Annotated in this window: 41 protein-coding genes (1 of these 41 running past the window's edge); 21 read left to right on the plus strand and 20 right to left on the minus strand. The window is 45.0% G+C overall.

Annotated elements, in window-relative coordinates:
• Positions 1-307 precede the first annotated feature (307 nt).
• From AAFP14_RS10570 to AAFP14_RS10590, 5 genes are all read right to left on the minus strand, one after another.
• Positions 308-1945, minus strand: coding sequence for an McrB family protein (locus AAFP14_RS10570; protein ID WP_341732219.1), 1638 nt, complete (start codon positions 1943-1945; stop codon positions 308-310).
• 197 nt (positions 1946-2142) lie between these two features.
• Positions 2143-2544 (minus strand): type II toxin-antitoxin system VapC family toxin, encoded by a 402-nt coding sequence (locus AAFP14_RS10575; RefSeq protein WP_341732220.1) that lies wholly within the window; start codon positions 2542-2544, stop codon positions 2143-2145.
• A complete protein-coding gene (locus AAFP14_RS10580) occupies positions 2544-2771 on the minus strand; it encodes a hypothetical protein (RefSeq protein ID WP_341732221.1) in 228 nt (75 codons plus the stop codon). Before AAFP14_RS10580 ends, AAFP14_RS10575 begins: the two co-directional genes overlap by 1 nt.
• A gap of 57 nt (positions 2772-2828) precedes the next feature.
• On the minus strand, positions 2829-3299 hold the full coding sequence (locus tag AAFP14_RS10585) for a hypothetical protein (RefSeq protein ID WP_341732222.1): 471 nt from the start codon (positions 3297-3299) through the stop codon (positions 2829-2831).
• On the minus strand, positions 3296-3790 hold the full coding sequence (locus tag AAFP14_RS10590) for a papain-like cysteine protease family protein (RefSeq protein ID WP_341732223.1): 495 nt from the start codon (positions 3788-3790) through the stop codon (positions 3296-3298). The genes AAFP14_RS10585 and AAFP14_RS10590 overlap by 4 nt, the downstream gene beginning before the upstream one ends.
• Before the next feature lie 213 nt (positions 3791-4003).
• Here AAFP14_RS10590 and AAFP14_RS10595 point away from each other — a divergent pair, with 213 nt between their 5' ends.
• Positions 4004-5656 carry an FAD-dependent oxidoreductase gene (locus AAFP14_RS10595; protein ID WP_341732224.1) on the plus strand — a complete coding sequence of 551 codons (1653 nt, stop codon included), beginning with the start codon at positions 4004-4006 and terminating at the stop codon, positions 5654-5656.
• A 236-nt stretch (positions 5657-5892) separates the two neighbouring features.
• On the opposite strand, the gene AAFP14_RS10600 is transcribed toward AAFP14_RS10595, so the two are convergent.
• A complete protein-coding gene (locus AAFP14_RS10600) occupies positions 5893-6270 on the minus strand; it encodes a GxxExxY protein (RefSeq protein WP_341732225.1) in 378 nt (125 codons plus the stop codon).
• A gap of 325 nt (positions 6271-6595) precedes the next feature.
• Here AAFP14_RS10600 and AAFP14_RS10605 point away from each other — a divergent pair, with 325 nt between their 5' ends.
• Both AAFP14_RS10605 and AAFP14_RS10610 read left to right on the plus strand, forming a co-directional pair.
• Positions 6596-9454: a valine--tRNA ligase gene (locus tag AAFP14_RS10605; protein ID WP_341732226.1), complete on the plus strand. Its 2859-nt coding sequence runs from the start codon at positions 6596-6598 to the stop codon at positions 9452-9454.
• Positions 9455-9653: 199 nt separating this feature from the next.
• Complete coding sequence (locus AAFP14_RS10610; protein WP_341732227.1) at positions 9654-10109, plus strand: hypothetical protein; 456 nt, start codon at positions 9654-9656, stop codon at positions 10107-10109.
• A 65-nt stretch (positions 10110-10174) separates the two neighbouring features.
• Here the strand turns inward: AAFP14_RS10610 and crtB are convergent, their stop codons facing one another.
• From crtB to AAFP14_RS10625, 3 genes are all read right to left on the minus strand, one after another.
• The gene (gene crtB / locus AAFP14_RS10615; protein WP_341732228.1) at positions 10175-11104 is read right to left on the minus strand and encodes a 15-cis-phytoene synthase CrtB; all 930 of its coding nucleotides are present in this window, start codon (positions 11102-11104) and stop codon (positions 10175-10177) included.
• Positions 11105-11196: 92 nt separating this feature from the next.
• Positions 11197-12570, minus strand: a complete 1374-nt coding sequence (gene pds / locus AAFP14_RS10620) for a 15-cis-phytoene desaturase (RefSeq protein ID WP_341732229.1) — start codon at positions 12568-12570, stop codon at positions 11197-11199.
• 175 nt (positions 12571-12745) lie between these two features.
• Positions 12746-13684 carry a ribonuclease Z gene (locus tag AAFP14_RS10625; protein ID WP_341732230.1) on the minus strand — a complete coding sequence of 313 codons (939 nt, stop codon included), beginning with the start codon at positions 13682-13684 and terminating at the stop codon, positions 12746-12748.
• Between the two features lie 263 nt (positions 13685-13947).
• On the opposite strand from AAFP14_RS10625, the gene AAFP14_RS10630 reads away from it, so the two are divergent.
• A complete protein-coding gene (locus tag AAFP14_RS10630; protein ID WP_341732231.1) occupies positions 13948-15123 on the plus strand; it encodes a SpoIID/LytB domain-containing protein in 1176 nt (391 codons plus the stop codon).
• Between the two features lie 26 nt (positions 15124-15149).
• The gene (locus AAFP14_RS10635) at positions 15150-15509 is read left to right on the plus strand and encodes a hypothetical protein (RefSeq protein WP_341732232.1); all 360 of its coding nucleotides are present in this window, start codon (positions 15150-15152) and stop codon (positions 15507-15509) included.
• Between the two features lie 76 nt (positions 15510-15585).
• Here the strand turns inward: AAFP14_RS10635 and AAFP14_RS10640 are convergent, their stop codons facing one another.
• On the minus strand, positions 15586-16875 hold the full coding sequence (locus AAFP14_RS10640; protein ID WP_341732233.1) for a hypothetical protein: 1290 nt from the start codon (positions 16873-16875) through the stop codon (positions 15586-15588).
• 505 nt (positions 16876-17380) lie between these two features.
• Between AAFP14_RS10640 and AAFP14_RS10645 the strand changes: the two genes are divergently transcribed.
• The 5 genes from AAFP14_RS10645 to AAFP14_RS10665 all read left to right on the plus strand — a co-directional run bounded on the left by AAFP14_RS10645 (position 17381) and on the right by AAFP14_RS10665 (position 22308).
• Positions 17381-17902, plus strand: coding sequence for a photosystem I assembly protein Ycf3 (locus AAFP14_RS10645; protein ID WP_341732234.1), 522 nt, complete (start codon positions 17381-17383; stop codon positions 17900-17902).
• Positions 17903-18057: 155 nt separating this feature from the next.
• A complete protein-coding gene (gatC, locus tag AAFP14_RS10650; RefSeq protein ID WP_341732235.1) occupies positions 18058-18339 on the plus strand; it encodes an Asp-tRNA(Asn)/Glu-tRNA(Gln) amidotransferase subunit GatC in 282 nt (93 codons plus the stop codon).
• A 166-nt stretch (positions 18340-18505) separates the two neighbouring features.
• The gene (locus AAFP14_RS10655) at positions 18506-19537 is read left to right on the plus strand and encodes a serine/threonine-protein kinase (RefSeq protein ID WP_341732236.1); all 1032 of its coding nucleotides are present in this window, start codon (positions 18506-18508) and stop codon (positions 19535-19537) included.
• 467 nt (positions 19538-20004) lie between these two features.
• Complete coding sequence (locus tag AAFP14_RS10660; RefSeq protein ID WP_341732237.1) at positions 20005-20406, plus strand: endonuclease domain-containing protein; 402 nt, start codon at positions 20005-20007, stop codon at positions 20404-20406.
• Positions 20407-20949: 543 nt separating this feature from the next.
• The gene (locus tag AAFP14_RS10665) at positions 20950-22308 is read left to right on the plus strand and encodes a protein kinase domain-containing protein (RefSeq protein ID WP_341732238.1); all 1359 of its coding nucleotides are present in this window, start codon (positions 20950-20952) and stop codon (positions 22306-22308) included.
• A gap of 211 nt (positions 22309-22519) precedes the next feature.
• Here AAFP14_RS10665 and AAFP14_RS10670 read toward each other — a convergent pair whose 3' ends face one another.
• From AAFP14_RS10670 to AAFP14_RS10700, 7 genes are all read right to left on the minus strand, one after another.
• A complete protein-coding gene (locus AAFP14_RS10670; protein WP_341732239.1) occupies positions 22520-23800 on the minus strand; it encodes a glycosyltransferase family 4 protein in 1281 nt (426 codons plus the stop codon).
• A 123-nt stretch (positions 23801-23923) separates the two neighbouring features.
• Positions 23924-25582, minus strand: a complete 1659-nt coding sequence (locus AAFP14_RS10675; protein ID WP_341732240.1) for a class I SAM-dependent methyltransferase — start codon at positions 25580-25582, stop codon at positions 23924-23926.
• Between the two features lie 27 nt (positions 25583-25609).
• On the minus strand, positions 25610-30865 hold the full coding sequence (locus AAFP14_RS10680) for a glycosyltransferase (RefSeq protein WP_472851043.1): 5256 nt from the start codon (positions 30863-30865) through the stop codon (positions 25610-25612).
• A 102-nt stretch (positions 30866-30967) separates the two neighbouring features.
• Positions 30968-32509 carry a methyltransferase gene (locus AAFP14_RS10685; protein WP_341732242.1) on the minus strand — a complete coding sequence of 514 codons (1542 nt, stop codon included), beginning with the start codon at positions 32507-32509 and terminating at the stop codon, positions 30968-30970.
• Between the two features lie 14 nt (positions 32510-32523).
• Positions 32524-33939, minus strand: coding sequence for an ABC transporter ATP-binding protein (locus AAFP14_RS10690; RefSeq protein ID WP_341732243.1), 1416 nt, complete (start codon positions 33937-33939; stop codon positions 32524-32526).
• Between the two features lie 80 nt (positions 33940-34019).
• Positions 34020-34859, minus strand: a complete 840-nt coding sequence (locus tag AAFP14_RS10695) for an ABC transporter permease (protein WP_341732357.1) — start codon at positions 34857-34859, stop codon at positions 34020-34022.
• Positions 34860-35034: 175 nt separating this feature from the next.
• Positions 35035-35610, minus strand: a complete 576-nt coding sequence (locus tag AAFP14_RS10700) for a hypothetical protein (RefSeq protein ID WP_472851041.1) — start codon at positions 35608-35610, stop codon at positions 35035-35037.
• Between the two features lie 35 nt (positions 35611-35645).
• Between AAFP14_RS10700 and ruvB the strand changes: the two genes are divergently transcribed.
• From ruvB to AAFP14_RS10740, 8 genes are all read left to right on the plus strand, one after another.
• Positions 35646-36743 (plus strand): Holliday junction branch migration DNA helicase RuvB, encoded by a 1098-nt coding sequence (gene ruvB, locus AAFP14_RS10705; protein ID WP_341732244.1) that lies wholly within the window; start codon positions 35646-35648, stop codon positions 36741-36743.
• Positions 36744-37088: 345 nt separating this feature from the next.
• Positions 37089-38864 carry a DNA repair protein RecN gene (gene recN / locus AAFP14_RS10710; protein WP_341732245.1) on the plus strand — a complete coding sequence of 592 codons (1776 nt, stop codon included), beginning with the start codon at positions 37089-37091 and terminating at the stop codon, positions 38862-38864.
• A 183-nt stretch (positions 38865-39047) separates the two neighbouring features.
• A complete protein-coding gene (locus tag AAFP14_RS10715) occupies positions 39048-39281 on the plus strand; it encodes a hypothetical protein (protein ID WP_341732246.1) in 234 nt (77 codons plus the stop codon).
• 228 nt (positions 39282-39509) lie between these two features.
• Entirely contained in the window at positions 39510-42704 is a 3195-nt protein-coding gene (locus tag AAFP14_RS10720; RefSeq protein WP_341732247.1) for a GAF domain-containing protein, read from the plus strand.
• Positions 42705-42999: 295 nt separating this feature from the next.
• Positions 43000-43545 carry an inorganic pyrophosphatase gene (locus AAFP14_RS10725; protein ID WP_341732248.1) on the plus strand — a complete coding sequence of 182 codons (546 nt, stop codon included), beginning with the start codon at positions 43000-43002 and terminating at the stop codon, positions 43543-43545.
• Positions 43546-43751: 206 nt separating this feature from the next.
• The gene (locus AAFP14_RS10730; protein WP_340521403.1) at positions 43752-44264 is read left to right on the plus strand and encodes an inorganic diphosphatase; all 513 of its coding nucleotides are present in this window, start codon (positions 43752-43754) and stop codon (positions 44262-44264) included.
• 287 nt (positions 44265-44551) lie between these two features.
• Complete coding sequence (locus AAFP14_RS10735) at positions 44552-45460, plus strand: MBL fold metallo-hydrolase (RefSeq protein ID WP_341732249.1); 909 nt, start codon at positions 44552-44554, stop codon at positions 45458-45460.
• 72 nt (positions 45461-45532) lie between these two features.
• Positions 45533-46099, plus strand: coding sequence for a diheme cytochrome C (locus tag AAFP14_RS10740; protein ID WP_341732250.1), 567 nt, complete (start codon positions 45533-45535; stop codon positions 46097-46099).
• Between the two features lie 71 nt (positions 46100-46170).
• Here the strand turns inward: AAFP14_RS10740 and AAFP14_RS10745 are convergent, their stop codons facing one another.
• Positions 46171-46731 (minus strand): Uma2 family endonuclease, encoded by a 561-nt coding sequence (locus AAFP14_RS10745; protein ID WP_341732251.1) that lies wholly within the window; start codon positions 46729-46731, stop codon positions 46171-46173.
• Positions 46732-46874: 143 nt separating this feature from the next.
• Here AAFP14_RS10745 and AAFP14_RS10750 point away from each other — a divergent pair, with 143 nt between their 5' ends.
• A complete protein-coding gene (locus AAFP14_RS10750) occupies positions 46875-47543 on the plus strand; it encodes a Uma2 family endonuclease (protein WP_341732252.1) in 669 nt (222 codons plus the stop codon).
• Positions 47544-47665: 122 nt separating this feature from the next.
• On the opposite strand, the gene ppc is transcribed toward AAFP14_RS10750, so the two are convergent.
• Both ppc and AAFP14_RS10760 read right to left on the minus strand, forming a co-directional pair.
• Positions 47666-50770 carry a phosphoenolpyruvate carboxylase gene (gene ppc, locus AAFP14_RS10755; RefSeq protein ID WP_341732253.1) on the minus strand — a complete coding sequence of 1035 codons (3105 nt, stop codon included), beginning with the start codon at positions 50768-50770 and terminating at the stop codon, positions 47666-47668.
• A 130-nt stretch (positions 50771-50900) separates the two neighbouring features.
• Positions 50901-51125 carry a hypothetical protein gene (locus tag AAFP14_RS10760; RefSeq protein ID WP_341732254.1) on the minus strand — a complete coding sequence of 75 codons (225 nt, stop codon included), beginning with the start codon at positions 51123-51125 and terminating at the stop codon, positions 50901-50903.
• A 152-nt stretch (positions 51126-51277) separates the two neighbouring features.
• Here AAFP14_RS10760 and AAFP14_RS10765 point away from each other — a divergent pair, with 152 nt between their 5' ends.
• Entirely contained in the window at positions 51278-54802 is a 3525-nt protein-coding gene (locus AAFP14_RS10765; protein WP_341732255.1) for a hypothetical protein, read from the plus strand.
• Positions 54803-54960: 158 nt separating this feature from the next.
• Positions 54961-57671, plus strand: partial view of a zinc-dependent metalloprotease gene (locus tag AAFP14_RS10770; protein WP_341732256.1) — the 5' portion only. The gene runs 163 nt beyond the window's last position; only the first 2711 of its 2874 coding nucleotides appear in the window; its start codon is at positions 54961-54963; its stop codon lies beyond the right edge, outside the window.

Genomic DNA, 57671 nt, shown 5'->3' on the forward strand with positions numbered 1-57671 from the left:
ATTGGTATCTTGCTTTCATTTTTACTGGCTGTTTACTTGCTCTATTATACCATGACTGACTGATAGAATAAGGACAATTAAAGCCGTCCTATAAGGACGGGGCTTTAGACCCATTTCTTTGGTAAGTTCAAGGATTCGGGGTGATTCTCGTTTCATAGATGCTGTAACGCGGTTTTTTTGGCGATCGGATCGCAACATTTGTAGGGGTAGTGCCCCCGTGCCTACCCCCGATCGGGGCAACCACAGGGGGATTGCCCCTACCTTAATTGTAGAACTCATTCAGAGGCGCTATAGTAGCGTTAGATTATCACTTGCTCAATTTATCTTTGATTTGATCCCAGATAAATTCATCCATTTTTGCCTGGTTATCAAAGAAGTATTCTTCGAGGTATGGCTCAATTTCCATTTCCCAAATATCTTGGATATCTTCAGCTAAGGTTTTTGTCAAAAAGAAGGAGATGCCTAGTTCATAGTGTTTGTTGTTAATTGCCCGATTGACATTTTCTAGAATCCTAGTTAATTTATCAACTGGGAAACCTGTTTTCTCTCTCTGGTGATACTGTCGCAGGACTTCATAGTTTGGATAGATGGGAATGAATGCGAAACGGCGGCGGAGTGCGTTATCAACTAAGGCAATAGAACGGTCTGCGGTGTTCATTGTGCCGATGATTCGGACATTTGTAGGGATTCTAAATAGTTTACCGCTGGCTAGTGTAATAAAGCGTTTTGTGTCTTGTCGGTCATCTAGGAGATACATTAACTCGCCAAAGACTTGAGAAAGATTTGCGCGATTAATTTCATCAATAATCAGAACACAAATGTCTTCACAGGCTTCGGCTTTTTCGCAGAATTCTAGGAATCTACCGGGAACTATTGAGTAGGTTAATTGTCCGTTTTGAGTTATTGGGCGGAGGCCTTCGATAAAGTCTTCGTAGGTGTAGGCGGGGTGAAATTGGATAATGTCTGAGAAACCGTCACCTCCGCCGATTAAGTGTTTGGCTAGTTTTTCGGCTATAAAGGTTTTTCCGGTTCCGGGTGGGCCTTGGATGATGGTTTGGCCTTTGCGGTTAATGGCGTGTATCCATTGGGTTAGTTGGGTTGTTTGAAAACCAGTAATTTCTGAGATTTCTTCTAGTTGATACACTGGATTAAATTCCTTTTCATAGACTGTAAAATATTGATTTATAAGCAGAGGGGAATCATTATCGTACACATTGTAACATAAAAATAAGGGAAATACCTTTTTAAAGGTTTGTACTATTAGTTGAATTAACTTTTTAGCAGAATATCCTAATACTTCTTTTTTTTTAAGCGATCGAGCAACCTGAATATTAGTAATGTTATATTCTTCAAATTCGTCTCTTTGTTGGATAATACTATTTAATAATTCATAAATACATTGTGGAGATTTCATTATGATCGTAGGATCTTCATCCACAGGTAAAGTAGAACGAATTATTTCCTTAGTTAAATAGCAATGATATTGATTCGGAAGGTTATAACGTTTGAGGCTATCGATTGCAGATGGATTATTTATATCATAATTGGTTTGATAATTATCTATAATACCATCAATTTCGTTAAATTTTGTACAGAAACCAAAAGTTAAGTCTTGGTTGTCAAATCTTAGCATTAAGTAAGCATTGTCTCCATAATAGATATCTTTAAAACTAAAAAATATACTGTAAGCTATTGATTGTAAACTTTTTGTTTCAACGATCGAGCCAAATTGCTCCCACTTGATATTTATATATTTTTTGATAAAATCAGGCAACAGCTCTTCTACATGACTAAAAATATACCTCAATGGCTCTTCTAGATATTTTAAGAAATCTTTTTTATGTGCCATGTAAAAATCTGAGCTTGGGTTTTCACAAAATTCGGTCAATAGGTTAAATGTGTTCTCTGAAAAAGGGCATTCAGGATGTACAAAATTTTTTTCCATGTTTTCTGTGTTTTTCAGGTGACTCAATTGTTGTTCTTAACTTATTGTAGCCGATCGCCCTTCCCGACACCAGATATCTGAGATGCGATCGCACCCCCATCCTTACCCACATCAATAGCCCTCCCAAACCAGTAACACAGGCAAAACCGCTAATAACCGTTCCCGGAAAAGTTAAAGTTGCGCCGAGTGACTCAGATTTACCAAATTGTGTCTATACTAGATAATTGAATCCGGCGATCGCGACTAATAACGGGTACATTAAGATACAAAGCAGTAGCAGCAATAATGCGATCGGGCAAATCGGGAATTTGCGATCGGTCAACTTGCCTTAAAGTCAAAGCTATATTGCGATCGAAAGGAATTTCAACCAATAAGGCATCATCGCTCTCAACTTCTCTCAATAATAGATCGAGAGTAGTTGAATTAATCCGCCCTCTCTCGCTCAGATAGACAATTTCTGCTAATGTAATTGATGAAAAAGCCACCTGATTTCCCTCGGCACCTATCTGTTCTATTGTCGTTCTAGCAGTCACCGAAAGTCGCGAATCGGCAAAGATATACCAGATAACAGCATGAGTATCAGCTACAGCACGCAGCATTAGAAATCCTCCCTTGGGAAATTCGCCCATTCTTCGCTGCGAACTTCATCTATATCAGCGGCAGAGGGTGCAATTCCCAAATCAGCACATAAACCCCACAATGATTTGCGGGGAAGCGGCAGAACAACTAATTCTCGTTCTATTTCAGGAACTATCGACTTAATCAACCGTAACTTTTCGGCTAGAGATAAGTGCTTGACAAGATTTAAAACAGCCTCGAAAGTCATGTTTTTTATGTTTCAATTTTTGATAGATATAATTGTAGCATTTTAAAAGTACGATCGCTACTCTACTCGATCGCCCTTAACATACAAAGATTCCAGAAACCTCACAGCTTCATCAAGCACAGCTTCCGGTAACTGTTCAAGAATTGCGATCGCCCTTTGACGAGTTTCTCGATCGACTGCTGTTGTTTGCTGCGATTCAGTATCTACTAAACTGTTATTTTCAAATGGCTTTTGCTTCGACAAAGCTGTTTCTGGAGTGACCAAGATGCCGACCTCTGCCGGAAAATTGACAGTTTCACGATTGTAGCATTTAACAACCAGATTTGTCACATTCATTGCTACCCGCTGATTAAATCTGAAAATCTCTGAAAAAGTGCGATCGCCGCGAGTAGTCTGAAGTAAATGTTCTCCAACTCGATTCACTTCTGTTGTAAAAATAAATTTTTGTGTATCCGTACCCACAGACAGCACAACCTCGTGAGTATTAGGGGCGATCGCAGATTGAATAGATAAAACTTGCACTTTCATCGTTTTAATGAGTAAACTGCTTGAAGGTTCCAGTAATTCAAAAACTCTGCTAATTCCATTTTATATTTTGTAGCATTCCAAGGGTCGCGAATCATAATTTTTCCTGTATCATCAAGTCCATCAACAATGACTATATGACCCAAGTCAGCTAAAGTTTCCCACAAAATAGCAGCCCAAGAACCAGTAGTAATTAATACCTCAACTATTTCAGAATTTGTGGCGCCAGGAATAGAAATAGTACCACCTAACCAAAATCTAGAACTGCTTGTATCCAGAGTATTGAGTGCGATTGCTAAGTCTTCAACACTTACAGGTACTCCAGTTTCCGCCGCAATTAAAGATTGGTTCGCACCATAAACCCCGCGATCGCCAAGGAGCATTTCACCACAAGCAGGGCCGCAGGATAACTTATCTTGTTGTTGGACAACAGCCCGATCGGCTATTTCATCAATAACTTGCCAATTGCCACCAGCCCCAGACAATCCTACCATAACATCAGTTTATCGTTTTTGACTGATGCTTTGAAAATAGCAGCCGACTGTTAGGGTTACTACAAGTTGTGAATTAACTTAACATTAATGCTGCTCACAACAGTTCCCGGAAAAATTAAACTTGTGTCGAAATTACCTAAACGTGCTATATTCAACCCCGTAAACCCTGAATTGCACTTTCAGGTATGCCAAATTCATCAACGAGTCAACTAAATGCTCCCTACTTTCAAGAAATTAGCTGCGATCGCCATTTTTTTTGTAGCCATCAAACTTTTAGTTGATTCTCCCTATTTCAAACAAACCAAAGATTCGATCGCCCATAGAAACGAAGCAAGTGCCACATTAGACCCCCCAAGCCTGCGCCAAAGGGCCACAAACAAGCCCCCAGCAGCAGCTCAAACATCAGGCGATCGCCACTTTGATATCGTAGTATATGGCGATGAAGTACCGGGCATATGTGCAGCTATCTGGGCAAAGAAAACCCTAGGTGCAAACGGAAAAGTAGCAGTAGTGCGATCGAACCATGAAAGCGCAGCTTTAGGCGGCGTACTCACCCGCGGCGGTTTAGGTTACGTCGATTTAGATAAAATCCCCGATTGGTACAACCAGCCCTACGCCCAATGCTTCCGGGAATTCCTAGACAAAGCAAACGTCCCCGAATCTTGCTTAGAACCAAAAATGGCAGATAAAGCACTCAAAGAAATGCTTTCAGAAGCCGGAGTTAAAGTTATTTCCAACTCGACTCTCACTCCCCACGTAGTCGATAAAAAAATTGAATATGCCGAAGTAGAAGACAGTGGAGTTAAAATCAAAGCTAACTCTTACATAGACGTAACTCAAGATGCCGAATTCGCCAGAAAAGCCGGATTATCCTATTATACAGGATATGAATCGCAAAACATCAAATCCAAAAATGAAACCTTAGCGATATCCATAGTTCCGACAATTACCGGCTTAACAATGTCCGACCTCCGCAGAATGGAAGATGACATTCTTTACAACACGCCTTTAGTAGAAAAAATTAAAACAAGCATTACTAAATATAAAGATGATGCCAGTACCGAATTTTGGATGAGGAATTTCTCAAGCACGATTTATCAAGCCTATCGAGACGGCTACAATATCAGAAGCGCATCCATAGGAGCAGCATATCACGTAGATAGAAATCTGCCCTTTACTCAAGACAAAGGCTTCTTTTTTGACAAAGCCAATATTTGCGTTTATCAAGACAATTCTATGTCATGGAACGGCTTCCTATTTAAATATCAAGTTGACCAACTGATGAAGATGGAAGCTAACGACAGAAAACCGACTCGTGAGATGCTGAAAGAAATGTCATATCTGCAAGAATGGCTGCAAAAAAAATCGGGTAAAGATGTGAGAGTATTTATCCCGGATGAAGTTTACATCCGGCAAACTTTGAACGTTCGCGATGTCGTAGATCCGCTGACGGGACAAGAAATTATTAAAGGAGGAACCGAGGCCGAAAAGTCGATCGGCAGTTTTTCATACGATTTTGATTTACGAGGCGGAGTCAAGGATTTGTCATCGAGAATTCCTGGATTGCCCGTGTATAATTTTGGCATAGAAAGTGCATTGGCTAGCAAAGTGAATAATTTGGCGATCGTCGGGCGCTCATCTGGATATGTCGGTATGGCGGTATCAGTCGGGCGGATTGCGACGGTGAATATTTATCAAGGACAAGGTGTGGGCGTAGCGGCCGGTTTGGCTAGCAAGTGGGGCGTGCCGCTGAATACGATTACTTCTGCTAAAACGAGAGCAAACTTGGAGGCTTTGACGGGTAAAACTACTTATTTGTCGGGGAGAGATACGAGTTATGGAGTGGATTATAAAGAGGTGAAATAGATATTAAGAGGATTTTACCGCAGAGAGCGCAGAGAGCGCAGAGAGGGGAGGGATGAGAGGTTTTTTTACGACATCAAAAACCCTCGCAACACTCTTACCTCTGTGCCCTCTGCGTCCTCTGCGGTTCAAATCTCTTCTCTTTATGGGGTGGATTATAAGAAGGTGAAATAGATATTAAGAAGATTTTACCGCAGAGAGCGCAGAGGGCGCAGAGGGGAGAGGGATGAGAGGTTTTTTTAGGAGAGGATGAGGCGGCGAATTCCTTCTTTTAAAAAGCGGACGTTAAAGTTGATGAGAAGGGCTAGAGGATGACCAGTCATTTTGAGGTAGGAGATAACTTGAGCTTCATGGATAGGAAGTATGGTTTGGACTGACTTTAATTGAACAACGAGAGTGTTGGCAACCAACATATCATATCTGGCTTTCCCAACCAAAACACCCTTGTAAAGGACATTCACCGTAGGTTGAGGGTCAAAAGGAATTCCCCGGCGCGAGAGTTCTTCACGCAACGAATTCTCATATACCGCTTCCAAAAACCCCGGCCCCAACTCCTTATGAACCTCCATAGCCGCCCCAATCACAGCGTAACTCAATTCATTAAGATCCTCTGCCAACTCCCCTCTCCTTTTTTCAAACCAATATCAAAATCATAACCCAAAACCCTCTCCCCACTCTTCCCTCTGCGCCCTCTGGCGCTGGTGCGGTTCAAAACTCTTCTCTTAATGGAATGGATTGTAAAGAGGTGAAATAGATATTAAGAAGATTTTACCGCAGAGAACACAGAGAGCGCAGAGAGGGGAGGGATGAAAGGTTTTTTACGACATCCAAAACCCTCGCAACACTCTTCCCTCTGCGCTCTCTGCGCCCTCTGCGGTTCAAAACTCTTCTCCTCCCCCCGCTGTGGCACAATCATAAATAAGATCAAACTCTCAAGCCACCATGACCGCAAACCTACCACCCCAATACGACCCCAAAGCCACCGAAACCAAGTGGCAAAAATACTGGGAAGACAACCAAACCTTCAAAGCTGACCCAGAACAAGGCGGCGAACCTTACTGCGTCGTCATCCCGCCGCCCAACGTCACCGGCAGTCTCCACATGGGACACGCTTTTGAAGAGACGCTGATTGATGTCCTCGTGCGCTATCAGCGGATGACAGGGCGCAATACTCTGTGGTTGCCGGGAACGGATCATGCTAGTATCGCAGTTCAAACTATTCTGGAAAAGCAACTTAAAGCTGAAGGCAAAACTCGCTACGATTTAGGCCGAGAAAAATTCTTGGAAAAAGCCTGGGAGTGGAAAGCTGAGTCTGGCAATACTATTACTAATCAATTGCGCAGTTTGGGCGTGTCTGTGGATTGGTCGCGAGAACGGTTTACGATGGATGAAGGCTTATCCGCTGCGGTTTTAGAAGCTTTTGTCCGCTTGTACGATGAGGGGCTGATTTATCGCGGCAATTATTTGGTGAATTGGTGTCCCGCGAGTCAGTCTGCTGTGTCGGATTTGGAAGTTGACCAGCAGGAAGTTGACGGGCATTTGTGGCATTTCCGCTATCCTTTGACGGATGGTTCTGGTTATTTGGAGGTGGCGACGACTCGACCGGAAACGATGTTGGGCGATACGGCGGTGGCTGTGAATCCAGAGGACGATCGCTACCAACATCTTATTGGTAAAACTGTCACTTTGCCCATTGTGAATCGCGAAATTCCGGTGATTGCGGATGAGTTTGTCGATCGCACTTTTGGCACTGGCTGCGTTAAAGTCACTCCCGCCCACGATCCCAATGACTTCGAGATGGGTAAACGCCACGATTTGCCGTTTATCAACATCATGAACAAGGACGGCAGTTTAAATGAAAATGCGGGAGAGTTCCAAGGACAAGATAGATTTGTTGCCCGCAAAAATGTGGTAAAGCGGTTAGAAACAGACGGATTTTTGGTTAAAATCGAAGATTATAAACATACAGTTCCCTACAGCGATCGCGGTAAAGTCCCCGTTGAACCTTTACTGTCTACTCAATGGTTTGTGAAAATTAATCCTCTTTCTGAACGCGCTTTAGCAGCCTTAGATGAAGAGAATTCACCAGTCTTTGTACCGGAAAGATGGACAAAGGTTTATCGGGATTGGTTGGTAAAGTTGAAAGATTGGTGCATTTCCCGACAATTGTGGTGGGGACACCAAATCCCGGCTTGGTATGCTGTTAGCGAAACTCAGGGAGAAATTACTGATACGACTCCATTTTTGGTGGCAAAAAGTGAAGCTGAAGCTAGGGAAAAAGCTGCGGCTAAATTTGGTCAAGATGTACAGTTAGCAAGAGATCCAGATGTTTTGGATACTTGGTTTTCTTCTGGGTTATGGCCTTTTTCTACTTTGGGATGGCCGGATGAAACTAAGGATTTAGATTTTTATTATCCGACAACTACTTTGGTTACTGGTTTTGATATCATCTTTTTCTGGGTGGCTAGAATGACGATGATGGCAGGACATTTTACGGGAAAAATGCCTTTTGATACTGTTTACATTCACGGTTTGGTGTTGGATGAAAATGGTCAGAAAATGTCTAAGAGTAAAGGGAATGGTATCGATCCGCTACTGTTGATTGGTAAGTACGGGACTGATGCTTTGCGCTATACTTTGGTTAAGGAAGTGGTAGGGGCTGGTCAAAATATTCGCTTGGAATACGATCGCAAAACTGATGAATCAAAATCGGTGGAAGCTTCGCGGAATTTTACTAATAAGTTGTGGAATGCTGCGCGGTTTGTGATGATGAATTTGGAGGGACAGACTCCGCAGCAATTGGGGAATCCTTACCCCCCCCAGCCTCCCGTAGGGGCGGTGCCCCCGTGCCCGCCCACCGTAGGGGCGGTGCCCCCGTGCCCGCCCACCGTAGGGGCGGTGCCCCCGTGCCCGCCCACCGTAGGGGCGGTGCCCCCGTGCCCGCCCTTGGAATTGTGCGATCGCTGGATTCTTTCTCGCTACTATCAAGTAGTGCAGCAAAGTCGTAACGATTTTGAAACTTACGCTTTTGGGGAAGCGGCGAAGGGACTTTATGAGTTTATTTGGGGCGATTTCTGTGACTGGTATATTGAATTGGTCAAGTCTCGCTTACAACAGGATGCTAAACCGAATTCTAAGAAAGCTGCACAGCAAACTTTTGCTTTTGTTTTGGAAGGTATTCTGAAACTTTTGCATCCTTTTATGCCACACATTACTGAGGAGATTTGGCACACTCTGACTCAAACAGGTGAGGATGAATGTTTGGCTTTGCAAAGTTATCCTGAAGTGCAAGCATCCCTAATCGATTCTGAGTTAGAACAGCAGTTTGAGTTGTTATTTGGTACGATTCGGACTATTCGGAATTTGCGCGCTGATACTGATATCAAGCCAGGGGTTAAGGTGACGGCGATTTTGCAAAGTGAAAGCGCTAAGGAACGCCAGATTCTCTCAGATTGTGCTATCTACATTCAGGATTTGGCCAGGGTGGAAAATCTGACGATTGCTGCTAGTTTGGATGCAGAATCTTCTCTGGCAGGCCAGGGCGGGTCAATTGCTGGAGTTGTGGGTACTGTACAAGTATTGATTCCTTTGGCAGGAGTTGTGGATTTGGTGGCGTTGCGTGTTAAATTAGAGAAAAAGTTGGCTAAGATAGAAGGGGAAATTAAGCATACTTCGGCGCGTTTGAGTAATCAGAAGTTTGTGGAAAAGGCCGATCCACAAGTTGTTCAGGTGGCGCGGGATGGTTTGGCGGAGGCCGAAAAACAGGCGGAAATTTTGCGCGATCGGCTTAAGTTATTCTAATCGATATCTTCCATAATTATTGTGGAACAAGCCCTCTGGCTTGTTCTTCACAGGCTTTTTGGAAGATGTTAACCCGAAGGGCCGGGGCGGGTTTTCGAGATAGTTAGTTTTGGGCAGAGATTGTTGGTAAAACCCGCCCCTACGAGTTCGTAAATCAAACAAGTAACCAATAACTAATAACCCCTAACTAATAACCGTCATGCTATATTTAGCTCAAGTAAAAAATCAGGAAGTTTTAGGCGAAGCCTCTCTGGAATTGTTGGCTTGTCAAAATGCTGATGATAGTTGGGCGATTCTTTCTGAACAAAAAGTATTGACTTTACCTAAAATTTTGGGTGAGGTGTCAAATAATTTTGTAGGTAATATCTTGAATGAAGGTGTTTTAGTATTAGCAGATGTTGGGGAAAATAGCGAAATTTTGAATCTGCGATCCGCTACTAACTGGGTAGTGGAATTAGTTGATAAGTATCTCAAAAATGGTATTACACTTGAATTTTTGCAGCTAGAAGCAGAGAAAGCAGAAGAATGGCGGCAATCTCTGACTTTGCAAAGTCAAGAATTATCTCGTCGTTTGATTGAAGTAGAAGCGCGTCGGGAACAAATTCAAAATTTAGAAGCAAAATTCCAGAAAACAGCAGTTGAACCCGCCGAATAAACTTCTGATACTGCACAAACAAAGTCCCAGCAGAGTGGGACTAAGATATCAGCACTATCATTGGGCTAAAGAATTTTGGATTTCAGCCAAGCGGCGGGGAGACACTGCAATTTCTGAAAATTGGTAACGTAGGCCCGCTTCTGAAACACATCGTACTGATTGCGTTCGATCGCATTTAAGATTCTGCTATAGAGCATGGTAGCAGCCCACACAGTCCAGCGGATATCGGGACTGAGAACTTTGATTCCCGGTTCGGCGCTAGCATATAATTTGCGAGCTCGCTGAATTTGAAAGCGCATTAATTCCCGCCAGCGGTTGTCATTTACGCCGTTGAATAAGTCTTCTTCGGTGTAGTTAAACAGTGCTAAGTCTTCTAGGGGAATGTAAATGCGGCCGCGGCGGGCGTCTTCTCCGACATCGCGCAGAATGTTAGTTAACTGTTTGGCGATACCAAGGGCGATGGCTTCTTCTTTGGGAATTTTATTACCCCAGTGCCAATTCCAGTTAGCTGCGGAGTTTGATTGGTCCACACCCATGACAGACATCGACATCAGCCCGACGGTACCGGCTACTCGATAACAGTAAAGATTGAGCTCTTCAAAAGTTTCGTACCGGCTGCGGTACAAGTCCATTTGTTGACCCGCAATCATCTCTCGAAAGGGTTGAATGTCGATCGGGAAACGAGACAACGTATCTACCAAAGCTACGTCGTAGTCGTCGTGGGGGTGGCCGGCAAACACCGATTCTAGGCGTTTTTCCCACAGATTGAGGGTTTCAGGAGTTGTTGCATCAGAACCGGGCCCGTCTACGAGTTCGTCGGTGCGGCGGCACCAGACGTAAATCGCCCAAATGGCCCGACGCTTGGCTTCGGGCATGAGTTGAGTGCCTAAATAAAAATTTTTGGCATAACTCGCCGTGACTTGGCGGCACAGTTCGTAGGATTCATCCACAGAGGCCAGAGTTCTCATGCACTGGAGTTTTGACAGTTGCAGCATCCGAGAATAAGAAATTTAAAGATTAGAACTGACATTCTCCCGTCTAGAAAACGGGAGATTCTTTTACCTTTTTATGAAAAATTCTTAATTTTTCATTTTTTATTTGCCGTTGAAATAGCCTGCGCTGTCAGCTTACCAGAAAGCACGGCACCTTCCATACTCGCAAGATAACGCTGCATTGTATAATCCCCCGTTAGATAGAAATTGCTAATGGGAGTTGTTTGCGAGGGACGGCACTCCTGGCGGCCGGGGGTGGCTTTGTAGACGGAACGAGGGGTTTTGACTACGTGATATTTGAGCAGTTTAGCGGGTGCTGGGATTTGATCGGGAAAGAGTTTTTCTAACTCGACCATTGTGGCTGCGACGATATCTTCGTCAGATTTGCCGATCCAGTCTTTTGCTGGTGCTAAAACCAGTTCCAGCATTGATTTGTCTGGGTTGGCATATTCGCGGCAGGTGTTGCTCATGTCGGCGTAGACGCTTAGTAAGGGCGATCGCGAGAACAGCAAGTGATCGATGTCGGTTAATTTGCGATCGAACCACAAGTGTACATTGATTACGGGTACTCCCTCTAAGCCTTCGAGCTGTTTGAAATAGTCCATTTTGCCCCAAGGTTCCGGCATCATCAGCTTCAGAGGGTCTACGGGCATGGCAGAAACGTAGATATCGGCTGTCAGAATTTCGGCCTGTGCCCCTTTGATCCCCCGAATCTGGAACCCTCGCACGGTGTTGTCATCGTTGAGCAAAAACTCCCCGATGGGTGCATTCAGCCGGACTTCGCCACCGCGCTCAGTTATGTAGTCTACCATTGGCTGACACAACCTCTCGGTGGGGGAACCGTCTAAAAAGGCCATTTTCGAGCCATTTTTCTCTTGCAAGAAGCGGTTGAGGGCTGTCAGCAGTATGGTTGCGGATATTTCCTGGGGATCGATGAAGTTGAGCGCCTTGGACATGGCGATGAATACTTCTTTTTCGACTCTGGGGGGGACGTTTTGCTTTTTCAGCCACTCGGAAAAAGAGTATTTGTCCATTGCTTCGACGTATTTTTGGCCCTGAAGCATCGCCGGAATTAAGCCGATGCCAAAGCTGATTTTTTCGGGCCAGGTGAGCATATCGTTGTTGCCCAGGATGGCTGCTACGCCGTTGAAGGGGGCGGGAATGTCGGGAAAGTCAAAGCGGGAATAGGTTCCGGGGGTTTCTGGTTGATTGAAAATCATGCTGTGCTGTTTCCATTGCAGCCTGTCTTCAATATCAAGTTCTTTGAAGAGTTGCAGCATATTGGGGTATGCCCCGAAGAAGATGTGAAGGCCGGTTTCGTACCAGTCGCCGTCTGCATCTTTCCACGCGGCTACTTTGCCGCCGAGTACGTCTCGACTTTCTAGGACTATGGGGCTGTGGCCCGCGTCGGTAAGATATTTAGCGCAGGAAAGTCCTGCTAAGCCTGCTCCGGCGATCGCAACTCGCATTTGATACTACTTGGCCTCTGTGTTCGCTTCGGTTTAATTATAGTTTACAACTCGTTACATTTTTTGGGGAACTTCAGCCTGTCCCCGTGACGTGGGGTCTACTTAAGACTGAATCAGAAGATTGACCTAGAATTTGCCTAGGGAATTCTAGGTCATTGGTCAACTCAGTTCCAGTCTAGTTGGAAACTGGTCTGGGTACTTCGTAGGTCAAAAAGTCATAGGCCATTTTTGTATTCGGAAAAATAGCCTGGGCTTCCTTGAGCAAATCATCTAGGACGATGGGATTTCCCGGAGCGTAACGGGGACTAAAATGGGTCATAATTAGCTGTTTCGCCCCAGCACTCAAAGCTACTTGAGCAGCCATTGTCGAAGTTGAATGGAGGCGATCGAAGGCCATTTGAGCATCTTGATGAGCAAAAGTAGCTTCATGCACTAACAAGTCCGCATCTTTGGCTAATTCCACAGCACCGTCACAATAAACTGTGTCGGTACAATACACAAACTTCCTACCTATTTGATCTGGCCCACAAAAATCAGTGCCTTTAAACTCCCGCCCATCCGATAACTTAACTGTTTTTCCTTGTTTTAATTCGCCGTAAATAGGCCCGGAAGGAATACCGACTGCCTTCGCTTTTTCGACATCAAAATGTCCGGGACGGTCTTTCTCGGTGATGCGGTAGCCAAATGCAGTAACTCGATGCTTCAAAGGACCGCAACTCACAATATATTCGTCATCTTCATAGATGACTCCAGGATGACTTTTGTGGACTTTCACTGGGTATGAAAAATGGGTTTGGGAATAGCGAACTCCAGCTTGCAAATATTCTTCAAGTCCCGGAGGCCCGTAAATATCGATGCGCTTGACATTGCCCGCTAAACCGCAGCTAGCCAGCAAACCCATTAAGCCGAAAATGTGGTCGCCGTGTAGGTGGGTGATGAAAATGCGGGTGAGTTGGCTGACTTTGAGCTCGCTGCGGAGGAATTGGTGCTGGGTTCCTTCGCCGCAGTCAAATAGCCAGAGTTCGGCTCGCTGGGGCAAGCGGAGGGCGATGCTGGAAACGTTGCGCGATCGCGTGGGTACGCCTGAGCTAGTTCCGAGAAATGTAATCTGCAAGAGTCAAATCACCTCAATTAAAGTTAAAAAATATGTTACATATATCCAGAGTGCGGCTAATCCGACCTTCAGGAAATGCTGACCGACAGGAATTGGCATCAATCCCTGTTCCTGGGAGGATCTACTCGCTCAAATCATTTTTGACGCGCGCAGAGTGTGCTAAACCTAATTCTAACGTTTTCTTTCTGCTATTCTCTTGCTTTTTCCCTTGGCGAACCATCTCGAAATTTAAAATTTGTACATAACAGGAGGAAAATTATCAAATGCAGCCAGGAGTGTTCTTTGCTTCCTTTGTTTCGACATTAGGAAAACGCTATTTTTGGATTTCGCTGTTGTTTTGGCTGGTAATGGTAGCCCCAGCACAGGCGGCGTTGATCTTGCGAGTGGCAATCCAAGACGGGGCAAGTCAGGTAAGAGTTGGCAGTTCCACTAAGGCTGCAATCCGGGATGGTAGTGGCCGTAATTTGGGTGAGTTGAGGGCAAACAGTGCTTCGTCTGCTCAATTTCGATCGGGAAAAGTGGCGATTGGCTCCTGGGCTGCCAATCAAATTTGGATCGAGCCGACGGGGAACGGTTATGTTTGGATTGGCGATCGATGGTATCGCGGACGCACTCTTGTGACTCCGCAAAAAAATGGCTTAACTGCCGTCAATTACGTTGATATCGAACAGTATCTCTACAGCGTTCTCGGCGCTGAAATGAGTGGCAATTGGCCTCAAGAGGCTTTGAAAGCCCAAGCCGTCGCTGCCCGTTCCTACGCTATCCACCAGCGGCTCAAAAGCGAAACCGACCTTTACGATGTAGATGCTACTCAATTTTCCCAGGTTTATAAAGGACTGCAAACAGAATCTTCGGGTACTTACTCTGCCGTGGATGCCACCACGGGTCAAGTTCTTACCTACAACAGTCAAATTATTTTAGCGGTATTCCACTCTGCTTCTGGGGGACATACTGAGAATGTTGAGGATGTTTGGACAGAAGCGTTGCCTTATCTGCGGGCTGTTCCCGATTTTGACCAAGGGGCACCGGTTTACCAGTGGAAAGAAAATTTTACACAGGCTCAAATCAGCAATCGGATTTCTGGCGTTGGTAATGTGATCTCCATGAAACCTGAACGCACGACGGCCCATGGTAGCGTGATTACGATGAAAGTAGTCGGAGATGGCGGTTCTAGGGTGATGACTGGTGCGGATCTGCGTCGGGTGCTGAATTTGAGGAGCACTCGCTTTACGGTGATTCCTCAGTATGGGGGGATTTTTAGTGGCAGAAATAGCGGTAAGCCTCCGACGGGGTTTCAAATTGCTGGTAAAGGTTTTGGTCATGCTGTGGGCATGAGTCAGTGGGGCGCGTACAATTTGGCAAGGCAGGGATATGGCTACCAGCAGATTTTGCTGCACTATTATCGGGGTGCTTCTTTGGCTAGAATTGCTGTGCAGTAATTGGTAGGAATTGGTGATGGGTTGGAATGACTAAATACAGGAATGCTATGCAGAAGTGGGAGTATTTATTGGTGGATGCTAATATGTATCCTTTTGGCAATAAATTGATTAGTTTATATGTCAATGGTGAAGAACAACGAGAGTGGAAACAAGGATTTTTACATTTATTTATCAATGAATTGGGGGATGAGGGCTGGGAACTTGTGGCAGTCCGGCATGACTCGAAGTATGACCAGAATAGTTTGATTTTTAAACGCCCTAAAGTGGTTAAAAACTTGAGGAATATGCCCGATTATTCGGCGGTTGAAACCGCGACTACACAAACAAAGGAAATTCCGGCGGTTGAAACCGCGACTACACAAACCAAGTCCACCTCCGTGGACTAACTAACAAAAAATTTGGATTGTTTGCGTAGTGTTGGTAAAAAATCTCGACTTCTCGTCGCCCAGGCTACTTGATTGATTACAAATTTTCCGATCGCCCAATCCGTTTTTGCCACTCCGCATCTATCTTGGCTGACTGTTCTAGTTCTTGCGCTGTTAATTCGGTTTCTGTGGTATAAGCTAAATCTTGTCCATTCAAAATGTTTTCTGCTGCAAATTCGCGGGCATAGGCAAGTTTTTGTTGTAAGTTAGGATCGGGTTGATTTAATAACATTGCTCGCTGCTGCCGCTCTTGATTCCGGGCTGCGATGCTGCTATTTTTCCACTGAATCCAGAAGTAGCGAATTAGGGGAATTGTCAGAAATCCAACACCGTAGATCAGGAGCATTGGATAAATAGTGGCTACTAAACTGAGCAATCCACTGCCGATCGCACTTTTAGCTAATAAACTCCCTAAAATTAATGCACCTACTACATTCACCGCTCCCAAGCCTGCTGCGAGCATGATTTGTCCAGAACTAGCGTGGCTGAAACGCCACAGCATTTCTCGCAGATAAGCCGGCACTGGTTCAGTATTTCTCTCGGTGGCTGTGATTTGCAATTGGGGGAAATGGTACACTATTTGTCCTTCGGGACTGACTTCGGGACGACCGTCAAAACGACTTAGGGTTGGTAACATATATTCTTCGTATTCTAAGGCGTATCCCTTTGGGAGGTTGTCGAGATAGGGAGCGATTTGTTCGGCGACGATGGCACCTTGGTTGTTGCGAATAGTGGCGGCAATAGTGCTCCACTTGCGTTCTTCTAAATTGTAATTGGGATTGCCGTCTCCAAATAGAAAGGAGAAAACTGCTTCCATAAAATTCATTTCGGGTTTTTCGCCCGTCAATCGCGATCGCTGCTGGTAGTATGGTTCGTGATTCCAGTAAAATAGCCAGATTAAGTCGTTACTGGGAAAAAACCAGAAGCCTCCGCCCCTGTCGTCACCTCCGCCTCCGTTATTGTTGTCGCTGCTTGCAGAAAGTAAAAGCGTAATCGCCACAAATATTAAGACGATCGACACTACTAAAACTATGCCAAAAGATATCCGAATCAAGTAAAATAGAACACGCCAAATTTTTTGCCACCATTCCTGCACCTGCAACCGTAAAAATTTGTTGCGTAAAATATCTTGAAAGTTTTTGGGAAATAGGTAAGCAATATCGCCGGATTCTGCTACTTGCAGGTGGCCGCCTGCTTCGGAAGCGAGGGTTAACAGTTCTCGTTCGGCAAAATTGACATCTAGTCCAGCTTTTGCCGCCACGTCTCCAACCGTAACGCGGTAGCCAAGTTCTGTGACGGCTTGCATAACCTTGGGATTTGGGGCCATGTCTTTCTCTTTGTGAAAATTACCCGGTTATTTTCAATTATAGGTTGCGAGCCTTGAAGCTGGTTTTGACCTGGAGAATTCAGGCTGTTTGCAGGCTGACCTTGACTTTGGTACAAAATGTTGGTAGTGTTTGGGCGCATGAGTTTTGAGTAGTATCAAACATTAGTTGAACATTGAAAACTTAATAAAAATTTAAATAAGTCTAAAAAATAGGTTTTTTGCAATTTTTGCAAGAGTTATTTAAAATAGATAGGACTTCCCCCTGTTGTCAGGTTTACAGTTCGGTCTCAAAAGTCTTTTGAGACTCATCGGTGCTAATATAGCAATCCTTGCAGGAGTCGTAAAGTTTTTTACCCCACCCCAACCCGGACCTTATGAAGGGGAGGGAGTAAGAAATTCACAAATGATTTAGGATTGCTATATAAACCAAAATAGTGCCACAACTCTTAATAGGAAAACTTTACCGACTAATTTTTCTGATTAGTCATCAACCAAAGAATCACATATGCCAAGAACTCAACGCAACGATAACTTTATTGATAAAAGTTTCACGGTAATGGCTGATATCATTCTCAAGATTATGCCAGCCAAGAAGCAGGCGAAGGAAGCTTTTGCTTATTACCGAGATGGTATGTCGGCTCAATCTGATGGCGAATACGCTGAAGCTTTGGACAATTATCAGGAAGCGCTGAAGCTGGAAGAAGATCCTTACGATCGCAGTTATGTTTTGTACAATATGGGGCTGATCCATACCAGCAACGGCGAACACGACAAAGCTTTGGAGTATTACAGCAAAGCTCTAGAACTCAATCCCAGAATGCCCCAAGCCCTAAATAATATTGCTGTGATTTATCACTATCAAGGGGAAAAAGAAAAGGAAGCTGGGAATCTGGAAGCGGCGGAAGGGCTATTTGATAAAGCTGCCGATTATTGGAAGGAGGCGATTCGCTTAGCACCGAACAATTACATTGAAGTGCAAAATTGGCTGAAAATCACAGGTCGCTCCCAGATTGATGTGTATTTTTAACTATGATGGGAATGGGGAATAGGGAATCGGTAATGGGGAATCGGTAATAGGTAGTAGTTTTTTTAATAACCCATCTCCACCTTCCAATTCTCAATTCCCAATTCTCAATTCCCAATTCCCAATTCCCAATTCCCAATTCCCAATTCCCAAATTTTATGATTGATAAAGAAGAAGTTCGGAAAGTAGCAAAGTTAGCGAGATTGGAGTTAACTGCTGAAGAAGAGGAGCAGTTTACTGGTCAACTGAACGGTATTTTGGACTATTTTGAGCAGTTGAGTGAACTGGATACAAGTAAGGTCAAACCGACAACGCGGGCGATCGATGTTAGCAATGTGACGCGATTGGACGATTTGCAACCTTTTGGCGATCGCGAAAGTATCTTGGCTGCATCTCCCGATCGCGATGGCGAGTTTTTCAAAGTACCTAAAATCATGTAGGGCTTAACAATCCCAAAACAGAAACCGGGTTTTTGCGACAATACTTAATTGCAGCCCAAAAACTCCGAAAAAACCCGGTTTCTCAACACCCCACGAAAGCCCTCAACCAAAATTCCCCCATCTCAGCTATAATCAAAACCATCCTCTCCATCCCCACAAACCCGCCATGAGGCACTGGCCCCCCGGACAACAAATACACAACGGCAAATACATCATCGAAGCCATCCTCGGCGGCGGCGGATTCGGTGTCACCTACCGCGCCCAAAACCCCAAAGAAGGCAAAGTAGTCGCTATCAAAACCCTAAACGCCAACGTTCAAGGTAAGCCAAACTTTCGCGAATACCAAACCAAATTTGTCAACGAAGCCTTATCTTTAGCCAGATGCAGCCATCCCCACGTTGTCCAAGTTTACGAAGTATTTCCCGAAATGGCAGGAAATATCGAATTGTGGTGCATGGTGATGGAATTAATCGACGGCACTAATTTAGCAGAATATCTCGAAGATAACGGCATTTTGTCGGAAGCAAAAGCTTTGCCAATTATTCAACAAGTTGGAAGCGCCCTGAGTTTTGTCCACCAGCAGGGACTTACTCACCTTGATGTTAAACCGCAAAATATTATGTTAAGAACCCCCAGCCAGGGCGGGCACGGGGGCACCGCCCCTACAAGGGGGGGAGCAAGAGAAAATACTGCCTTCTCTTCTCTTAGTAACGGGGGTGCAGTTTTGATTGATTTCGGCTTGGCGCGGCAGGTGACAGCGCCGGGTAAATTGCGGACAAATAGCAATTCCGGGACTGAGTGTTACGCACCCATTGAATTATTAGAAAAACGCGCCGAACTTGGTGCTTATACAGATGTTTATTCCCTAGCAGCAACGCTTTATGTGATGTTGACTGGTGAGTTGCCGTTTCCGTCGCAATTCAGGAAGCAAAATATTCCTTTAACTCCGCCAAAGCAACACAATTCTGAGATTAGCGACAGGGTGAATGCGGCGATTATGAAAGGGATGGAGTTGGAACCGCAAAATCGCCCGCAGTCGGTGCAGGAATGGTTGGATTTGCTGATACCAAAACCAGTGGCTGCTGAGGTGAATTTGGTTTCAGCCGTGGGAATGGATTATACAAACTTGCGGAATTTATTGGCGGCTAAAAAGTGGAAAGAAGCCGATAGCGTTTCAGGATTTCATAAAGATTTATAACAAAGCCCAAAACCACGAAGCCATGCCCTATCTAGGTTTCCGACGGGGTTGTCGGGACATAACGAGCAAATAATCAAAGTAAAATCAATCTCAGAAACCGGGTTTCTGCGATAATTTATGTATCATCACCCAGATTCAGGAAGAAACCCGGTTTCTACCTCCCCACCAACAGCTTCCAAACTCCATAACGCAAGAAACAAAATTTGTAGTTTGCATCAACAACAAACACCAAACAACCAACAATAAAACTCAAACAACTCTGACTCCCCCCCTTACCAAGGGGGGGCTGGGGGGGGTTAAAATCTATACAACCAACGAACAAACTAAAAAAACGCTCTGACTCCCCCCCTTACCAAGGGGGGGCTGGGGGGGGTTAAAATCTATACAACCAACGAACAAACTAAAAAAACGCTCTGACTCCCCCCCTTACCAAGGGGGGGCTGGGGGGGTTAAAATCCTATATAACAATGACAATACTCTACAACAAAAGCTCAGAAAAATTCAAACGACAGCAGCTTCGCGCAGAAATGACAGAAGCGGAAAAGCAGCTATGGAAACATATCAGAAACAGACAGCTTGAAAATTGTAAATTTCGCAGACAATACAGTGTAGCAGCATTTGTGCTAGATTTTTATTCGCCAGAAATCAAGCTAGCACTGGAAGTTGATGGTGACAGTCATTTTGTAGATGGCGCTGTAGAATATGATGCGGAAAGGCAAGAGTTTATTGAGTCGGCAAGGATTAATTTTTTGAGGTTTACTAATGATGATGTTTATCATAATTTGGATGGGGTTTTGGAGGTGATTGTGGAGGGGGTTAAATCGTTGAGAACATCGGGTGTTTTACCCCCCCCAGCCCCCCCTTGCTAAGGGGGGGAGCAAGAGTTAGAAATGTAGATTAGATTTAATCGTTTATTGCATCTACTCTTTTACCCCCCCCAGCCCCCCCTTGCTAAGGGGGGGAGCAAGAGTTAGCCCCGAACTTTGGGGGGAGCAAGAGTTAGAAATGTAGATTAGATTTAATCGTTTATTGCATCTACTCTTTTACCCCCCCCCAGCCCCCCCTTGCTAAGGGGGGGAGCAAGAGTTAGCCCCGAACTTTGGGGGGAGCAAGAGTTTGGAGGGTAGATTAGATTTAATCGTTTATTGCATCTACTCTTTTACCCCCCCCAGCCCCCTCTTGCTAAGGGGGGGAGCAAGAGTTAGCCCCGAACTTTGGGGGGAGCAAGAGTTAGAAATGTAGATTAGATTTAATCGTTTATTGCATCTACTCTTTTACCCCCCCCAGCCCCCTCTTGCTAAGGGGGGGAGCAAGAGTTAGCTCTTTGTTAAGGGTTGGTAGCAAGAGTTAGTATTTTACTAAAGGTGGGTGCAAAAGTGTTTATAATCCAAAATTCATAATTTACAATTTATATGAGTTCACAAGTTACTCTCACCATCACCGCAGGTAATCTCAAAGGCAAAGAATTCACCTTTGATACCCGCACAACTTGCATAATTGGCCGCGCTAAAGATTGCTATCCCAAGATTCCCGATGACGACAAACATCGCACCATCTCCCGCTATCATTGTTTGCTAGATATCAATCCTCCCGATATCCGGGTGCGCGATTTTGGTAGCAAGAATGGTACTTTTGTAAACGGCCATAAAATCGGTCAGCGAGAAGCTCATCAATCTCCTGAAGAGGCGGCTCAAATTCAATTCCCAGAGTATGACTTGAGAGAGGGTGATAAATTTACACTCAGCGATACTTCTTTTCGAGTTGCTGTTGCCCTTGACCCGGAAATTGCCAAAACAGCCCAGCAACAAAAACCCGCTTCTGTTCCATCAAATCAAGAGAATTTGTGGGAAATGTTGAAAGCTTTTCTGTTCAAAGCTGTGGGCGGTCAAAATAATATTGGGGTTCTCGCTGATTATGTTTTGCTGAAGGAGTTGGGTAAGGGTGGTTTTAGTTTGGTTTATTTGGCGCGACACAAACTAACTAATGAAGAAGTGGCGCTGAAGGTGATGTTACCAAAGGTGGCGGCGAATCAGCGGGCTGTGAATTGGTTTTTGCGGGAAGTTGATAATACTAAATGTTTGAAACATCCGAATGTGGTAGGATTTAAAGAGTCGGGTTATGCTGATGAAACTTTCTTTTTTACGATGGAATACTGCGAGGGTGGCAGTGTTGTGGATTTGATGGCCAAACGCGGTGTCAGCACTTTGCCGATCGCCGAATCTGTAGGTATTATTACACAAGTCTTAGATGGTTTGACTTATACTCATCATGCGGAAATTCCCAATGTCAGATTGGCTGATGGTAGTTTTGCAAAGGGACGGGGTTTGATTCACCGGGATTTGAAGCCGGGGAATATTTTTCTGGCTAATATTGGTGGGAAACAAGTTGCTAAGATTGGGGATTATGGGTTAGCAAAGGCTTTCGATCAGGCGGGTTTAAGTGGCTTAACTTTGAGTGGTAATGCTGTTGGTACGCCGTATTTTATGCCGCGACAGCAAGTGCTTGATTATAAGTATGCTAAGCCGGAGGTTGATGTTTGGGCGGCGGCGGCTTGTTTGTATGTGATGATTACGGGATATGCGCCTCGCAATTTTGTGGGATTAGACCCGTTTCGTGCTGTTTTGGATAATGATGTGGTTCCGATTCGCGATCGCACTTCATCCATCCCTCAACCCCTAGCTACGGTAATCGATCGCGCTTTAATCGACAATCCTGAAATTTATTACAAAAGTGCAGCAGATTTTAAACAAGCTTTATTAAACACTATATAGCAATCCTTGCAGGAGTCGTAAAGTTTTTTACCCCACCCCAACCCTCCCCTTATTAAGGTCCGGGAGTAAGAAATTCACAAATGATTTAGGATTGCTATATCATAAATTACTGATAATAATCCTCCCGATGTCAGTATTGTTAGCAATCCATAATTTGAAAAACCGTGGGTTCAACACTTAGTTCAAACCCAGGCTATGGCATTACAAACGATTAAATTCTCACCGCAAAAGATGCTGCTAATTCCCGTTCTGGTTCCATACCAACTGTAGGCGGCATCGAACGAGTCGCTACCTGCTCAATTAGTCGTAAATGTTGCGGCAACATTTTAGCTAAACTATATCGTTCTAATGCTGTTTGACGAGCCCTGACGCGAACTTCTGCCATGCGGGTAGGATGGTCTAAAACTTCATCAATGCGATCGGCTACTTGTTTTGGCGAGAAGTAATCGACTAACAAACCGTTTTCTCCATCCCGAATCACTTCTCGGACTGGCCCGGTGTCGGAACCGATGACTAAACATCCCGTTGATAGAGATTCAATCATTGACCAAGATAGCACAAAAGGTCTGGTTAAATAAACGTGCACATCTGATGCTTGAATGACTTTTAAGTACAGTCCGTAAGGTAGCGGTCCGACAAAGTGAACTCGCGACATATCTAGCGGCACTTTTTTGAGCATATAGTCTTTGTAAGACTCGCCATTAGGTAAAGAACGGCCGTAACAAACTCTGTCGGAACCAACAACTACGACGTGACAATTGGGGCGGCGTTCTTGTACATAGGCGATGGATTCAATAAACTCTGGAAATCCTCGGTAAGGTTCCATTCCTCGCGATACATAGGTGACAATTTCATCAACGCCGGACAAGTCTAAGTTAGGCAAAACCAGTTTAGCACCGGGGTCTGGTTTGAAGTAGTCTGTATCTACGCCGTCGTGAAGTGTGGAGAGTTTTTGTTGTAATTCTGGTGGAAATTGCGATCGCTGCCAATAAGTAGGCGATAAACCCCAATCGCAAGAGTATAAATCGACTAAAATCGGCGCATTCTTAATTCTAATTCTCGCCATATCGTCCACTGTTAAAGGTTCCGCTGGGTCGAAATCTGCGTCGGAACCGATCGCGTGATAAAACCACTCGAAGTAGCATAAAAGTGGCGTATTTGGAAAAGCTTCTTTGACAAACAATGTCGGCCCCCAACCGGAATGACCGCAGATAATATCCGGTACAAAACCATCAGCTTTGAGTTGTTCCGCCATTCTAAATACGGCTTGTCCGTAGATGACAGCACTTTCTAAGGGGCGAACGTATTGGTGAGTCTGGGCGTTGGGTTCTCGGCTGGGTGTAAATGCTGCTTTGCGAACACCGGGAATGTTCCATTCTGGCCGCTCGTTTTTAGTTCCAAAAACTACTTGGTTATTCGGGTCTGCCCCTAACGCCGTGATAATGTGGCGGTATTGGGCCGGAAAGTTGGGATGGAGAAATAATGCTTTCATTATGGAAGAAAGAAGGAAGAAGGAAGAAGGAAGAAGATCGATGTGAAGAAGGGAAACGGCAATGCCATTTCCGAATTTTTACATTAGTCCACGGAGGTGAACTTTGTTTGTATAGTCGCGGTTTCAACCGCCGGAACTTACTAATGGCGCTTTGCAGATCCAGACGCAATCTCGTGGTACTGAAGATGTGTTTTTCAGGATGATTTCATAGTTTAAATGGTTGAGAAATTTTTCCATAATTGTATCCGTCATCACTGAAAATGCAGTGCCGTCTCTGCGTCCTAGCAAGTTTTTATCCCACTCGTTGGTGAATTTTTCCCACCCTAATTCGCTGAGAATATTCCCGTGGTGAAAGACGCAAATGCGATCGCCTCGCAGCAGTTTCGGAATGCGAGTTAGGTAGTTGAATATATCCACTGGTTCTACGTGCACCATTGTATCGTAACAAAAGCAGGCATCAGCCGATTCTGGGGCGATACCATCTAATGTTAAACCGTTAAGTTTTACATAGGAAACGCGATCGTCTCCCAAGCGCGATCGGGTTGCTTCCAGCATTTGACTAGAAATGTCAGCACAAATTAGTCGATCGCAATGTTTTAGCAGCAACGAACTGGTTTTGCCACCACCGATGCCAATTTCCAACACCCGATGTTCTTTTTTGATATAAGGCGCAATAAATTCCTGTTCTATCAAAGATTCATATTCTGATAGTGAATTAGCCGCACCCGCACCTTTTCCGATCCATTCATCGCCCAAATAAGCAAGTTCAGGATTATTCTCTTTCCATTCTTGGGCGTAGCTATCCCACGCTCTTTCGTAGTCTATTTTAGACGGTATTATTTCCATTGTTTTGGGTTTTTTATGTCTCAGAATACACAAACAAAAATCACTTGATATTCCTCCCGGCATCTCCATTAAGATGGTTTCAATCTCAAGCAATAACTTGACTATCGTTTCACTCTTAGGATCTCCGTCGGAAAGTTGATAGTGATCTAACAAAGGGTAAAGTTCATGAAGCAACCCTCCACCGGCCGGATTCAAAACTTCCACATCAAAGTAGAATTCTAAAAAGGGCAGTATCAGCTTTGACCTGACTGCTTCAGAAGGGTCTTTCGCAAATACTCTCTCAATACTTGGACTGGCAAATATTTCAGTTGTTCCCGACCTCAGCGTGTAATGAAAACATTTGTAGATGCGATTAATCAAAGCCTCTTGATTTGGATTATATATATTGTAGCAATCTCCTATGTATTCATTGACAATAAAATATCCATCGGGTTTTAAACATTTCCGAACAATTGACAAACATCTTTCTAGTTCTCTGACGTGATGCAGGGAACCTGAGCAAAAAACTAGATCGTATTTCTTACTATCATCAATGGTAAATAAATTGAAATCATCTTGATAAAAATTGATTGCCACTCCGGCTGCTGCGGCATCTTTTCTAGCAATCTCTAAAGAACTTTCGGAAAAATCAAAGGCATCAATTTGAGTAGCCAATCCTAATTTAGCCATTAAAATCTCGTGATTCCCGACACCGCAACCAATAGACAACAGGCGATCGAACCGTTGTTTTTTGAAAAATTTATTAGCTAACCAGCTTAGCCAATAACCATTACCCTTAGCACCTGAAAGTCGATGGTTGATAGCAGCTTCAATAATCGGATTAGATAACCAGTAACCTTGCTTTCCAATGGCAGCAGTGGGGTTAGTCTCCCAATAATTTTTAGCCGTTAATTCCTCGGAGGTGTTATCTTCTATAGGCTGGGAATTTGACTGCATACTTTTTCACCCTTTAATTTTCAACAGTTACTTTTTAGTAAAATAGGCTTCTCGAAAAATCTGACCGTAATCTTGAGTCATTTCTTCAAAAGTATTCAATGACTTTAACACATATTTAGCATTTTCTGCTAACCGCTGACACCAAGCTTTATCCTCCAACAAAGTATGCAATGATGCCGCTAGTTCTTCTGGGCGATCGGGGGTGTAAAATAAACCGTTAATTCCCGGTCTAACTTGTTCTTTAATCCCAAAAACCGGGGTGGTAATAATTGGCAAATCCCATGCCATCGCCTCTAGAATCACCCTCGGAAAACTTTCAACCCGAGAAGTACAAACAAAAATATCGGCGGCTTGGTAATATTTTCCCGTCTCCGAAGTTTCCGGGACAATAGTTACCCTTTGCCGTAATTTTTGTGGCAACTCACCCACCAATTCGGCTAATTTATTGCTGTAAATACTAGGGCGATCGCCCACAATAAAACACCTAATTTTGTCGTGCCATTCTTCCGCCACCAGCGCCAGCGCCTTGACTAAATCCTGTTGACCTTTTCTTTCACATACTGTTCCCAGCACCAAAATTACCACATCTTCTTGCTCAACACCGAGACTCTTTCTCGCCAATTCAGGATTGTCCGAATTATCCAATCGGCTCAAGTCTAAACCATTGTGAATGACTGTAAAATTGTGGTGGCTATTCAGAGGTAAATATCTATCTCGCGTTGCATCCGCCACAAAAATCACCTTGTAAGGAAACCGAAAACACTCTAAAGCTCGTGCCGCAATTTCTGAACCGAACCTGTTAAAATAAGTTTGCCAAGGTTCGCTTTCATGGACGTTCCAGACTGTCGGAATTCCGATTTGCTGCGCCGCATCAACTACAAAGAAATTTTCTAAAGTATTAGCATAAATCGCATCTACTTTGAGTTTCTTAATTTCTTGGCTAAAATTCTCGATCGCCTCATCATAAGCATCACGCTGGTAGATATGTTCCAGAGGATTATCATAAATAATTACCTCAAGGCCCTGCTGTTCGTAAGTTTGACGTAGTGGTCCATCGGAAACACAAAAGATGATGGGCTTAATCACACCCAAAGCAGCCAACTTCACGGCGATTTCATATTGATGTAGTGGCGCACCCGTGAAATCAAGGGAATTACTACACATCAACAATTTGACTGGCTTAACTCCGTCCCAGGGCTTTGTTTGTACCGCGAGCTCTTCGACTTCACTTAGAGGCGTATATTCCTGCATAAAAAATCGGACTGGTTGAATCCGAAAATATTCATCTTCTAAAGACAAGTGAGGACTGTAACAACTATCTTTTTTACCAGCATACTTGCGTCGAAATGCCGCTACTTCTGTGGGATTGTCATTAAAACCCCTAGAAGCTCCCTCTTTGTGTAACAGTTCCGCATCGGGACAATATACGCAGCGATAGCCATTTTTTAACAATCGGTATCCGTAATCGGCATCATTGTAAGCAACAGCAAAATTAGCCTCATCAAAACCGCCCAATTCTAAGAACAATTGACGGGGAGTCAGCATACAAGCAGCAGTCACCGCCGAGTAATTTCGCGTCACCATCGCCTGAGAAAGATAGCCTCGATTATCGCTACTCATCAACTTAAAAGCGTGACCAGCTAAACCATGATGGAGTCCATGAATGATGCCCGCGTGCTGAATTCTATTATCGGGATATAAGAGTCTCGCGCCGACAGCACCCACCTTGGCAATTTGCGCGTATCCCACCATCTGACTCAGCCAGCGGGGGTTGATTATCTCAGTATCATTGTTCAAAAACAAGATATATTGGCTGTCACATTGTTCGACAGCGCGGTTGTTAATTGCTGCATAACTAAACTTTCCTTGCTCATTTTTGATTGGCAAAACTTGGCATTTTAAGTTTTTGAAATATTCCAGGGCTTTGGGGTCGTCGCTTTCGTTATCGATGACGAGAATTTGATAGTTTTTGTAAGTGGTAGCCTCCAGAGAATCCAGACAGGATTTAAGCAATTCTTGCTGATTTTTAGTGGGAATAATAATTGTCACCGACGGCCCGGTATCGGGGAAGTTTTGAGCGAAAATTCCCAAATTTTCTTTGATTGCCCAGGTGTGCTGAGCAACTTCTCCTTGGATTTGTTGGCGGTTTAATGCGTCTTGAATTGCTTTTTGACCTGCTGAAAAACTGGCTGGTTTCGCGGCTCCCGATATGGCGGTAGAGCCTGGGGCGGTGCGCCAGTGATATAATACCAGTGGCAGATGGGCGACGTGGCGAGAAATTTCCGTTGCTCTCAAGGCAAAATCGTAATCTTGGGAGCCTTCAAAACCTAGTCGCATACCCCCTACTTGTTCAACTATTTGCTTTCTGACGGCGCATAAATGACCGAGATACATATAGGAAAGGAGCAATTCTGGCGACCATTCGGGTTTGAATTGCGGGGAAAATCGGCTGCCTTTGGTGTCAATTTTATCGTCGTCGGAGTAGAGAAAATCTGTGGTGGGATGGGTGGCAAAATATAAGGCAACTTCTCCTAATGCGTCGAGAGTTAGTTCGTCGTCGTTGTCCAAAAATACGATGATTTCACCTGTGGCGATGGCTAGGGCGCTGTTGGTGGCGGCGCTGATGTTGCCGTTTTTTTCCCGAAAGGTAAGCTGAATTCGATTGTCTTTTGTCGCCCAGTTTTTTAAAGTTTCAATGACTGTTAAATCGGTGCTGCAATCGTCGGCAATACAAAGTTCCCAGTTTTGATAAACTTGATTGCACACGCTGCCGATCGCACTTGACAAAAATTCTACTTCCGGGTTGTAAACTGGCATTACCACCGAAATTTTCGGCAGTGGTGCCTGACAAGATTCTAAACGAGAAATCAAGTAACTGCGCGATCGCTCATTCCACTGATTCACCGACAGCCAAGCATCATACCTATCAATGGGCTGCGGCACAACAAAACCCGCAGGTGGTAGCAATTCCCCTGGCGCAATAAACTGTTGTTGCTGGCGATAAATCTTGCCAAACTGACGCACCACCGAGAGTATTTCCCAAGGCATCGGTATAATTCTACCGAGACGTTGTTTTCTTTCCCTCGCCCGTTGCCGAATTGCCTCTATAAACCTAGACAATTCCTCAAATTTATCAGCACTTCTGCGCCAGATATCATAAGGTTGAACCTTCAATATTTGCGACGCTTGAAAAGATAAAATCTCCCCTGTTTCTAACTCGGCGTTTAAAGAAACCAGCCATTCTCCCACCGGCACATTCACGAGGGCCTCAAACCCACTTTCCGAACTATTCACCCAATCGGGAAACACTTCACCGACATCTTTTCGTCGCAAACCATAGGCGCATTCTACAGAAGTATCACCACAGACAAGGGTTAATTTAACAATTTTGCGATCGTGGTGACAACACCAACCGGCAAACAAAACCTGACCAGGCCGTTGTTCCCAAACTATGGGCGTATCAAAGGATGCTTGAATTGTGGACACAAAAAGCGGATAAACTGACAACAGATGCCATTTACCCTTAGTATCTTGCACTTCCAACAGCACTTCGTGCCGTCCCGGTGGGACGGATAATTCAATTCTAAAACCTGAATTTTTAGCTGCAATAATATTAGAGTGAGCTTCCGCTACATCACTTCTTTCTATGCCACAAAAACCTGTAAAGATTGTATTTTTAATTTTGGCTCGCACCGATTTAATGCTAAATTGACTGTGAAAAGCCCAGCCACTGATTACTAAATCAGAATCGTAAATATGCAAATTGTTTGCACCGTCTATCGAAAAAATGAATCTCGGAAAAAGTTCGCGCGTTCGGCGTTTTATTTCTAATAAATTTTCCCAGATTCTCCACCAAGTCGAAGATTTTATTTGGTCAAGTTCCCGGCGAAGCGGTTCAATTTCTTGGCACGATTTTTCGAGGTTGAGGACCGAGGTTCTGAGGTTTTCCTGAATTTCTCTGGTTTCGGTTTCCAGTCGCAGGAACTTCGCTGCTTTCTTTTTTAACTCTAATTCTTTTTCTTCTATTTCTGCCTGTTTTTCTCCCAATTGTGATTCTAAAGTTAGCACTTTTTCTAAGGCTATTTTAAAGTTAGATTCTTTGCCTGCTAACTGTACTTGAGTTTGCCCTAATTCTGTTTCCAATTCTAGGAGTTTGGCTAAAGCTTCTTGAAATTGCGATTCTTGGCCTGCTAACTGTACTTGAGTTTGCCCTAATTCTGTTTCCAATTCTAGGAGTTTGGCTAAAGCTTCTTGAAATTGGGATTCTTTGCCTGCTAATTGTACTTGAGTTTGTCCTAATTCTGTTTCTAATTTCAAGAGCTTTTTTAAAGCGTCTTCAAATTGGGATTCTTTGCCGACTAACTGTACTTGAGTTTGCCCTAATTCTGTTTCTAATCCCAAGACTTTTGTCTGAGCTTTTTGAAATTCCTCTTGCCATTTTTTGACTTCAGAGGTGCTGGTTTTTTGCTGTTTTTCCAGTAAGCGAATTTTTAGCCAATCTTGGAGTTGTCCCACAGCAGGTGTGGGTAAACTGATGATTGTATCTGGGGATAAACTGGTCTTGCTGCTTAAATCTTGGGCTTGGGATTCTAAGATTTGATAAATTTCAACAGCTTCGGGAAAATACTGTTCGATCAGGCTATGTCTGTGGCTGTTTTCGAGGTCGTTGACTAATAGAGATTTGTCAAAATTGTCGGTGGGGATAGCACATAAATTAACATTAAATTTTTGATTGACTTGATTGATGAAAAGTTCGGGATGATTGCCGATCGGGTAAACGTTGGCTAGCAGACAGCGATCGGGAAAACGTTCGTAAAGTTCTAAAACTTGCTGATTGTAGTGAATCCACATTTTTACTGCCATTTCGGGATTGTTCAGCAAGCTGACATCGGTGCCACGACGGTACAGGGAATCGACGACTTCCCAGGGCGATCGATACACGCAGATAAAATTAGCTTCGGGTAGCAGATTTAACCAAAAATTACTGAAAAGTGCTGTCCGCGGGTCTTTCCAGCCCCAGTGTTTGTCTGTTTTTTGATTTTCGGCAATTAATTTTTGGGCGATTTCTACAAATTCGGCTGCTACGGGAATCGTTTTTTCAAAGGTGCAGCCGAGTTCATCTATGCCGTGCGATCGCAAAACACTTTTGTGAAACTCCACAAAATCCACATTTTCAAAATGACCCTTAATATTTCCATCGGCAGGCCCGACTAACTTTTTACCAATATCAACTCCGACTTTCTGAAACAAAGAAGCTGTCAAAGAAGTACCGGAACGGTGCATTCCAGTTACAATAAAAACCGAAGATTTGCTGTCATCATTTATATTCACGTTTTCTCTCCCTCGCCCTAATTCCCAAACCGATTAATTTTATTCTACCTTTGTTTACTCTCCGGCTAAGCCTAGGGCGCGCCTGACTTGAAACCAAGCCGATCTGAGTCTCCAAAATTTGCTGCTTTCCATTGCTAGAATCCGATTATGCGATCGCTCAACTTCTGCTTTGACATAATTTAGCGATTTTTCTGTTTCTTCTAACTGCCCTTTCACAGCTCCTAAATGAACTTCGGTCAGCTCAAAACTCCTTTGAACATCAACCAATTTAGCTTCAGCTTCTTGCAGCTTTGCTTCCGTTTCTTGTAACTTAGCTTGAGTTTCTTGCCCTAGGGCTTTAGTAGAATTTAATTCCTGTTTAGTTTGCTCTAATTCTATCTTAGCCGCAGCCAACTGACTTTCCACCAAGTTAATTTTGTGATTTGTAGAACTCAACAAAGACTTCGATAACTTCTGGCTGACCAGGGATTGAACTCTGCAATTTTCAACGATCAATTTCCCGCCACAGTTATTAATCAATTTCACCGTTAATATATCCTGGGGAGAAATAGTATCTTTCCCTAAATAACAGTTCCAGCCAGACTGCCAGATTGCATCTTTCTGAAAATGTTGCTCCAGATCCAGGCGGTCGTAAAAAGGCTCTGTTTTCTGGACAAGCTTACCGTTTACCAGCACTTGAACCTCATCAATTATCCCATCCTGATTGACATCTACAGCCCACCCTTCCAAATATAAACTACCCTTTTTAGTAAAAGTAGCAACATCAACATATCCCTCCGGGTGATGATTGAATTGCCAGCTATAAAAATCTTTAACTCGGTGATTTGTCACAATATACAAATCCTGAAATCTACATAGACCTTTTTCTATGCGATGCACAAATGCTTGGCCACCACTGACGCGATGTACAATTTCTCGAACAAACTTTTCTGTTACATAAGTTGTGCCGTATTCTTGCTGATTTAAGGATTGAATTTCGCTGTTGGGGCTGAACAAAAGACCTGTGGCTGGCATTTCTGTACCTGGTGCCCGCAAACACTCATCGTGAACGCTAAACATCAAAATGCCATTAGGATTCAACAAATTATACAAATTTTGCAACCAGCCACCAAAGGTTTTTTCTGGCATATGGCTGAAAAAAGAATTAGCGACAATGCAGTCAAACTTTTGGTCAATGAGATAATTTTCTGGATTTCCCGTAGAGACAATACCGTTAACACCGAAGTATTCTGTTTGAAACTTGACAGCCTGGGTAGAAATGTCAGACACCCAAACTCGTTCCGGTGGCATTTCCTGAATCAAAAAGCGGGTAAAGCGACCGTAACCGCAGGCAAAGTCGAGAAAAGATGGCACATTTTCAAAATCGCCAAAATGCCAATCTACAACTTGTTTAACTGTATCCATAATCCGACGACCGAGGGAATAATAGCGCACCAAAGCCCGATCGCTGTCATTTTTTACATTCCTCAGAGCAAACAAATACATTTCATCGTTTTCGCAAATATTCTGTTTAAAATTTTCGGGAAACTTAGCTTGCTCTCCAATTAATGCTTTAATAACAGAATTTTCTACCATATCTAGATTAATGTTGCTCATTATTTCCACAAAATTTATCTGATGACCTCGCTTGACGCTTCTGTTACCATTGAATCAGAATTGACAACAGTTAAACACGGTTCAATCAGCAAGTCAACAATACCGTTCCCACAGGATTCAGTACAAGACTGAACTCTAAACATTGCCACATCTACACAGCGATCGAGATAAGTCAAATCTTCATCTACCGTTCCCACCACCCCGGCGTTCAAAAAATAAACCCCAGGATTTAGCAAACATTTAAATTGAAATTTGACTACAATTGTTGTTCCCGCTTCCACATACTTAATTGACTTGCTAGAAGCCTTCAAAGAAGCACCAGCCAACTCAAAGCCGCTAATGGTTTTAATTAACATTCCAAATCTAACTTTGGAAGTAGACTTCGAGAAAGTGACAGAGTAAGTATAAATATAATCTTGACGACCAATCAAGTGATTTACCACATTTCCCTTCAGCGTAGTGATGCAGGGATTAATAATGGAGGCTCCCCTAGACGGATACCTCACCGTATTCGAGGGTATCATGCCTGGATCGTAATACTCTTCGTAATAGTCCTTGAATTCTGGAATGGATGGCTCTTGTTTAATTTCTCCAGTTGTGATTTCTGTGGTGACATCCTGAAGGTCTTCTTCCGCTTCCTGCTTGGTCAGCTTATTCAATACTCGAATATCTTCCTTTAACCCCAAGACTTGATCTGGATCGGCATAAATCAATTTTTGATACTTAGATATGACCACCTTGGGCGTGTGAGCTAGGAGTAATTCCCCGCTATCCATTAAAATTGCCGAAGTACAAAGTTGTACCACAGAAGTAGCTGCGTGAGAAACAAATAAAATGGTTCCCCCACTTTCCTGAATTGACTGTAAGCGAGCAAAACACTTACGCTGAAAAGCTTCGTCACCGACAGAAAGTGCTTCATCAACTACCAAAATATTTGGCTCAACGCTAGTGGCGACAGCGAAAGCCAGCCGGACAAACATACCGCTAGAATAGGTCTTGACTGGCTGTTCGATGAAATCTCCAATATCAGCAAAAGCTGCTATTTCATCAAATTTTTCTTCGGTTTCTTTTTGATTGAATCCCAGGATTTGAGCGTTGAAAAATACATTTTGCCGTCCGGTAAATTCTGGGTTAAAACCACTGCCGAGTTCCAACAAAGCTGAGACTCGCCCTTTAACTTCGACGCTACCTGCGGTTGGTGTTAGCGTCCCCACAATTATTTGCAGGAGCGTGCTTTTTCCCGAACCGTTGCGACCGACAATTCCTAGAGTTTGTCCTTGAAAAATTTCCAGATTGATGTCTTGTAGTGCCCAAAATTCGTCAGCAAGTTTTTTGCTGGGATAAATTATTTCCTTTAAGCGGTCTCCAGGGCGATCGTACCGTTTAAAACATTTGGAAACATTTTTGAGTGAAATTACAGTTTCTGTCATTAGATTTTAGATTTTAGATTTTAGATTTTAGATTGACTTTAGATCTAAAACAAATTTACAGTACCCTATCTAAAACCAATTTACAGCACGTCAGCAAAAGCCGGACGCAAACGTCGGTAAACAATTAAACCTCCACAAAATATAGCAGCAGAAATTAATGTGGCTACACCCCATTCGCCCCAGTGTTTCACTTCTCCAAGCAGTATGAGGTCGCGGTAAACTTCTGAAATTGCTGCCATGGGATTCAACCAAAAGATCAATCCACGCCACTGTTCGGGAATCACCGATGCTGGATAGACGATCGGTGTTAAATAGAACCAAAAATTTAGAATAACACCTAAAGTCTGAGGAATATCTCGCAAAAATACCGTTAAGCCTGCGGTCAAATATCCCAAGCCGGCAGTTAGCAGCAACTGAGGCATCCAAACCAGGGGCAGCAAGCACAGTGTAGCGTTGAGCTTTTGCGATGATACTGCTACTATGACGATTAAAGCTGCTAGACCGAGAGAGCTTTCAATAAATGCTGTCAAAATAGGTACTAGCGGGAGTAAACCGAGGGGAAATACCACTTTTTTCACTAAATTTGGCTGCCCTACTACGGATACTGCCGACTTAATCAAACCACTGGTAAAGGCACTCCAAGGCAGTAAACCTGCAAACAGCCAGACTCCAAAGGTAATGTCGCTGTTTTCTGGGAAGCCTACAAGGTTGAGTTTTACCTTGAGGACAATGGAAAACACGTAAGTGTAAATCAGCAATTGTGATAGCTGATTCAGCAAAGGCCACAAATTGCCGAGAATTGAGCCTTTGTATTGAGATTCTAAATCGCGGCGCACTAATGTTGCCAGCAAATTGAGCTTCGCCCGTCGCCCGCGGCTAACCGTTCGGGCTTTGTGGGCAAATCCTTTGACCGATCTCAGCAATTTTTTTGCCCTCGTTCGCTACCTTCACACCTAAATCAACTCAAGCTGCTTGATAGCAGCTTTTGTTAAACCGCAATTATTCCACAGCCTCGCTACTTTGATCAAGGGTTTGTGGGCTAGCTGCACCCAGAGGGATGGTTTTTGAAGCCCGAAGACACTTATGGGCTGTTGATTAGCCGATCGCCTCGCTGAGTGCCGAACCGATCGCCGCTTTTTGCTCCCCATCATAGCCCCAGCGATCGAAAAACTGTTCATATTCCCCTTGTCCAGTCCGCAAATTTTCTAGCATTTGCTCCGCTAGAGTTTGACAAGCAGGTATTTGCAGAGTTTGAATTAGATGGCGCGATCGCCCTTGTACTCTCTGTGAACCCGCGGCCATTTCCGGCTTGTGATGACGCGAGTGATAGACAACCATTGCGGCCGACATCGCCAGATTTTTTACCAGCAGTTCTGCTACGATCTCAGGAGCCTCGCGCAGTGCATCCAGCACTCCAGGAGACGGTTCATCTGCAAGGTGTCGATCGTCCGTCAGATAGGTGACAAAAAACCCTCTAGCGCCGTTGTGTGTGTTCACCAGAGAAGCCACTGCTTGCTGAATCTGGGCCTGTGAAAGTCTATCGGCTTCAATTTCTGACAATAAAGATTGAGTCAGCGCGATCGCCTCCTCAAAAGTTATATTTTCCGATGCTAATAAATCAGACGGTATACTCATAGCCAACTCAATAATTCTCAAGATTATTTTAATCATTGTAAACAATTTCCCCAGTTCGCTCGCAGATTAATATGGCAATTATCTCCTCCAAACAACAGCCTCCCGATCCAAATCTACCCGAACACATTGCCGCAGCCACCCCCAAAAAAACCAAAAATAAAGCTGTAAAACCCCAGACAGAATCGCTGGTAGAACCCCAAGAACTAGCCGACGAAACCAACAGCAAACAAGACGATAAAATCCGACCTCAGCGATTAGCTGAATACATCGGACAGAAAGACTTGAGAGAAGTTTTGGCGATCGCAATTCAAGCAGCCAAATCCCGAAACGAACCAATGGATCACCTGTTACTGTATGGGCCGCCAGGGTTAGGTAAAACCACAATGTCGCTAATTTTAGCAGCAGAAATGGAAGTTGAATGCAAAATCACCACAGCCCCAGCCCTAGAAAAACCCCGCGATATTGTCGGATTGTTAGTCAACCTTAAAGCCGGAGACGTGCTGTTTATCGACGAAATTCACCGCTTATCAAAAGTAACAGAAGAAATCCTATATCCAGCGATGGAAGATTGTCGCTTAGATATTACGATTGGTCAAGGCAAAAGTGCCAAAATTCGGACTATTCCCCTGAAACCGTTTACCTTAGTAGGAGCAACTACAAAAGTTGGGTCGCTAACAGCTCCCTTGCGCGATCGCTTCGGACTGATCCAAAGATTACGCTACTACGAAATAGATGAACTCAGTTTAATTGTCCAAAGAAGCGCCCAAGTTCTCGACACTCCCATTACAGCAGAAGGAGCCACAGAAATTGCCCGCCGAGCTCGTGGCACACCCCGCATTGCTAACCGATTGTTGCGGCGAGTTAGAGACTATAGTGAAGTCAAACAATTAAAGCCGATCACCGCCGAAGTGGCATCGGTTGCCCTAGAATTATTCAATGTCGATCCGCTAGGTTTGGATTGGACCGATCGGTGTCTGTTGACAGCAATGATTGAAAACTTTAATGGTGGTCCAGTGGGTTTAGAAACCCTGGCGGCTTCCACAGGAGAGGATACTCAAACGATTGAGGATGTGTACGAACCTTATTTGATGCAAATTGGATTTTTGCAAAGAACAAGTAGGGGTAGAATTGCCACGGTTGCTGCTTATAAACACTTGGGTTTACTTTAAGGGGAGATTGGCCATTGCACTGGTTCCAAGGCTCTGTCTGGGAACCCAGATCAAGAGGCTCTGCCTCGATGGTATGGTTCAAGGCGAGGCAGAGCCTCTGGATCTGCGTCCCTAGGCAGAGCCTAGGGACGAGGGATAACAAATAACCAATAACCAATAACCCATAACAAATAACCAATAACCAATAACCAATAACAAATAACCAATAACCAATAACCAATAACCAATAACCAATAACCAATAACCAATAACAAATAACCAATAACCAATAACAAATAACCAATAACCAATAACCAATAACCAATAACAAATAACCAATAACAAATAACCAATAACAAATTCCCCATGTTACTATCCCTGAGAATCGAAAACTTTGCATTGATTGACTGTCTAGACCTAGAATTTGGCCCTAGTTTGAACGTATTTACAGGGGAAACAGGGGCTGGGAAATCGATTATCCTAGATGCGATCGATGCAGTCTTGGGTGGAAAAGTCGATCGCCGTGTGATTCGCACAGGAGCAGCGCGGGCCATACTGGAAGCGACTTTTGAATTGGACAAAGCTGCATTATTGTGGCTGGGCGAGCAAGAAATTGAACCGATTGATGGGAATTTAGCGGTTTGCAGCCGGGAAATTATGGCATCTAGCGGTACTTTGCGGACGAGATCGCGTTTGAACGGAATTTTGGTCAACCGCCCCTTGATGGAGCAACTGCGCGATCGACTCGTGGAAATTACTGCTCAAGGCCAAACCGTCCAACTAGGACTAGAAACTCTCCAGCGAGAATGGCTAGATCTCTATGGTGGTAAAACTATTTTGCAAGGGCGATCGAATGTCACCGCAGCATGGCTTGTCGCCAGCGAAGCCAAAACCGCCCTCAACCGCAGACGTCAGTCAGAACAGCAGCGCCTGCAAAGACTTGATTTATTAGAATACCAAGTCCGAGAGCTTGGCCAAGCCCATATCGAAGACGCGGCTGAATTGGAAAACCTCGAACAAGAATCAATCAGGCTTAGTCACGTTGTGGAGTTGCAGCAACAAAGTTACCAAGTTCATCAAGCTCTGTATCAAAATGACACGGATGCTGCCTCTGCTGCTGACTTGTTGAGCAAAGCTGAGGCAACTTTAAGCGACATGGCCGTCTACGATGTTCAGTTGCAACCAATTCTAGAAATGGTCAGCGATGCTTTAGCTCAAGCTACAGAAGCTAGTCGCCAAATTAGCAGCTACGGCGAACAATTAGAAGCAGATCCGCAAAGACTTGAAGAAGTAGAAGAGCGAATTCAGGAACTTAAACAAATCTGTCGTAAATATGGCCCGCTTAAAGAAGCGATCGCCTATTATCAAACCATCCAAAACGAACTAAATGAACTTTTAGCAGGAGGCGAGTCTATGGAGGCATTAGAACTCGCCTATCAAGCCTCTATGGAGCAATTAAAGGATGCTTGCAGCCACCTCAGCGCCCTGCGACGGGAAACGGCTCTGAAACTCGAAGCTGCTTTAGTGGCAGAACTCAAGCCCTTAGCCATGGAAAAAGTACAATTTCAAGTGGAAATTGCAGCAGTTACCCCAACAGCAAATGGTGCCGATCGCATCGCCTTTTGTTTCAGTCCGAATCCAGGGGAACCTCTGCAACCCCTAGGTGCGATCGCCTCTGGGGGAGAAATGAGTCGCTTTTTGCTCGCCATCAAAGCTTGTTTTTCGCAAATAGAAGGTGCTAGCACTCTGGTATTTGATGAAATTGATGCCGGGGTGTCTGGGAGAGTGGCTGGGGCGATCGCCAAAAAACTCCATCAACTTTCGGAAAAACACCAAGTCCTTTGTGTGACGCACCAACCTTTGATTGCTGCCATGGCGGACTGTCATTTTCGTGTCAACAAACAGACGATCGCCTCTGAAACAGGCACACAGGAAGATCTAGGCAACCCTGAATCATCGGAACGTACAGTGGTGCGTGTTGTGGCCCTCAACAGCCAGCAGCGACGGGAAGAACTGGCTCAACTTGCTAGTGGGCGATCGGAAACAGAAGCCATCGCTTTTGCTGAATCTCTCCTAGCTCAGGCTGCTTCTTTGCGCCAAATTCATTCTCAAAAAACTGAAGTTGACCGCAATTATTGTTAAGATTTAACAACTAAACAGGGTATTTGTGTCACAGTTAGCAGTGACACTCGATGGCAACCAGATATTACTATCACAGTTGTACCAGTCTCAGCAACTGTTTTAGCGGCGAAGTTGACAGAAATTCTATGTAGAAACCACAATTGTAGAGATGAGCACACATAATTAGTTAGTAGTGATGTCAGAATGGCGGCTAGTCAAACTTTAGTCCGCATCCATCGACCCCCTGACAGCCCTGGGCTGTTTCATGCTGGTGACAAATCATCGTTTTGTATGGGTAGTTCCCCCGTGCCTACCCTCCCCGTCCACTCCTATATTTACAATAGATTGCAGTCCGCCCAGGCGATCGAACGTTCTGAGTCACCGAATCTAGTTACACTTAGTAAACCAAATGTCAAAATCCGATACTATACCATTTAAAAAAAATTCCCGACCTCCGATCGCCATGGACTAATGGCCACAGCGCTCTCAATCTCCCACGGTTCTCTCCCAAACCGCCCTTCCTTGCCATCGGTAGGAAGTTCTGTAAACTGGGAAATAGTTTGACAAATACTTTTACTCTACTCTTGTGCAAAGCTCCGGGCGATCTACTTGCCAGATCTGCTACCTGAGAGACCAAACCTTAAACTTAAGCTTCTCTAAAGGTCTATGAATTATTCTGCATCTTCCAATCTGTCATCCCCAGGTAATGTGACTATAGATGTCACTCCTATCACTGAAAATCATCAGGAACAGCCCTCTCACTATCCCTCTAGCAGTGGTCAAATCGTCACAACCCAAGGAAACTTCTCCAGTTTCCTCGCACCCCTAAACAAGGATAGTTTTAAAGGAGTTGCCAAGGACGTAGAGAACAAACTGAAGGTTGTCAATCAAACCTTGGGAATGCTCGACAACCTCTTAGACAGCCAAGGGTTTGACGCTATCCTTAACGAAATGTTGCAGTCGATTACCCTCAAAACCGGGGAATTGCTCAATGCCGATCGCAGCACTATATTTTTATTAGACGACGAAAAAAATGAACTCTGGGCAAGGGTTGCCAAAGATGAACATGGCAACAACCTAGAACTCAGATTTCCCGCCAATGTGGGCATTGCTGGAGAAGTCGCCACCGGCAGAAAAGGGGTGAATATTCCCTATGATTTTTACAACGACCCGCGATCGACTAACGCCAAAAAAACTGACGAAAAAACAGGATATCGCACCTATACAATGCTGGCGATGCCTCTGATCAATGAAGACACACAAGAGTTAGTAGCAGTCGTTCAACTGATTAATAAACTCAAGGCAGATCATCATAATTACGACCATTTAGACGCACAGATCGATCGGCAAGGATTTACCCAAGAAGACGAACAAATATTTAGAGAATTTGCCCCGTCCATTCGCCTAATTTTAGAATCTTCTAAATCTTTCTACGCAGCAACTCAAAGGCAGCGGGCAGCGACAGCGCTGATGAACGCCGTCAACGCTCTTTCTCAAAGCAGTCTAGACTTAGAAGACACTCTCAAACGGGTGATGGATCAGGCTCAAGAACTGATGCAAGCCGATCGCAGCACCCTGTGGCTAATTGACGAAGATCGAGATCAACTATGGACAAAAATCCCGATCGCAGGTCAACTTCAAGAACTTCGCATACCCAGAACCGCCGGTTTTGCAGGTATTGTCGCCCAATCCAGTGAACCGCTACTAATTTCCTTTGACGTATATGACGACTCCCGCGCCGAAACTTCCAAAGAAACAGACAAAAAAACTGGCTACCGCACTTGCAGTATGCTCTGTATGCCAGTATTTAATGCCGACCACAAATTGATTGGAGTCACCCAATTAATTAACAAAAAAAAACAAGGAGAATACCCCCCATACAATCCAGAAAACTGGCCTGAAGCCCCGGAACAATGGCGAGCTAGTTTCAATCGCAACGACATGGAATTTATGAAAGCGTTTAATATCCAAGCAGGAGTAGCCCTGCAAAACGCCAAACTATTTGCCGAAGTCAAACAGCAAGAACAAAGACAAAAAGATATGCTGCACGCCCTGACAAACGGCGTCATATCTACAGACCAAAAAGGCCATATAGTCGCTACGAATCCCAGTGCCAAAAAATTGCTTGGCGTTAGCGATGCCCGCTTGGCAGAAGGTCAATCTTTGCGCGATCTAATTAACTTGGAAAAAGGTGATTTTGCCAAGTGGTTCGATGTGGCATTGCACCCTACAAACGAAAAAGACCGCCAGCAGTATTACCCTGACCAAGTATTGATTGCCTCCGAAGGAGAACAGCAGAGCATAAATTTGTCGATCAATTCCATGACAGATGCTACTGACCCCAAAAAAGTTAACGGAGCATTAGTTGTGATGGAAGATATCAGCAGCGCTAAGCAAGTCAAAAACTTGATGTACCGCTACATGACCCCAGCAGTAGCCGAAGCGCTGCTGGCTTCAGGAGATACAGGATTGGGAGGTAAACGCAAGCACGTTTCGGTGCTGTTCTCCGATATTCGCAGCTACACCACACTTACGGAAAAATTGCAAGCCGAACAAGTGGTAGAGATGCTCAACAAATATTTTGAAGTGATGGTAGATTCCGTATTCAAGTACGGAGGTACTCTCGACAAATACATCGGCGACGCTCTGATGGCAGTTTTTGGCTCTCCAGCACCCCTAGAAGATCATGCCTGGTGCGCCATGCAAACCGCCGTGGAAATGCGGGAAAAATTGAAGGAATTTAATCAAGAGCGAATTGCTAATGGCGAGTTACCGATCAGTATCGGTATGGGCATCCATTCCGACGAAGTTGTCAGCGGTAACATCGGCTCCAGCAGACGGATGGAACTCACTTCCATTGGAGATGGGGTGAATCTCGCCTCTCGCTTAGAAGGGGCCAGCAAGCAGTACGGCACTGACTTAATCATTAGTGACAACACCTACAAAGAATACAAAGAGCGAGTGTACGTACGGGAACTAGATTTCATTACTGTTAAAGGCAAAAGCGAACCAGTCATCATTTACGAACTTGTAGCTATCAAGCCCGGTTACTCCTCCGTTAGCAGGGAGCTGACTGATGAAGAGGCAACAAAATTTAAAACTGCTCTAGAACAACTAGAACACTACAACGCAGGACGCGAATTTTACAAGCAACCTGTTACTCAAAAACTATCTAAGGCTGAGGTGGAAGAAATATTAAAGACTGTGGCAAAAATGCCAGAAGCAAAGGTCAAAGAACTCTCCTACGAGGTCGATAAACAGTTAGAACATGAACTCAAAAAATTGTTATCTCAACTAAAAAAAGAGCCTGAGTACGATGTAACAAATCAGTCCCCAGCCCATAAAATATTCGAGTCAGAAATTAAACTCCTGAAATGGGAAGGTATCAAAAACCTGTCGGAAGATGAAGCCACACTCTTGATAAAATCTAAGATCGGAGAGTTATCACCAGACGAAATTAAGGAATTGCAAGAGGGCGATGTCAAAAAGATTTTGGAAGCAGATATCAAAAACCCATCAAATGGCAAAATCAAGCGTTTGAAATCCTCACATATCAGACAGTTATTGCAGGCGAAAATTAAAAGCCGGGCCGAAGAAACAGTAGCAGAAAGGTTAGATGAGGAATTTGTGGAAAATCTGACCCTCGATGGAGTGAAAAAGGTACTGAGCGAAATTAAGACAAAGTTAGAACCGAAAGCTAGGAAGTGTTTTGAACACGCACTAGGCAAATTTAATGAGGTTTTGAGCCAAGATCCCAAAAACAAGGCGGCTAGATTACACGTCGATCGCTGTGTGCTATATAGACTTCACCCCCCAGACGTACTGAACTGGGACGGGGTGTGGAACCTCACAGAAAAATAGGACTCCTCGCCCTAAGTCCTGGGTTAAATGCTGAACCAGCCCCCCTATGGCTGGCAGCCACGGCGAACCATAAACCTCAACATCCGATTGGGGTTTCAAACGCCAAATTAACTTATTGACAAACTACCCATAGCTGAATGTGTGGGGAATTTTTATTCTGCCATGCTTTCTCTAACACTCACTGAGACGGTGATTTTAAATCTGCTCCAACAGGTATGATTGTTTTATGAAAGATGCTGAAAACCACAGCTACTTAATGTTCTAGTCTTATTATGGAAAACTACTAGCGTCAGTTATGAATAATTGGAATTCGCAGTCGGGAGATATTGAGTGGGTAGATCAGGTTTACCAACTATTGCTAGAGATTGCTCGGAACTCCTTGTCCGATATCCCCAGAATGCCACCTAACATTACCCAAAAGGCTCTACCTCTGATACAGAAGGTACAAAGCATTCAGCAAAGACGAGATGGACAAGTTTTCAAATCCGGTTCCTTTTCGGTAAACGATCGCGAATGGGTCGATCAAGTCTGTCAACTACTGGTGGAACTGACAGGCGCTTCTTTGTCGGAACGACCGAAAATGCCGGAAAACCTGGCAGGTAGAGCTTTAACCCTGGCAGACAAGGCGCAAAATATCAAAGAAATCATCGAAGAAAATGCTTCCCTTCCCCCAGCAGATGAGGAGGAACCCTTACCGTCTCCAGAGGCGGTGCTGAATGTGTTGCACCACACTTTAAAAATTCAGCGTGCAAAAAGCTACAAGCCTGATGCTCCCGAATGGCAGCAAATCTTGAGCCTGCTCGATGTAGTCCAGTCAATTTACAAGGAAATCCAACATTAGATTGATTCTTCGATCGGGGTGTGGCTGATTTTGTGTCGATCGCGTTATGTCGTGGGTCAGCGCCAAAAAATCAATCCGAGGCGATCGCACTCCTGGGCTTTGTATCAATCTTATGCAGCCGTTAGGCCCGATCGCTCCTAAAATGCTATGAAAGGGGTTTGACAAATAGCAAAACCCGGATCATCTGTTAACTTGGAGATATTGTTGTGGACTTATCGCTAATTCCGGCACAGCCGAAACCAGGACTGCTCAATGTTCTGATCGAAATTACCGCCGGTAGCAAAAACAAGTACGAATTTGATAAAGACTTACAAGCCTTTGCTCTAGATCGGGTGCTCTCTTCCTCAGTCCAATATCCATGCGACTATGGCTTCATACCTAATACCTTAGCTGACGATGGCGACCCCCTCGACGGCATGGTGATGATGGATGAGCCCACATTTCCGGGGTGCGTGATTGCAGCCCGTCCCATCGGAATGCTAGAAATGATCGATGGAGGCGATCGGGACGAAAAACTATTGTGCGTTCCCGACAAAGACCCACGCTACGCTCACTATAAGTCCCTCAAAGACGTAGCACCCCATCGCTTGGATGAAATAGCCGAATTTTTTAGAACCTACAAAAATTTGGAGAAAAAAGTGACAGAAATTCTAGGGTGGCAAGATGTGGATCTAGTAATGCCATTAGTGGAAAAGTGCATCGCAGCCGATCGCAAATAAACCATTAGCCCGCATTCTTGGACTACAACCAGAATCACATACTCCCACACCAAATATGATTTATGGTGTGGGCAGACTAGATTCCAATTTAAAGATATATTTGATTTCATTTGAGGTACTCCGACTGTTTCCCTATCAAATGTTTTGAATGTTTCTCTGTCAAACATGATGATCACGATCGGGTTCCCGGTCCCACCTCACTGCCTGAAGGCTGAATGTTTTTTTAAATTCTCGAAGTAAAAAATAAAATCTCAACTCCCAAGTTCCTGCGCGTAAAGCTAAAAAAAATGCCTGATTCCCAAAAGTCCGCAGCCATTCCACAGCCTTCTGATGGCAAAGCCACTAGCTCAAGCAGCCCTTTGACCGAGTTTGTCGTTCAGTTTTGGGGAGTCCGGGGCAGCATCGCAACTCCCGGTAGCAAAACCATTCGCTATGGAGGTAACACCTCTTGCGTAGAAATGCGATTGGGCAAACAACGCCTGATCTTTGACGGTGGCACAGGTTTGCGAGTCCTTGGTCTCAACTTACTGCGCCAGATGCCAGTGGAAGCCCATATGTTTTTCAGCCACACGCACTGGGACCACATTCAAGGATTCCCTTTTTTTACCCCCGCCTTCATTCCAGGCAACTGCTTTCACATTTACGGTGCGATCGCCCCCAACGGCACTACAATTAAACAGCGTCTGGCCGACCAAATGCACCACCCCAACTTCCCAGTCCCCATCCAGGTGATGCAATCAGACCTCAAATTTAATGACTTGACTCCGGGGGATATCATCGAACTCGACGATGTAAAAATCGAAACAGCCCTGCTGAATCATCCCAATACTGCGATCGGATATCGTGTGACCTGGGAGGGACATAGTGCCGTCTACTGCACCGATACAGAACACTTTGCCGATCGGTTAGACGAAAACATAGTACACCTAGCTCGCGACGCAGATGTGTTAATTTACGATGCGAATTACACCAACGAAGAATATCATGACTTCAAGTCGCCCAAAGTCGGCTGGGGACACTCGACTTGGCAAGCAGGAGTAGAAGTAGCCAAAGCAGCGGGAGTCAAAAAAGTGGTAATGTTTCACCACGATCCAGGTCATGACGACAACTTTCTCGATCGAGTAGAAGCAGAAGTCCAAGCAGTTTTCGCCGATAGTTGCTTAGCACGAGAAGGCATGAGCATACCAGTGATTTAACAAAAAATCAACGCAGGCTCCAAAAAACCCGATCGTTGTGGCAAAAATTAGAAGACCAAAGGCACAAGCAAAATGAAGCACCAAACACCCCGCCGACTTCCTAGGCGAACCTTGGGGGGACTTTACTCAACTTTGGTAGTGTTGATCGTGTTCTGCTGTACCTGCGGGGGATGGGTAGCCGCCCAGACAGCCGATGCTCGCACCCCCGCACCACTAGCTCAAGTATCTGGAATCGAAAATATCGGCACTGTCGATCGCATTCCCGATCGCTACGAACTCGGACAACAACTATACCTCGAAAACTGCGCCACTTGCCACATTGGTTTGCCGCCGCAAGTCTTACCTACAGAAACCTGGCGCAGATTGCTGCAAGATCCCCAACACTACGGACAAACCCTCAAGCTCCTAGTAGATCCACCGCGCCTGCTAGTGTGGAACTATCTGCAAACTTTTTCTCGTCCCCAACAAAAAGAAGAAGAACTGGCTTATCGAGTTGCAAGTTCTCGATATTTCAAAGCTCTACATCCCAAAGTTAAAATGTCACAACCAGCAAATATCAGCAGTTGCGTGACTTGTCATCCTGGTGTATCTCAATACAATTTCCGCAAGCTTACCGCCGAGTGGGAAAACTCTGATTAGGGAACCTAGGAGTTATCTGCGTTCATCACCCCTCATCTTCTACCCATCCGCTGTTAAATCACACACCAAAACTAAACAGGCAAAAACAGTTGTGAAAAATTAATTTCAATCTCAGGAAAAGCTAGCATTCTAATCACAGCATTATCTGCAACAACTATCTCAGATTGATAGCCTGCGGGGGCAGGATTTCGATAAATATATGCTTGACGGCTAACTATATCTAAAATCCAATATTCAGCGATATTAGCCCTAGCATAAATCAGGGCTTTTTCCCGGTGGTCAATTTGCAATGTCGAGTAAGAAACCTCAATTAATAGCAAAATTTCCCTAGGATTTGGGTGATGGTCGCCATAACCGCCCGGATCGATACAAACAACTGCTATATCTGGTTCCGGTTCCGAAGTTGCTAAAGTAATTGGCAACTGCACGCGAATTTCTGCTAAATCTCTTAGTAGGTGTTGTAGATATCGATCGCTGCGCTGGGTTGTAGCAGCATGGATTGGTGTTTGAGGACTCATTTCAACAATCATCCCATCAAGCAGTTCAATGTTATCATCCTCATTGAGAATACCAGCTTCAATCATCCGGTGATATTCTTCAACTGTCCAGATTTTTGCTTTGGTTGCTGTCATAATCTTTTATAGTAGGGTAAAACATTAAGACTCGATTTCATTTTTCAATTTTACCACGACCTTAAGATTTAAACGACTACAAAATATCAGTCTCAATGCGTAATTAGTTATAATAATATTTAGAAGTTTCTGGTGCCCTTCCCATGACTCCTCAACTACAAACTCAGCCACTGCCAACTAAACAACCAGAAAAAGTCCTGTATCCAGACAGCGATGGACAGCCTATGTCAGATAACACCCTCCAATTTGCTTGGATTGTCAAACTCAAAGAAGGGTGCGAAGCCTTATTTAAAGATAATCCCACTGTATTTGTAGCTGGGGATTTACTCTGGTATCCCGTGGAAGGCGACAATAAGACGAGGCGCGCCCCTGATGCTATGGTGGTATTTGGCAGACCCAAGGGATATCGAGGGTCTTACCAGCAATGGCTGGAAGATAATATTGCTCCACAAGTCGTTTTTGAGATTTTGTCCCCCGGAAATACTTTATCGGAAATGGCACTGAAGTTGCAGTTTTATAGCCGCTTTGGTGTAGAAGAATATTACCTTTACGATCCAGAACGTAACGATTTAACTGGATGGCAAAGAGACGAAACAGGACTAATTGTCATTGAATCCTTGGATGGGTGGGTAAGTCCACGTCTAGGAGTCAGATTTGTGTTTTCCGAACCAGAATTAGAGGTGATTCGTCCCGATGGAAAGCGCTTTTTGTCTTATGTAGAGTTAATGGAACAGCGGGATGAACTGGAACAACAGCGCGATCGCATGGCGGCAAAACTGAAAGAATTGGGTATCGATCCAACTCAGCTTTAAGACATGATAGAGGACACGGCATTGCCGTGTCCCTACCCAAAATAATCCTGTAGGGAAACGGCATTGCCGTCTCCTTTAAGACATGATAGAGGACACGGCATTGCCGTTTCCCTACCCAATCATCAACCGGTATTCCGCATCCCCGCAGCAATACCATTAATCGTCAACAGAGCTCCCCGCAACAATTCACCTTTGCTGTAACGCGAGTGAATTACCCCCGGCACAGCACCACTACCATGTTGCCGCAAGCGTTTCAGCAGTGAAACTTGCAATAAACCCAAAGGTACAATTGTGGCATTTCGCAACTGCACGGAACGCTGCAATGCTGGATCTTCGTCCAACAAACGTTGGTGTCCGGTAATAGTTAAAACCAAATCCCGAATCAGGTGATATTCGCAAGAAATTTGTTCAAACAAAGTCTGAAAACGTGCTCTATCGTCGGGAAGAGATAACTCTCGGACGTAGTGTTCGGCAATCTGCAAATCTACTTTGGATAAAGTCATTTCCACCTTAGAAATCACCATTCTAAAAAATGGCCATTTCAAGTAAAAATACTGCAAAAGTTTCAAATGTTCTTCCGGTTCCTCTAGCAAAAATTCTTGTAGAGCCGTACCCACACCGTACCAGGAAGGGAGCAAAAAGCGGCTTTGAGTCCAGCTAAATACCCACGGAATTGCCCGCAAACCGCTGATATCTTTCTTGCCGCCACGACGGGCTGGACGAGAACTAATTTGTAACTGACTGATTTCTTGAATCGGGGTAACATGGTGGAAGAAATCAACTAAATCTGGCTGTTCGTAGATTAAGTTACGGTAGTGCGATCGCGATTTGGCAGACAACTCCTCCATAATCTGATTCCAAGGGTCGATGCCATCGAAACCTGTGTGCAGCAAACTAGCTTGAATCACTGCTGCCGCCACAGTTTCCAAATTGTAAAGTGCTAACTCTGGCAAAGAATACTTAGAAGCTAAAACCTCCCCTTGTTCGGTAATCTTAATTCGCCCGCTAATACTCTTTCCGGGTTGAGCCAAAATTGCCTTATAAGCAGGTCCGCCACCACGGCCTACAGAACCGCCCCGCCCGTGAAAAATTCGCAATTCCACACCGTAGTTTTCAGCAACTATTTGTAAAGCTTTTTGAGCTTTCTGAATTTCCCAATTGCTGCTGAGGAAACCCGAATCTTTATTGCTATCTGAATAGCCCAGCATCACCTCTTGCAAGGAAACAGCATGGGAACAATCGGACAGTTGCTGAGCCTTGGCAGCAGCGTAACCTCCAGCTAGTAAAGCGCGATAAAGTGGTAGTGCAAATACCTGCTGCATCACGATCGGTGCTTTTTTCAAATCTTCCACTGTTTCAAACAGAGGTACTACTTGAACGCTGCTAATTCCTGTTGCTGGATCGTAGATTCCGGCTTCTTTTGCTAATAGTAAGACTGCTAGCAGATCGCTGACATCGTGACTCATGCTGATCACGTAAGTTTCGCAAATTTCCGGCCCAAACTCCTGGTGCATTTGCCGCAAAACTCGGAAGGTATTAATTGTCTCGCAAGTTTTGGGAGAAAATGGTAATTCTGCAGGAATTAAAGGGCGACGAGTTTGCAGTTCAGTTGCGAGCCAAATAGTTCGCTCCGATTCCGTCATTTGATTGTAGGGCTTTGGCAAAATTTGCAGGTATTCAGCAATTTCGTTCAAAGCGTCGGAGTGTACTGTGGACTCTTGGCGGATATCTAGATAAGCCAAATTAAATCCGTAAATTTCTACTTGACAAAGCAGATTTTCCAAGTCTCGGCAACTCAAACCTGTTTCGACCAAATTGTGCTGGATTAGCTGCAACTCCGCCAAAAATTCAGATCCCGATCGATAAAGACGGGTCATAGCAGCATTTCCTGACAAAGCTTCCCGTTCCCGCTGCAACTCGTCTCCTTTGTAGAGTCGCCAATTACGATCGCGCGTATTTTCCAGTCGTTGAAGCACGTAAGCCAGCTTCAGTCGATAGGGTTCTTGGCGGTAACGAATCGCCCACTGTTCGTAAACTTCCGGGAATTCCGATTTGTCGCGATCGAGAGATTCGAGTAATTCCGGCAATACGTCGCTCCAGTGTAGCGACAAACTCAACAGCTCGTTGAGGCGCTTGACGGCATTGATGTACTTACACAGCACCAAATGGCGCTGATAGCAAGCGGTTTGCCAAGTAACTTTTGGAGTCACAGAAGGATTCCCATCTCTGTCGGAACCCACCCAAGAACCAAACTTGCAAAAGTTGTAACTCGGTGGTTTCAGGTAAGGGAAAGAAGCGTGTAGAGCTTGTTTGAGCCGGTGATAGAGTTCGGGAATCGCATCAAACAGCACTTCATCGAAGTAGTGCAAAGTGTATTCCACCTCGTCAAGCACAGTCGGCTTAAACTGGTGCAGCTCGTCAGTGCGCCACCACAGGCGAATTTCTTCCATCAATTGCTCTTGCAGAGCGCAAGCTTCCCAAGAAGACACAGCGTAGGGACTTTCAGAGTCTGTCCCCACCAGCGGAAATTTCTCATCAACTTGGTCTAACTGTTGCAGAATCTTCGCCATCCGTCGCTGCTTGGTGCGGATCGTGTTGCGGACAATTTCCGTCGGGTGGGCTGTAAATACCAAGCGGATGTCTAACTGATCGATCAAGCGCTGAATTTGCTGGCTAGGCACGTTCAAGCGCAGCAGCATCGGGAACAGTTGGTGAAAAGTGCCTGCGTCTTTGGTCACCATCTCGGTTTCCATAGGGCCGGGAGTTTTTGGAGACGGGCCTTCTCGGTGTCGCGGGCGATCGGGCGCATCCATAGCGTTTCCCGGCAACTTAGAAAACATCCGTTCCCCAGCACCGTTGCTACCGAAGTAAGCTAGCTGTTGGTCTCGCTGTTCGTAGTGCTGTTCGACAATATTGATTAACTGAAAATAAAGTGCAAAAGCCCTAGCCGCGCGAATAGCGGCGTTGAGGTCTAGCTTTTCAATGAGCTGCAAAACGTTGGATTCGCTAAAGTGAGTGGCTTGTCCCTCAGCGGAATTCACCGATCGCATTTGGCCTAACAAGTCTACCAATTCCTGACCGCACTCTTGTCGCAGCACCGATTTCCACAGGTCCTCTACTATTTTGAGGCGATTACGTAGAAACAGGTCTGATTTTGAGTGGGGAAGAGAAGGGGAAATAGATGTGGAATTAATAGCCTGTTCTGAAGACTGGAGGAGTGAACTCATCGGGGCTGTTCCTCAATAGCTGCGGGTGTCTAAAAAATTGTATGGTTTAGTCTTACCGAAAACACTTTTTTTTGCGGTCAAATACGAGACAACTTGATTTTACTTAGGGAGCATGGGCCCTCTGAGCTTTCTACTCCTTGGCGTAGGGAAAGTTAAGCTGGGGGAGGCGAGAGCCCCGAAACACTTCTTCGCTTTCAACGCCGAGGGAGCTAACAAACTCTGCTGTAGCCTTAGCAACGAGCAAACCACCAAGCAGTGGCAATGTCACCAAGCTCAAGACAACATCAGACGGAATTAGACAATTTTGACCTTGAAGTGTTTGTGTTTTTGATAAATCTCGGTTTTCCGACGGCATAAGTCCCTCCTGAGTTTTCTGTTACCCCAGTTTACAACTTAACAAAATACTGTAAATATAGTAGCTGGCTGTCTTCTTCCTGGAGACAATTATTCAGTTATTGAATTATTTAATCTAAAATCTACAATCAGAAATCTCAAATTAGTAGTCCCATGTTGAATGCGAACGGGAGTATATTGGCAGATAATCGATCGGCCGCGTCGCAGTGGGCGCAAGCAGCTTTGGGGCTTCCCGAAGTTCAGTTACAAGTGCGGTTGCGAGGCAATCATTTGCACATTTTGTGCGAAGCAGCGCTCTGTCCGTCCCAGGAATTGGTGACGGCAAGATTCACATCGGCGATCGCCCAAACGGATTTCACTCGACTCCTAGGGCCCGATCGACCCAAAATTTACCAATTATTTCTGTGCGGGCGCAAACTCGGTTCCCGCCAAAATGATTGGACAGTCAGGCTCGATTGCAGCAGCCCCCAAAAACCGGAAAATGACTCCACCGTTGCGGAACAACCAGCACCGACAATTCCCCCCGACGAACCCCCCACAGAGGCTCCAAAAGGAGGATTTTTCGGGAAATTCCGCAATCAAAACCGCAAACTCAAACAAATCTCCAATCCTGTCGCACCCCCCACCAGCGCCCCACAGTTGCGGGAAGAACTCGAATTTGATGCGGAAACTCCAGCCCAAGCCTCCGGGATAGAATACCGAGAACTGTTTGAAACGGCTCCTGTGACGATCGACACTTCAGCCAGTTCTAGTTTCAGTCCCCCCGTGGCAGTACATGGACATGAAACAACCCAGCAGCAAGAGAACCGTGGCGCAGTAGCCCTGATTCAATCCCCCCAACCAGCGATCGGCGACACCGCCAAGACATCAACGCTGACACTGCCGGTGGAAAGTTTGGCGAAGCGGGGCTATCCAGAGGCGATCGCCAGTTATTTGAGCGAAATCCTAGGACCAATGGGAGTTTCAGTGAAAGTTAGCATCCGCGAAAAAGAACTCCCAGACAGCCCCGAAACCGATGATTCCCAAACACGGGAACATCTCAAAACCATTGACAGGCGACTGCTGGTGCTGTGCGAATCAGGATATAGCCCCGATCCATCCTTGCTAGCAGCACCCATAGCCGGCAGGCTGCGGAAGCTCAAACTAGAAAATTTTCGAGATGCGGTAATTGTCAGCCAAGTCAGCGGCGAAGCCAAGCCAGACTGGATGCTGCGGGTAGACTTAACACCACCGGACAAAATTCTCAAAGCCTGGGCTCGCTGGGGAGATGTCCAGTCGATCGCCAAACTGTTAAACCTACACTTGGCACCATCGCAAGTGGAAGTGCGAGCAACCCTCAAAGAATCAACCCTACACCTGTTTTGTAGCAAGGCAGCCAGCAAAGGGCAAAAGCAGAAAGCACCAGCCTACCCAGACAAACAGCAAACAGCCGACGCGATCGCCCCCATGCTTGCCTCCTTCGCGCCCCAGGGCATTCATGGAGCCACTCTCTACGGCGTTAAAGCAGTCAGCGATAGCAAAGCCCAGCCAGATTCCCCAGGGTGGATAGACTGGGTGGACTTGCCGGCGGCCCATCATCCAGACTTGGCTCCCAGCCCCAGAACTTTAGCAGCCGAGGGCGATCGCTCGGCCCTGACTTTTTTATTAAACAGGTTGCTCAACCCCAATCTCAAACGCAAGTTAGAAACAGGCGGTATCCGGGCTGTCGTACTCCAAAAAGACGACGTACTCCACATCATGACCGAAGCTCTAACTTGCCCTTCTCAGTCCCAGGTGGGCCCACCAGTCGTGAAGTTCTTGCGGGAGTTAAAAATTCCCGGAGTAGCAGGAGTGCGAGTCTACGGGCGTCGCGCGGGCCAAAAAATACCTCTATGGCGTTACGGACTCAATCTCACAACGGCGACTAGCCAGGAATCAGCGCCCGTAGCCTCCGTAGACTCCCAACTGGCGGTGTTTGAAAAAGAGCCGGTGCCGGAGTTCGCCACATCAGCCACCGATGGGACTTTTTCCAGTTTGGGGGAAAATTTAGTGTTTCCTGGGGATGCCAAACCCTCTGGCTGGCATCGGGGCTTCCAAATCCGACTCCCAGGCTACAACCTAGGGGAGCGATTAGTTCCAGCTTTGGTACAGCCCCTTGTGGCTTCCGGTTTATTTGTTCCCAATGATGGTTTGTCAACTTCTGTGGCGGGTTCTACGAGTGTCAGATCCGATCGCGCCGTGGGTATTGCTTTGGTTTGGGCGATCGCTGGCTGTCTGTTGACTTTCAATAGCGATTGGTTACTTGGTCAATTTGTGAAATATACGACGGTCAGTGCAGCTCCTAGGGCTACTTTGGCGTGCAGCGACGACAATTGTCAAAATTCAAGTGCCAAGCCTGAGAGCGACGTTAAAGCCCCTGTGGTGAGTCCAGAATCACCAGTGGCTCCCCAGTCTCAGGAGGTGAATTTGCCTCAAATACCCTTGCAACCCTCTCCCTTGGCGAATGGAGAAGAGGCTTTCAATGGTTCTGGGTTTACCAAGCCAGGAAAGATCACGGTTCCTGTAGCTGAGGCTCCTGCTGCAACGGTTTATCCGACTTTGAGGAGCGAGCAGCTTGACGCTCAAATAGCTCGATATCAAGAGTACATCCGTCAGCAGAAAAGACCGCCGGATATCTTAATTGTGGGCAGTTCCAGAGCGCTGCGGGGCATCGATCCGGGAGTGCTGGAAACTGCTTTGGCCGCTGGGGGCTATCCGGGGCTCAAAGCTTACAATTTTGGGGTGAATGGGGCGACTCTTCAGGTTGTAGATTCGATCGTCCGCCGGATTTTGCCACCACAACAATTGCCGAAATTGCTGGTTTTAGCCGATGGGGCTAGGGCTTTAAATAGTGGTAGGCCAGATTTGACTTTTAGTGCGATCGCTTCTTCTGAGGGCTACAGACAATTAGCCCGTGGTAGTTTTCTGATCCGCACTAATCAATTAGAAACGGAAGTATCCAAGGAAGTGACGCAGAATCCCCTGGCGGTTGTCGCTGCATTGGCTCACAATTTCGAGCAGAGTCAAGCTAATGTTCAGCAATTGGTTAATCAAAAGTTGGTGGAGACTTCTGCAACTTACAAAAAGCGCGATCGACTCAAGGACTTTTTGCGATCGCTAGTGAATCCATCGACAGAAGCCTTAATCAAGAGCAACCAAACCGAGACAGCCTCCAACCAAACAGCCCAAAACCCCCAGCCAACTCCTGTTGAGCCCAAAGAAATCAGCGATTTTAAACCAAACGGCTTTTTGCCGATCGATGTCCGTTTCAATCCCGATACTTACTTTGAAAAACACGCCAGAGTATCCGGGTATTACGACTCTGACTATCAAGACTTTAAATTAATCGGCGAACAAACTGTAGCACTCAAAAATATAATCGAATTTACCAAAGTTCGCAACATCAATCTGGTGTTTGTGAATATGCCTTTAACCGAAGATTACTTAGACCCCGTGCGGACAGCTTACGAACAGGAATTCCGACAACATATGCAACAGTTAGCAGCTCAAACAGGATTAATTTTCCGAGATAATAGTTTATTATGGCCGCAGGCACGGGAATTTTTTTCCGATCCTAGCCACCTCAACCGCTACGGGGCGAGCGCCGTTTCTAAACAATTAGCTCAAGATCCAATGATTCCTTGGCCTGTTAAAAAGTAGTTTATACAATCAGGAAGGAAGAAGAAAAAAGAACTCCCCTTGGGGGGCACAGGGGGGGGTGACATCTCCCTGATTTCTTCTCCCTGAATTTCCCCCCTTGGGGGGGGTTCTTCTTCCTTCTTCCTTCTTCCTTCTTCCTTCTTCCTTCAATAATAAACATGAAAAATCTGACATCTACTAAAAACAGCACAAATCCACCACCTAAAAATACCCGAAAAAATAGGCCTTTGATATTTTTTATACTATCCCTAGCATTTTTCCTATTCAGTTTATATCAAGGTTTATTTTTACCCTATTCCCTATCAGCACCAGGGCCAGGAAAAGAACAAAATAGCGAACCATCCTTGCAACCCTTCGATGAAGTCATCAAAGACACCCAAAAATCCGAAGGAATGTTTACCCTGTATACCAACAAAACCACAGATAAAGTCTATCTAGAAATTAAGCCCGAACAACTAAATAAAAAATTCCTGTGCTTTGTAACCCTAGCTTCCGGCTTAGGAGAAGCAGGCATTTTGAGTGGACTTCCCTTCGGAGACTTCTTATTTCAACTGCGAAAAATCCAAAACAACGTACAATTTGTAATTCCCAATATCAACTTTCGTACCAGTCCTGGCGATCCACAAACAGGTTCCGTAGAACGAGCATTTAGCGAGTCTATCCTGTATTCTTTACCCCTCAAAAGCATTCATCCCAAAAGACAAACTCTACTGATAGACTTGGGTGATTTGCTGATGAGCGAAAAGCGTGACTTGCCAGGTATAAAATCATTTTTACCGATAATTTTAGGTGCATCTTATTCACTAGATAGTGAGAAATCTTACTTTAAGGAAGTGAAAGCCTTTCCCTTAAATGTAGAGATTACTTCTGTCTACGGTTTTTCCAGCGATAATGACAGTTCCGTCAACTATTTACCCTCAATTCCTGACAGTCGAGCTTTCAATCTTCGCATTCACTACAGTTTCTCAGAAGTGCCATTAAACAACGGCTATCGCCCCAGATTAGCTGACGAAAGAGTTGGTTATTTTATCACAGCATATAAAGACTTTTCTGACAATACCAGCCGGGAGCCTTTTATACGCTATATCAATCGCTGGCATTTGCAAAAACAAATTCCCACTGCTCCGATTTCACCGCCAGTGCAGCCGATCGTCTTTTGGATTGAAAACAATGTACCTCTGGAATACCGCAACGCTATCCGTGAGGGCATTTTGGAATGGAATAAGGCTTTTGAAAAGGCGGGATTCAGTGACGCAATTCAAGTCAAACAGATGCCGGACAATGCCAAATGGGACCCGGCTGATGTTCGCTACAATACTATTCGCTGGTCCAGTTCCTTCGAGCCAGAATTTGCGGGTCTGGGCCCCTCTCGCACTAACCCGCTGACTGGGGAAATTTTGGATGCGGATATTTTGTTAGATGCTAATATTGTCAGGCAAATTAAACAGGGCTATCGGTCTTTGGTGCAACAAAATCGCTCGGTGGCTAAGAGTTTTCAAGGACAAAATGGCTCTAACACAAATCCTTGTCAGTTCGGGATGTATTCTCGCTATTTGAGAGTGCTAGGAAATGATAATTTAGATACTGCAAAAAAAGAAAACTCTGCGGGTGAATTGGTTGATGATTTACCAAATTTGGTGGAAAGATACCAACAGCAAAAGCGATCGCCTGTGTCGCGGTTAATGTCCGATTCGGATTTGTGCTTTGGGTTGGAATCCAGCCAACAATTTGCCATGGGTGCAATGTCCATGTCTCTGTTGGGGAACGGGACACCTAATAGTTCGGAAATTGAGGATTATGTGAATCAATATATCCGATTTTTGACGGCTCACGAAGTCGGTCACACTTTGGGTTTGAGGCACAATTTTCATGGTAGTACGATGCTGCAACCGGAGGAGTTGAACAATACTCAGTTAACTCGCACTCAAGGTTTGGTGGCGTCGGTGATGGATTATGTGCCGATTAATTTGGCTGCACCGGGAACTGTACAGGGCGATTACTATCCCATGATTGTGGGGCCTTATGATGATTGGGCGATCGAGTATGGTTACAAGGTGCTTGGTGCTGTCAATCCCAGTAGCGAATTGCCAATGTTACAGGAAATTGCCAGCCGTGCTGCGGAACCGCAATTAGCTTATGCGCCGGATGAAGATGCTGTTGATATTCTCGATCCGGCTGCTAATACTTTCGATCTTAGTGCCAATATGCTCGCTTATTCCCAGTTGCAATTGGAGAATGCTAGGGTGATGTGGAAGCGTTTGGAAAGCAGAATTCCGGTTGGGGATGATGGTTACAATGAGCTGCGGGTGATGTTTGATTCGGTGTTTGGATATTATTTTCAGCAGGTAATGAATGCTACTTTGTATGTGGGGGGAGAGTCGTTTAATCGAAGTCGCCCTGGCGATCCGAAGGGGAAATTGCCCTTTGTGCCGATCGCACTTGCTCAGCAGCGAGAAGCATTAGCAACCCTGGATAAATACGTTTTTGCACCGGATGCGTTTAGTTTTGCGCCCCAGTTGCTGAATAAATTAGCGCCTTCTCGTTGGAATCACTGGGGAAGTCCGGCTTTGGTATTTCCTTTAGATTATCCCATTGGCGATCGCATTACTTTTTTGCAGCGGTTTGTATTGCGGGTTTTGCTCTCTCCTGAGCGGCTGGTGAGACTGCGGGATTCGGAGTTAAAATCGGCACCGGAAAGTGCTCTGAAGTTGCCGGAAGTGTTCGATACTTTACAACAGGATATTTGGCAAGAAGTTTTCCATCCGAAGAATAAACAAATGGAGATTTCGACTTTTAGGCGTTCTTTGCAGCGGGAACATTTGGCAATTTTGATCGGTATGGTGTTGCGAAAAACGAGTGTTCCTGAAGA

The sequence above is a fragment of the Microcoleus sp. EPA2 genome (genome assembly GCA_020882975.1).
Classification (GTDB): Bacteria; Cyanobacteriota; Cyanobacteriia; order Cyanobacteriales; family Microcoleaceae; genus Microcoleus.

Bases quoted from the DNA above. Each gene is read 5' to 3' on its own strand.
- AAFP14_RS10570 (WP_341732219.1), bottom strand. From the start codon at position 1,945: ATGGAAAAAAATTTTGTACATCCTGAATGCCCTTTTTCAGAGAACACA.
- AAFP14_RS10575 (WP_341732220.1), bottom strand. From the start codon at position 2,544: ATGCTGCGTGCTGTAGCTGATACTCATGCTGTTATCTGGTATATCTTT.
- AAFP14_RS10580 (WP_341732221.1), bottom strand. From the start codon at position 2,771: ATGACTTTCGAGGCTGTTTTAAATCTTGTCAAGCACTTATCTCTAGCC.
- AAFP14_RS10585 (WP_341732222.1), bottom strand. From the start codon at position 3,299: ATGAAAGTGCAAGTTTTATCTATTCAATCTGCGATCGCCCCTAATACT.
- AAFP14_RS10590 (WP_341732223.1), bottom strand. From the start codon at position 3,790: ATGGTAGGATTGTCTGGGGCTGGTGGCAATTGGCAAGTTATTGATGAA.
- AAFP14_RS10595 (WP_341732224.1), top strand. From the start codon at position 4,004: ATGCTCCCTACTTTCAAGAAATTAGCTGCGATCGCCATTTTTTTTGTA.
- AAFP14_RS10605 (WP_341732226.1), top strand. From the start codon at position 6,596: ATGACCGCAAACCTACCACCCCAATACGACCCCAAAGCCACCGAAACC.
- AAFP14_RS10610 (WP_341732227.1), top strand. From the start codon at position 9,654: ATGCTATATTTAGCTCAAGTAAAAAATCAGGAAGTTTTAGGCGAAGCC.
- crtB (WP_341732228.1), bottom strand. From the start codon at position 11,104: ATGCTGCAACTGTCAAAACTCCAGTGCATGAGAACTCTGGCCTCTGTG.
- pds (WP_341732229.1), bottom strand. From the start codon at position 12,570: ATGCGAGTTGCGATCGCCGGAGCAGGCTTAGCAGGACTTTCCTGCGCT.
- AAFP14_RS10630 (WP_341732231.1), top strand. From the start codon at position 13,948: ATGCAGCCAGGAGTGTTCTTTGCTTCCTTTGTTTCGACATTAGGAAAA.
- AAFP14_RS10635 (WP_341732232.1), top strand. From the start codon at position 15,150: ATGACTAAATACAGGAATGCTATGCAGAAGTGGGAGTATTTATTGGTG.
- AAFP14_RS10640 (WP_341732233.1), bottom strand. From the start codon at position 16,875: ATGGCCCCAAATCCCAAGGTTATGCAAGCCGTCACAGAACTTGGCTAC.
- AAFP14_RS10645 (WP_341732234.1), top strand. From the start codon at position 17,381: ATGCCAAGAACTCAACGCAACGATAACTTTATTGATAAAAGTTTCACG.
- gatC (WP_341732235.1), top strand. From the start codon at position 18,058: ATGATTGATAAAGAAGAAGTTCGGAAAGTAGCAAAGTTAGCGAGATTG.
- AAFP14_RS10655 (WP_341732236.1), top strand. From the start codon at position 18,506: ATGAGGCACTGGCCCCCCGGACAACAAATACACAACGGCAAATACATC.
- AAFP14_RS10660 (WP_341732237.1), top strand. From the start codon at position 20,005: ATGACAATACTCTACAACAAAAGCTCAGAAAAATTCAAACGACAGCAG.
- AAFP14_RS10665 (WP_341732238.1), top strand. From the start codon at position 20,950: ATGAGTTCACAAGTTACTCTCACCATCACCGCAGGTAATCTCAAAGGC.
- AAFP14_RS10670 (WP_341732239.1), bottom strand. From the start codon at position 23,800: ATGAAAGCATTATTTCTCCATCCCAACTTTCCGGCCCAATACCGCCAC.
- AAFP14_RS10675 (WP_341732240.1), bottom strand. From the start codon at position 25,582: ATGCAGTCAAATTCCCAGCCTATAGAAGATAACACCTCCGAGGAATTA.
- AAFP14_RS10680 (WP_472851043.1), bottom strand. From the start codon at position 30,865: ATGCACCGTTCCGGTACTTCTTTGACAGCTTCTTTGTTTCAGAAAGTC.
- AAFP14_RS10685 (WP_341732242.1), bottom strand. From the start codon at position 32,509: ATGAGCAACATTAATCTAGATATGGTAGAAAATTCTGTTATTAAAGCA.
- AAFP14_RS10690 (WP_341732243.1), bottom strand. From the start codon at position 33,939: ATGACAGAAACTGTAATTTCACTCAAAAATGTTTCCAAATGTTTTAAA.
- AAFP14_RS10700 (WP_472851041.1), bottom strand. From the start codon at position 35,610: ATGATTAAAATAATCTTGAGAATTATTGAGTTGGCTATGAGTATACCG.
- ruvB (WP_341732244.1), top strand. From the start codon at position 35,646: ATGGCAATTATCTCCTCCAAACAACAGCCTCCCGATCCAAATCTACCC.
- recN (WP_341732245.1), top strand. From the start codon at position 37,089: ATGTTACTATCCCTGAGAATCGAAAACTTTGCATTGATTGACTGTCTA.
- AAFP14_RS10715 (WP_341732246.1), top strand. From the start codon at position 39,048: ATGGCGGCTAGTCAAACTTTAGTCCGCATCCATCGACCCCCTGACAGC.
- AAFP14_RS10720 (WP_341732247.1), top strand. From the start codon at position 39,510: ATGAATTATTCTGCATCTTCCAATCTGTCATCCCCAGGTAATGTGACT.
- AAFP14_RS10725 (WP_341732248.1), top strand. From the start codon at position 43,000: ATGAATAATTGGAATTCGCAGTCGGGAGATATTGAGTGGGTAGATCAG.
- AAFP14_RS10735 (WP_341732249.1), top strand. From the start codon at position 44,552: ATGCCTGATTCCCAAAAGTCCGCAGCCATTCCACAGCCTTCTGATGGC.
- AAFP14_RS10740 (WP_341732250.1), top strand. From the start codon at position 45,533: ATGAAGCACCAAACACCCCGCCGACTTCCTAGGCGAACCTTGGGGGGA.
- AAFP14_RS10745 (WP_341732251.1), bottom strand. From the start codon at position 46,731: ATGACAGCAACCAAAGCAAAAATCTGGACAGTTGAAGAATATCACCGG.
- AAFP14_RS10750 (WP_341732252.1), top strand. From the start codon at position 46,875: ATGACTCCTCAACTACAAACTCAGCCACTGCCAACTAAACAACCAGAA.
- ppc (WP_341732253.1), bottom strand. From the start codon at position 50,770: ATGAGTTCACTCCTCCAGTCTTCAGAACAGGCTATTAATTCCACATCT.
- AAFP14_RS10760 (WP_341732254.1), bottom strand. From the start codon at position 51,125: ATGCCGTCGGAAAACCGAGATTTATCAAAAACACAAACACTTCAAGGT.
- AAFP14_RS10765 (WP_341732255.1), top strand. From the start codon at position 51,278: ATGTTGAATGCGAACGGGAGTATATTGGCAGATAATCGATCGGCCGCG.